General features: G+C 72.7%; 51 protein-coding genes and 2 pseudogenes (2 of these 53 only partly in view). 30 read left to right on the forward strand and 23 right to left on the reverse strand.

What is annotated here, in order from left to right:
- A protein-coding gene (locus C4U44_RS04180; protein WP_103884244.1) for an alanine racemase crosses the window boundary here: on the reverse strand, positions 1–603 show its start. The gene continues 681 nt to the left of window position 1, outside the view; the window shows 603 of its 1284 coding nt (coding positions 1–603); the start codon lies at positions 601–603; the stop codon falls past the left edge of the window.
- Between the two features lie 385 nt (positions 604–988).
- Between C4U44_RS04180 and C4U44_RS04185 the strand changes: the two genes are divergently transcribed.
- From C4U44_RS04185 to C4U44_RS04195, 3 genes and pseudogenes are all read left to right on the forward strand, one after another.
- Complete coding sequence (locus tag C4U44_RS04185; RefSeq protein WP_235031852.1) at positions 989–2017, forward strand: sugar kinase; 1029 nt, start codon at positions 989–991, stop codon at positions 2015–2017.
- Positions 2014–2754 (forward strand): annotated as a pseudogene (locus C4U44_RS04190) (IclR family transcriptional regulator); the annotation flags it as partial. The gene C4U44_RS04185 and the pseudogene C4U44_RS04190, both read left to right, overlap by 4 nt.
- A gap of 203 nt (positions 2755–2957) precedes the next feature.
- The gene (locus C4U44_RS04195; RefSeq protein WP_103884246.1) at positions 2958–3368 is read left to right on the forward strand and encodes a RidA family protein; all 411 of its coding nucleotides are present in this window, start codon (positions 2958–2960) and stop codon (positions 3366–3368) included.
- A 119-nt stretch (positions 3369–3487) separates the two neighbouring features.
- Here the strand turns inward: C4U44_RS04195 and C4U44_RS04200 are convergent, their stop codons facing one another.
- The gene (locus C4U44_RS04200) at positions 3488–5002 is read right to left on the reverse strand and encodes a chitinase (protein ID WP_407642776.1); all 1515 of its coding nucleotides are present in this window, start codon (positions 5000–5002) and stop codon (positions 3488–3490) included.
- A 277-nt stretch (positions 5003–5279) separates the two neighbouring features.
- Here C4U44_RS04200 and C4U44_RS04205 point away from each other — a divergent pair, with 277 nt between their 5' ends.
- The 11 genes and pseudogenes from C4U44_RS04205 to C4U44_RS04255 all read left to right on the forward strand — a co-directional run bounded on the left by C4U44_RS04205 (position 5280) and on the right by C4U44_RS04255 (position 14676).
- Entirely contained in the window at positions 5280–6215 is a 936-nt protein-coding gene (locus C4U44_RS04205) for a hypothetical protein (RefSeq protein WP_200823138.1), read from the forward strand.
- A 12-nt stretch (positions 6216–6227) separates the two neighbouring features.
- Positions 6228–6962, forward strand: a complete 735-nt coding sequence (gene cpaB, locus C4U44_RS04210; RefSeq protein ID WP_103884248.1) for a Flp pilus assembly protein CpaB — start codon at positions 6228–6230, stop codon at positions 6960–6962.
- Between the two features lie 106 nt (positions 6963–7068).
- A complete protein-coding gene (locus tag C4U44_RS04215; protein WP_103884249.1) occupies positions 7069–8658 on the forward strand; it encodes an AAA family ATPase in 1590 nt (529 codons plus the stop codon).
- Positions 8655–9146, forward strand: a complete 492-nt coding sequence (locus C4U44_RS04220; RefSeq protein ID WP_103884250.1) for a TadE/TadG family type IV pilus assembly protein — start codon at positions 8655–8657, stop codon at positions 9144–9146. Before C4U44_RS04215 ends, C4U44_RS04220 begins: the two co-directional genes overlap by 4 nt.
- Positions 9143–10477: a CpaF family protein gene (locus tag C4U44_RS04225; protein ID WP_103884251.1), complete on the forward strand. Its 1335-nt coding sequence runs from the start codon at positions 9143–9145 to the stop codon at positions 10475–10477. Before C4U44_RS04220 ends, C4U44_RS04225 begins: the two co-directional genes overlap by 4 nt.
- Entirely contained in the window at positions 10474–11439 is a 966-nt protein-coding gene (locus C4U44_RS04230) for a type II secretion system F family protein (protein ID WP_407642777.1), read from the forward strand. The genes C4U44_RS04225 and C4U44_RS04230 overlap by 4 nt, the downstream gene beginning before the upstream one ends.
- Positions 11440–11461: 22 nt before the next feature.
- The gene (locus C4U44_RS04235) at positions 11462–12352 is read left to right on the forward strand and encodes a DUF5936 domain-containing protein (RefSeq protein WP_456051545.1); all 891 of its coding nucleotides are present in this window, start codon (positions 11462–11464) and stop codon (positions 12350–12352) included.
- Between the two features lie 189 nt (positions 12353–12541).
- Positions 12542–12799 (forward strand): Flp family type IVb pilin, encoded by a 258-nt coding sequence (locus tag C4U44_RS04240; RefSeq protein WP_235031800.1) that lies wholly within the window; start codon positions 12542–12544, stop codon positions 12797–12799.
- Between the two features lie 32 nt (positions 12800–12831).
- A pseudogene (locus C4U44_RS04245) lies at positions 12832–13389 on the forward strand (pilus assembly protein TadG-related protein); the annotation flags it as partial.
- Between the two features lie 32 nt (positions 13390–13421).
- Positions 13422–14003, forward strand: a complete 582-nt coding sequence (locus C4U44_RS04250) for a hypothetical protein (protein WP_103884254.1) — start codon at positions 13422–13424, stop codon at positions 14001–14003.
- A 7-nt stretch (positions 14004–14010) separates the two neighbouring features.
- Positions 14011–14676, forward strand: a complete 666-nt coding sequence (locus C4U44_RS04255; RefSeq protein WP_407642778.1) for an OmpA family protein — start codon at positions 14011–14013, stop codon at positions 14674–14676.
- 145 nt (positions 14677–14821) lie between these two features.
- Here C4U44_RS04255 and C4U44_RS04260 read toward each other — a convergent pair whose 3' ends face one another.
- Positions 14822–15172: a DUF192 domain-containing protein gene (locus C4U44_RS04260; protein WP_103884256.1), complete on the reverse strand. Its 351-nt coding sequence runs from the start codon at positions 15170–15172 to the stop codon at positions 14822–14824.
- A gap of 56 nt (positions 15173–15228) precedes the next feature.
- Here C4U44_RS04260 and C4U44_RS04265 point away from each other — a divergent pair, with 56 nt between their 5' ends.
- Positions 15229–15948 (forward strand): prepilin peptidase, encoded by a 720-nt coding sequence (locus tag C4U44_RS04265; RefSeq protein ID WP_103884257.1) that lies wholly within the window; start codon positions 15229–15231, stop codon positions 15946–15948.
- Positions 15949–16038: 90 nt separating this feature from the next.
- On the opposite strand, the gene mgrA is transcribed toward C4U44_RS04265, so the two are convergent.
- Positions 16039–17082: an L-glyceraldehyde 3-phosphate reductase gene (gene mgrA, locus C4U44_RS04270; protein ID WP_322973550.1), complete on the reverse strand. Its 1044-nt coding sequence runs from the start codon at positions 17080–17082 to the stop codon at positions 16039–16041.
- Between the two features lie 134 nt (positions 17083–17216).
- Between mgrA and C4U44_RS04275 the strand changes: the two genes are divergently transcribed.
- The 4 genes from C4U44_RS04275 (at position 17217) to C4U44_RS04290 (ending at position 22244) form a co-directional block, all read left to right on the forward strand.
- A complete protein-coding gene (locus C4U44_RS04275; RefSeq protein WP_103884737.1) occupies positions 17217–17978 on the forward strand; it encodes an isoprenyl transferase in 762 nt (253 codons plus the stop codon).
- A gap of 170 nt (positions 17979–18148) precedes the next feature.
- Entirely contained in the window at positions 18149–19468 is a 1320-nt protein-coding gene (locus tag C4U44_RS04280; protein ID WP_103884259.1) for a PhoH family protein, read from the forward strand.
- A gap of 419 nt (positions 19469–19887) precedes the next feature.
- The gene (locus C4U44_RS04285) at positions 19888–20571 is read left to right on the forward strand and encodes an aggregation-promoting factor C-terminal-like domain-containing protein (protein ID WP_103884260.1); all 684 of its coding nucleotides are present in this window, start codon (positions 19888–19890) and stop codon (positions 20569–20571) included.
- A 122-nt stretch (positions 20572–20693) separates the two neighbouring features.
- A complete protein-coding gene (locus tag C4U44_RS04290; protein ID WP_235031801.1) occupies positions 20694–22244 on the forward strand; it encodes an AI-2E family transporter in 1551 nt (516 codons plus the stop codon).
- A gap of 60 nt (positions 22245–22304) precedes the next feature.
- Here the strand turns inward: C4U44_RS04290 and C4U44_RS04300 are convergent, their stop codons facing one another.
- The 11 genes from C4U44_RS04300 to C4U44_RS04350 form a co-directional block, all read right to left on the reverse strand.
- Positions 22305–24773 (reverse strand): FtsX-like permease family protein, encoded by a 2469-nt coding sequence (locus C4U44_RS04300; protein WP_103884261.1) that lies wholly within the window; start codon positions 24771–24773, stop codon positions 22305–22307.
- The gene (locus C4U44_RS04305; RefSeq protein WP_103884262.1) at positions 24770–25459 is read right to left on the reverse strand and encodes an ABC transporter ATP-binding protein; all 690 of its coding nucleotides are present in this window, start codon (positions 25457–25459) and stop codon (positions 24770–24772) included. Before C4U44_RS04305 ends, C4U44_RS04300 begins: the two co-directional genes overlap by 4 nt.
- Positions 25456–25980, reverse strand: coding sequence for a PadR family transcriptional regulator (locus tag C4U44_RS04310; protein ID WP_103884263.1), 525 nt, complete (start codon positions 25978–25980; stop codon positions 25456–25458). The genes C4U44_RS04305 and C4U44_RS04310 overlap by 4 nt, the downstream gene beginning before the upstream one ends.
- A 99-nt stretch (positions 25981–26079) precedes the next feature.
- Entirely contained in the window at positions 26080–26349 is a 270-nt protein-coding gene (locus C4U44_RS04315) for a hypothetical protein (protein WP_103884264.1), read from the reverse strand.
- A 15-nt stretch (positions 26350–26364) separates the two neighbouring features.
- Complete coding sequence (locus tag C4U44_RS04320; RefSeq protein WP_103884265.1) at positions 26365–27309, reverse strand: SPFH domain-containing protein; 945 nt, start codon at positions 27307–27309, stop codon at positions 26365–26367.
- A gap of 657 nt (positions 27310–27966) precedes the next feature.
- A complete protein-coding gene (locus C4U44_RS04325; protein WP_235031802.1) occupies positions 27967–30144 on the reverse strand; it encodes an ATP-binding SpoIIE family protein phosphatase in 2178 nt (725 codons plus the stop codon).
- Positions 30145–30211: 67 nt separating this feature from the next.
- Entirely contained in the window at positions 30212–30910 is a 699-nt protein-coding gene (locus C4U44_RS04330; RefSeq protein ID WP_103884267.1) for a class I SAM-dependent DNA methyltransferase, read from the reverse strand.
- Positions 30911–31180: 270 nt separating this feature from the next.
- On the reverse strand, positions 31181–31867 hold the full coding sequence (fomD, locus tag C4U44_RS04335) for a cytidylyl-2-hydroxypropylphosphonate hydrolase (protein ID WP_103884268.1): 687 nt from the start codon (positions 31865–31867) through the stop codon (positions 31181–31183).
- Positions 31868–31890: 23 nt separating this feature from the next.
- Positions 31891–33276 (reverse strand): class II fumarate hydratase, encoded by a 1386-nt coding sequence (locus C4U44_RS04340; RefSeq protein ID WP_103884269.1) that lies wholly within the window; start codon positions 33274–33276, stop codon positions 31891–31893.
- 151 nt (positions 33277–33427) lie between these two features.
- Complete coding sequence (locus tag C4U44_RS04345; RefSeq protein WP_103884270.1) at positions 33428–33796, reverse strand: hypothetical protein; 369 nt, start codon at positions 33794–33796, stop codon at positions 33428–33430.
- A 25-nt stretch (positions 33797–33821) separates the two neighbouring features.
- Positions 33822–35477, reverse strand: a complete 1656-nt coding sequence (locus C4U44_RS04350; protein ID WP_103884271.1) for a fumarate hydratase — start codon at positions 35475–35477, stop codon at positions 33822–33824.
- A gap of 219 nt (positions 35478–35696) precedes the next feature.
- Here C4U44_RS04350 and C4U44_RS04355 point away from each other — a divergent pair, with 219 nt between their 5' ends.
- Complete coding sequence (locus C4U44_RS04355) at positions 35697–36386, forward strand: DUF1707 SHOCT-like domain-containing protein (protein WP_103884272.1); 690 nt, start codon at positions 35697–35699, stop codon at positions 36384–36386.
- A gap of 260 nt (positions 36387–36646) precedes the next feature.
- Positions 36647–37000: a WhiB family transcriptional regulator gene (locus C4U44_RS04360; RefSeq protein WP_103884273.1), complete on the forward strand. Its 354-nt coding sequence runs from the start codon at positions 36647–36649 to the stop codon at positions 36998–37000.
- A gap of 143 nt (positions 37001–37143) precedes the next feature.
- Here the strand turns inward: C4U44_RS04360 and C4U44_RS04365 are convergent, their stop codons facing one another.
- Positions 37144–37974, reverse strand: a complete 831-nt coding sequence (locus tag C4U44_RS04365) for a helix-turn-helix transcriptional regulator (RefSeq protein ID WP_103884274.1) — start codon at positions 37972–37974, stop codon at positions 37144–37146.
- Between the two features lie 158 nt (positions 37975–38132).
- A complete protein-coding gene (gene glpX, locus C4U44_RS04370) occupies positions 38133–39164 on the reverse strand; it encodes a class II fructose-bisphosphatase (protein ID WP_103884275.1) in 1032 nt (343 codons plus the stop codon).
- A 160-nt stretch (positions 39165–39324) separates the two neighbouring features.
- On the opposite strand from glpX, the gene C4U44_RS04375 reads away from it, so the two are divergent.
- A complete protein-coding gene (locus C4U44_RS04375) occupies positions 39325–39861 on the forward strand; it encodes a DUF4245 domain-containing protein (RefSeq protein WP_235031803.1) in 537 nt (178 codons plus the stop codon).
- Positions 39862–39897: 36 nt separating this feature from the next.
- On the opposite strand, the gene C4U44_RS04380 is transcribed toward C4U44_RS04375, so the two are convergent.
- The 3 genes from C4U44_RS04380 to xseA form a co-directional block, all read right to left on the reverse strand.
- Positions 39898–40137 carry an exodeoxyribonuclease VII small subunit gene (locus tag C4U44_RS04380; protein WP_103884277.1) on the reverse strand — a complete coding sequence of 80 codons (240 nt, stop codon included), beginning with the start codon at positions 40135–40137 and terminating at the stop codon, positions 39898–39900.
- Positions 40138–40268: 131 nt separating this feature from the next.
- Positions 40269–40610 carry a cupin domain-containing protein gene (locus C4U44_RS04385; protein ID WP_103884278.1) on the reverse strand — a complete coding sequence of 114 codons (342 nt, stop codon included), beginning with the start codon at positions 40608–40610 and terminating at the stop codon, positions 40269–40271.
- 88 nt (positions 40611–40698) lie between these two features.
- Entirely contained in the window at positions 40699–41910 is a 1212-nt protein-coding gene (gene xseA, locus C4U44_RS04390) for an exodeoxyribonuclease VII large subunit (protein ID WP_103884279.1), read from the reverse strand.
- Positions 41911–42008: 98 nt separating this feature from the next.
- On the opposite strand from xseA, the gene C4U44_RS04395 reads away from it, so the two are divergent.
- Positions 42009–43004 carry a 4-hydroxy-3-methylbut-2-enyl diphosphate reductase gene (locus C4U44_RS04395; RefSeq protein ID WP_103884280.1) on the forward strand — a complete coding sequence of 332 codons (996 nt, stop codon included), beginning with the start codon at positions 42009–42011 and terminating at the stop codon, positions 43002–43004.
- 30 nt (positions 43005–43034) lie between these two features.
- Positions 43035–43772, forward strand: coding sequence for a polyphosphate--glucose phosphotransferase (gene ppgK / locus C4U44_RS04400; RefSeq protein ID WP_103884281.1), 738 nt, complete (start codon positions 43035–43037; stop codon positions 43770–43772).
- On the opposite strand, the gene C4U44_RS04405 is transcribed toward ppgK, so the two are convergent.
- Complete coding sequence (locus C4U44_RS04405) at positions 43693–44241, reverse strand: DUF6542 domain-containing protein (RefSeq protein ID WP_103884282.1); 549 nt, start codon at positions 44239–44241, stop codon at positions 43693–43695. The two genes, ppgK and C4U44_RS04405, sit on opposite strands and share 80 nt — an antisense overlap.
- Positions 44242–44488: 247 nt before the next feature.
- Here C4U44_RS04405 and ychF point away from each other — a divergent pair, with 247 nt between their 5' ends.
- From ychF to C4U44_RS04430, 4 genes are all read left to right on the forward strand, one after another.
- Positions 44489–45577 (forward strand): redox-regulated ATPase YchF, encoded by a 1089-nt coding sequence (ychF, locus tag C4U44_RS04410; protein WP_103884283.1) that lies wholly within the window; start codon positions 44489–44491, stop codon positions 45575–45577.
- Positions 45578–46094: 517 nt separating this feature from the next.
- Positions 46095–47057, forward strand: a complete 963-nt coding sequence (locus C4U44_RS04420; protein ID WP_407642791.1) for a L,D-transpeptidase — start codon at positions 46095–46097, stop codon at positions 47055–47057.
- Positions 47058–47292: 235 nt separating this feature from the next.
- Positions 47293–49536, forward strand: a complete 2244-nt coding sequence (locus tag C4U44_RS04425) for a DEAD/DEAH box helicase (RefSeq protein ID WP_200823139.1) — start codon at positions 47293–47295, stop codon at positions 49534–49536.
- A complete protein-coding gene (locus tag C4U44_RS04430) occupies positions 49533–49739 on the forward strand; it encodes a hypothetical protein (RefSeq protein ID WP_235031805.1) in 207 nt (68 codons plus the stop codon). Before C4U44_RS04425 ends, C4U44_RS04430 begins: the two co-directional genes overlap by 4 nt.
- A 165-nt stretch (positions 49740–49904) precedes the next feature.
- Here C4U44_RS04430 and C4U44_RS04435 read toward each other — a convergent pair whose 3' ends face one another.
- Positions 49905–50366, reverse strand: coding sequence for a YidH family protein (locus C4U44_RS04435; protein WP_103884286.1), 462 nt, complete (start codon positions 50364–50366; stop codon positions 49905–49907).
- Between the two features lie 533 nt (positions 50367–50899).
- Between C4U44_RS04435 and C4U44_RS04440 the strand changes: the two genes are divergently transcribed.
- Entirely contained in the window at positions 50900–52681 is a 1782-nt protein-coding gene (locus C4U44_RS04440) for an alkyl/aryl-sulfatase (RefSeq protein ID WP_235031859.1), read from the forward strand.
- 15 nt (positions 52682–52696) lie between these two features.
- Here the strand turns inward: C4U44_RS04440 and C4U44_RS04445 are convergent, their stop codons facing one another.
- Positions 52697–53671 (reverse strand): helix-turn-helix domain-containing protein, encoded by a 975-nt coding sequence (locus tag C4U44_RS04445; protein WP_103884288.1) that lies wholly within the window; start codon positions 53669–53671, stop codon positions 52697–52699.
- A gap of 159 nt (positions 53672–53830) precedes the next feature.
- Here C4U44_RS04445 and C4U44_RS04450 point away from each other — a divergent pair, with 159 nt between their 5' ends.
- On the forward strand, positions 53831–57671 hold the 5' portion of the coding sequence (locus tag C4U44_RS04450) for a S53 family peptidase (protein ID WP_146088192.1). It continues 311 nt past the right edge of the window; only the first 3841 of its 4152 coding nucleotides appear in the window; the start codon lies at positions 53831–53833; the stop codon falls past the right edge of the window.

Consider the following 57671-nt stretch of genomic DNA (forward strand, 5'->3'; position numbering starts at 1 on the left):
GACCGCGGCGGCGACCGCCTCGGCCTCGGGCCCGGTACGGACGCCGGTCCGCGCGCCCTGCCCCGCGCCGAGTTCGACCACGACGTCCAGCGCCCGCCGCACGCCCGCCGCGCGCAGCGTCGCGTCCATCAACTCGACGCCGCGCAGCGAGTCGACGTAGGCGACGACCGAGAAGTCCGGGTCGGCGTCCTGCTCCGCGCCGATCCAGCGCAGGGCGGCCGCGTCGACCAGTTCGTTGGCGAGGAAGATCCGCGGCACGCCGAACGCCCGTGCCACCCGCACCTGGTGGGGCATGGCCAGGGTGATCCCCCAGGCGCCGCGAGCGAGTTGGCGGGCGAAGAGCTGCGGGGCCATCGACGTCTTGCCGTGCGGTGCGAAGCGGAGCCCGTACTTGGCGGTGTATTCCTCCAGCGCCGTCAGGTTGTGCTCCAGTGCCTCCTCGGACAGGGCGAGCACCGGCGTGCCGAAACCGCCGTCGAACAGGCTGCGGCCCTGCGCGGCCAGTTCGCCCACGGTCAGCCCCTCGGCGTCGGCCGGAACCCCCTTGAAACGATGGTCGACCCGCTCGCCGTCCAGCGCCGCGATCCGCTCGTCGATGTCCATCCACCCTCCCGGAGCGACCGGGCGGGCGTGCCGCGGCCGCGTCGTACGACCGTTGCATCCTGTGCAACGGTCGTTGCGTATCCTGTTTCCTGCTGTCTAACATCCTGGTCGGCGCGGGGTCAACGGTGGCCGGACCGCATGGCCCGGCCCGATCCGCATCGACCCAGGGCCCGGACCGATGTCCGGGCCGAAGCCGGGCCGGACCCGGAGCGACCCCGGGACGGCTCGGACCGCCGGCCCGCACGTGCCGTACCGACGAGGAGCGGAGACCCGCGTGACCGCAACGCCGCCGAGCGCCGCACGCGCCCCACGTGCCGCACGCGATGAGGGTTCCGCACGCGCCGAGGGCTCCGCGCGGGTCGACGTCGTGTGCCTGGGGGAGTCCATGGTCACCTTCGTGCCCTCGCGGCCCGGCCCGCTCGCCCAGGTCCCCTCCTTCCACCGTGCCATCGGCGGTGCGGAGTCCAACGTGGCCTGCACCCTCGCCCGCGCCGGCCACTCCACCCGCTGGGTGAGCCGGGTGGGCGCGGACGGTTTCGGCGACCACCTCGTGGACGCCATCGCCGCCGCCGGCGTCGACGTCAGCGCGGTGCAGCGCGACCCGCACCGCCCCACCGGCGTCTACTTCCGGACCGCGGCGGAGCGCGCCACCACCCTGGCCGGGCCGGCCGGCCGCGCCGAGGTCGTCTACTACCGCAAGGGTTCGGCCGCCTCCGCGCTGTCGCCCACCCTGGTCCGCCGGCGCGACGTGTGGGCCGGCCGGGTCCTGCACCTGACCGGCATCACCGGCGCCCTGTCCGCGACCTGCCGCGCCCTGATGGCCCGCCTCACCCACCGCGAACCGGGCCGCCCGCTGGTCTCCTTCGACGTCAACCACCGGCCCGCACTGTGGCACGGCGCCGACCCCTGGCAGCTCGCCGAACTGGCCCGCGGCTGCGACCTGGTCTTCGTCGGCGAGGACGAGGCGCAGGCGGCCTGGGGCCTGCCGGACGCGGACGCGGTGCGGGCCGCGCTGCCGGAGCCGGCCGTGCTCGTGGTCAAGCAGGGCGCGGCGGGCGCGACGGTCTTCACGTCGGAGGAGGCCGTGCGGACCGCGGACTCGCCCCGGGCGGGCGGCCGTTCGATCCGGCTGCGGGTTCCCGCGCCCTCCGTCGACGTGGTCGCGCACGTCGGTGCCGGCGACGCCTTCGCCGCCGGGTTCCTGTCCGCGACGCTGCGCGGGCTGCCGCTGCGGGACCGGATGCGCCACGGCCACCTGCTGGCCGCCGCCGCCCTCACGGTGCCCGACGACCTGGCGGTGCCGCCGGATCGGGCCCGGGCTGACGCGCTGGCCCTGCTGGACGACACGGCATGGGGAAGACTGCGGCTGGGCCCGGGGTGGGCGCGCGACACGGGCGGAGGGGTACCGGGATGAGCCAGACCGTGGACCGGGCGCTGAGCATCCTGCCGCTGCTCGCCGAGGGGCCGGCGGGGCTCGAACAGGTCGCCTTGCGGCTGGACGTGCACAAGTCGACCGCGCTGCGGCTGCTGCGCACCCTGCACGAACACGGTCTGGTCTACCGCCAGCAGGACCAGCGCTACCGGCTCGGCGCCCGGCTGTTCGCCCTCGCCCAGCAGGCCGTCGAGGCGCTCGACATCCGCGAGATCGCCCATCCGCACCTGGCCGCGCTCAACGAGCGCACCGGCCACACCGTGCACCTCGCCGTCTACGAGCAGGGCGAGGTGGTCTACATCGACAAGGTGGAGAGCCGCTACCCGGTGCGGATGTACTCCCGGATCGGCCGCCCCGTGGCCCTCACCGTGGCGGCCGTCGCCAAGCTGCTCCTGGCCGACCTGCCGGAGGGCGAACGCCGGACGGTCGCCGAAGGGCTGGACTACCCCCGCTACACCGCGCGTTCGACGCCGGACGCGGCCGCGTTCCTCGCCGAACTCGCCCGGGTGCGCGAGCAGGGCTGGGCGAGCGACCTCGGCGGCCACGAGGAGTCCATCAACTGCGTCGGCGCGCCGATCCACGGCCCGGACGGCCGGGTGTGCGCCGCGATGTCGCTGTCCGCACCCAACGTGGTGGTCGGCGCCGCCGAACTGCTGCGGCTGCGCCCGGTGATCCTGCGCACGGCGCAGGCGATCGGCCGGGAGCTGTGCGGCAGGAGCGAGGACGACGGGTACGACGCGGACGAGCGGTACAGCGACGTTCCGTACGGTGGCCCGGCCGATCCCGCGGACACGGCGCATCCCGCGGGCCCGGCTCACCCCGCGGCTCCGGCCCCCACCGGGGACCTGACTCATCCTGCGGATCCGGCCCACCCCGCCGATCCTGCCCACCACCACGAACCGAGCGACGAGGACAGCACCGCATGAGCGACCAGCCCAAGACCGCGATCACCCCGCCCACGCACACCGTGCCGCCCGCGCGGTTCTCGCACGGCGTCCGCAAGGGCAACATCCTCCAGGTCGCCGGCCAGGTCGGCTTCCTGCCCGCCGTGGAGGGCGTGCCGCCGACCCCCGCCGGGCCGACCCTGCGCGAGCAGGCGCGCCAGACCCTCGCGAACGTCCACTCCGTCCTGACGGCCGGCGGCGCGACCTGGGAGGACGTGGTGATGATCCGCGTCTACCTGACCGACACCGCGCACTTCGCCGAGCTGAACGAGATCTACAACGCCTACTTCGCCGATCTCCAGGAGCCCCCCGCCGCCCGCACGACCGTCTACGTCGGGCTGCCCGCCGGCCTGCTGATCGAGATCGACGCGCTGGCCGTCCTGGGGTGATCCGCGGCCGCCCCGGTCCGCGGACCCGCCACGGTCCTCGTGACGCGCCGCAGGGGCGCGGGGAGAACTCTCCGCGCCCCTGCGGCGCGTGCTGTGCGTACTGCTCGTGCAGGTCCTGCTTACGGCATCGCGTGGACGTGCGCGCCGACCGTGTTCGACCAGGAGTTGCCGTTGGAGGCGTCCCAGTTCGTGGACCAGGTCATGGCGCCGCGGATGGTGGGCCACTTGGCGGAGGGGTGGAAGCTGCCGCAACCCGTGCCGCTGGCAAGGCAGTCGAGCGCGTTGTCGACCACCGACGGGGAGACGTAGCCGGAACCGGCCGCGCTGGTCGACGCAGGGGTGCCGATGCCGACCTGGGACGGGTCGAGCCCGCTCTGGATCGCGGTGCAGGCCAGGGTCGTGATGAAGTCCACGGTGCCCTGGCTGTACACGCCGCCGTCACAGCCGTTCATCGAACCGCTGTTGTAGTACTGCGTGTTCACCACGGTGAGGATGTCCTTGATGTTCAGCGCGGTGGCCAGGTAGTCACTGGACGGCGACAGCATGTCGATCGTCTGCGGCGCCATCGTGATGATCAGCCCCGAACCCGCCTTCGTGTGCAGGCTGCGCAGCGCCTGCGACATGTAGGTCGGGTCGATCCCGTTCTCCAGGTCGATGTCGACGCCGTTGAAGCCGTAGGTCTGCATCAGGGTGTAGACGCTGTTGGCGAAGTTCGTCGCCGAGGCCGAGTCACGCACCGAGATGGTGCCGTTCTGCCCGCCGACGGAGATGACCACCTTCTTGCCCGCCGCCTGCTTGGCCGCGATGTCCGCCTTGAACTGCGCCTCGCTGTAGTTGAGCGCCGGGTCGAGGGAGAAGGTGACCGCGCCGGGCGTGCTGGTGGCGGTGGCGAAGGCCACCGCGATGATGTCGTACTGGTTCTGCACCTGCGCGAGGGTCTGCACCTGCGCGCCGTTGCTGAAGTCCTGCCAGTAGCCGGTCACCGCGTGCTTGGGCAGGTCGCTGGCCGGCGGGGTGACGGGGGTGGTGGGCGGGGTCGTCGGGGGAGTGGTGGGAGGAGTGGTCGGCGGGGTGGTGCCGGTGCCGCCCGGGCCGGACAGCGTGACGTCGTCGGCGTAGTAGGCGGGCTGGCCGTACCAGCCGTGGGTGTACACGGTCACCGAGGTGGTGCTCGCGCCGGTGGTGAAGCCGACGCTGAGCTGCGTATACGTGGAGGCACCCGGCGTCCAGGTGGACGGGTCGGTGCCGCCGGTGCCGGTCGCCCCGAGGTAGACGTACGACCCCTGCACCCAAGCGCTGAGCGTGTACGCGGAGTTGGGCTGCACGCTGATGGTCTGCGCGCACTGGCCGGTGTCGCTGTTGGACGGGGTGGCCTTGAGCGCGGTCGACCCGGAGTGCACCGGGCTGGTGACGGTTGCGCCGCTGCCGGCCGTGCATGTCCAGCCGGAAAGTCCGCTCTCGAAACCGGAGTTGGCCACCAGGTTGGTGGTGGCGGCGTCGGCGGCGCCCTGCGAGACCAGCGCGACGGCGGAGCCGACGACCGCGGCGGCGCTCAGCCCGGCGATCACCCGGCGCTTGAGGATTCCTCTCGACTTCGCATGACTCGCTCGATTCGCGTGCGATGCACGTTCCACGACTGCCTCCTGGGGGCAAGGAGTTGGGGGGTGGTGGGGTGTGCGGGTGTGCGGGTTGCCCGGATCACCGTGAATGACATGGACACACGTAGTAGGGAGAAAGTTGGTCCAGACCAATGGGGTTGTCAAGACCTCTGCCGGACACCGGTCGTTCACCGGCACTGATCCGCAACTTTCCGCGCCCAACCCGCTACACATCGATAAGCTGACGACCGCGTACGGCCAGGCGGACCCGGCTCGCCCCGGACCGCCGCGCGCAGATGGGGAGGGGTGCCGCATGCCGAGCGTCATCACGGTCACCTCGGACGACCTCGCGCTCCCGCTGGAGGAGCTGGTGGTGCGCACCTCCACCGCCCTGGACACCCACGGCCACCTGATCGCCCTCGCCCCCGCCGAGCCGGACGACCCCGCCCGGCGCCGGATGCACACCGTGCGGTCCGCCCTGGAGGGCGACCGGATCGCGATCGTGCCGCTGACCCTGCCGCCGCTGGCCCGCACCCTGCTCGGCGAGCAGTTGCGGCAGCTGTCCGGCACCGACCTCGGGCCCGGCGTGCTGGCCGGCGCCGCCCGGCTGCTGTCGTACTACCTGCACTCCGGCGCGCTGCTCGCCTCGGTCAGCAAGCTGGACCGGGTGCCGGTCACCGTCGGCAGCCACGTCAAGTCCCTCGTCCCCGGGCGGCACTTCGCGGTGGTGGCGCACCCGGAGGCGTACCTGGGCGAGGCCGACCCGGCGCACGTGCCGCCCGGCCCCGGCTACCAGACGCAGCTCGCCGTGGCGGGCACGGGCCTCGACCCCGGCTGGATCACCGGTCCGCTCGCCGCCGGCTGGCACACCCAGCATCTGCGCGAGGTACCGCTGCCGCCCGACTCGGCGCGCTGGTGGGGCACTTCGCGGCTGGTCGAGTTCACCGCGTACATCGCCGACGTCGGCATGCTCTACCAACTCGTCACCTCGGTACGGCGCGACACCTGCACCTGGTGCGGGCTCGAAGTGATCGGCGACCAGTGCCTGTTCTGCGCCACCCGGCTCGGTGAGCGCAACGCCCCGGCCAAGCACGCCGCCCGCCTGCCCGGGCGCGCGGTCGAGACCCCCCGCCGCCCCCAACTCCTCTCATCGCTCGGTCTTCCTGCTCGCTCGCTCCATGGACGGCCCCCTGTCCCGCCGGACCCCGCGAGCTCGGGCGTCAGCCCTCGACAACCCCACAAGCGATAGGTCCGCCCCTCCATGAACTCACGTCAGCGCCGTGGCGTCGTCCTCCTGGTGGTCTCCGTGGTCTGCGCGGTGGCCGCCTTCGCCGGGGTGCTCGCCGTCGTCAGCAACGCCCGTTCGCAGGTGGGCCAGAAGGTCACGGCGTACGAACTGTCCTCGGACGTGCCCGCGTACACCGCGCTGGACTCCTCCAAGGTGCACCGGATAACGATGCCGAAGCGCTGGCTGCCGGACACCGCCGTGCGCGACCTCGGCCAGTTCCAGGGGAAGATCGCCGCGGTGCCGCTGAAGAAGGGCTCCCTGCTGGAGTCCGACATGGTCGCCGCCCGGCCCGAACTCAAGCCCGGGCAGATGGAGATCGCCATCATGATCGACGCGGAGACCGGCGTGGCGGGAAAGATCACCCCCGGCGCGCGGGTCAACATCTTCGCCACCTTCGCCGGCCGCAAGGACACCGACCCCGACGTCTCGAAGATCATCGTGGCGGGCGCGCAGGTCATCGACGTCGGCCAGATCAAGGCGTTCGACAAGAACGAGGACGCCCAGCGGCTCTCCGAGGAGGGCGTCCCGATCACCTTCGCGCTCGACGCGGAGGACGCCCAACGCGTCGCCTACGCCGAGTCGTTCGCCGAGCACGTCCGGCTCGCCCTGGTCGCCCCCGGCGACACCGCGGCCCCGCCGCAGAGCGACCGCACCTACACGCTGTCCGGCGACACGGCCGCGCCGTCCGCTTCCGGCGGCGCCCGATGAGGCCGGGGGCGGCGCGGGAGGCGCGGGCCCGGGTGGCGGCGCGGGTGCCGTCGGGGTCACCGGCGGCGGTCGCCGCATCCGGCGGTCCGGAGCGGGGAGGGCGGAGATGACCGTACGCATCCTGGCCGGCACCGCCGACCCCGACGCCGCCCGCGCGCTGCTCGGGCTGCTCGGGCAACTCCCGGGCGCCGAGCCGGCGCCCGCGCTGCCGAACTCCACCGCGCTGCTCGACACGCTCGCCCGCGCCGCCGAGGCCGGCGTCGACGAGCTGCCCGAAGTCGTCGTCGTGCACGACCTGATCGGGCCGATGCCCGCGCTCGACCTGGTACGCGACGTGGCGTTGCGCTTCCCCGCGGTGGGCGTGGTGCTGCTCACCGCCGACCCGAGCCCGGCGATGCTGGCCTCCGCGATGAACGCCGGAGCCCGGGGCGTGATCGGGATGCCCCTCTCCTACGACGAGTTGGGCGCCCGGGTGGAGGCCGCCGCGTCCTGGGCGGCCGGCGTGCGCCGCCACCTCGCACCCGGACGGGCCGCGCTGCCCGCGGTCGCCGGCGGCACCCTGGTCGCCGTGGCCGGTGCCAAGGGCGGCGTCGGCACCACCGTCACCGCCGTCCACCTCGCGCTGGCCGCCCAGGCCTCGGGCCGCTCCACCGCTCTGGTCGACCTGGACCTGCAGGGCGGCGACGTCGCGTCCTTCCTCGACGTCCAGTTCCGCCGCTCCGTCGCCGACCTCGCCGACATCGCCGATGTCTCCTCCCGCGTCCTGCACGACGCGATGTACGTCCACGAGTCCGGGCTCGCCCTGCTGCTCGCCCCCGCCGACGGCGAGCGCGGCGAGGACGTCACCGACCGCGCCGCGCGGCTGGTCCTGGCGGCCCTCCGGCAGCGGTACGAAGTGGTCGTGGTGGACTGCGGCACCCAGGTCACCAGCGCGAACGCGGTCGCGGTCGAGACCGCCGACACCGCCGTGCTGGTCACCACCCCCGACGTCGTCGCGGTGCGCGCCGCCAAGCGCATGGTGCGGATGTGGGACCGGCTGCAGATCCGCAAGCCGCAGGACACCACCACCGTGGTCAACCGGCACACCCGCGGCAGCGAGATCCAGCCCTCGCTGATCGGCCGGATCACCGGCACCCGGATCGCCGAGTCCGCCGTCCCGGCCGCGTTCCGCGAACTCCAGCCCGTCATCGACGCGGGGCGGCTGCACGACCTGGACGGGCGCTCCACCGTACGTGCCGGCATCTGGTCGCTGGCAGGGGAGTTGGGCCTGGTCACCGGCGCGACGCCGCCCGGCGGGCGGTCCGGCGGCCGGCGGCTGCGGCGGGCCGAGCGGGACCGCGGCCAGGTCACCCTGGAGACCCTGGGCATGACCCCGGTCATCCTGATCACCCTCATCCTCGTGTGGCAGGCCGTCCTGGCCGGCTACACCTTCACCCTCGCGGGCAACGCCGCCGACCAGGCCGCACGGGCCGCGGCCGTCGGCGCCGACTCCGACGCGGCCGCCCGCAGCGACCTCCCCGGCGCCTGGGCGTCCGACCTCCAGGGCCCCACCGTCGCCCGCTCCGGCGGCCAGGTCTCCGTCACCCTCGGCCTCAAGGTCCCGGTGCTCTTCCCCGGTGCCATCGACTTCCCCGTCACCGTCCACGGCCACGCCAGCACCGTCGACGAGACCGCGGGCGAGGGAGGCACCCCATGAGAACCCTCTGCGCGGCGCCGGGAACGCCCTCCCCGGCCGCTCCGGGTCCTGCCGTGGCCGCGGCGGGCCCCTCCCCGGCCGCCTCGACCTCCGCCGCGAGCGGACCGGCCCGCACCCGCGGGCGCCGCTCGGCCGGGCAGGCGTCGCTGGAGTACCTCGGCATGCTGCCGTTCCTGCTGCTCATCGCCCTCGCGGGCATCCAGCTCGGGATCGCCGCGTACTGCGGGTCGCAGGCGGGCACCGCGGCGCGAACGGCCGCCCGCACCGCGGCACTTCCCGGGGCCGAGGGGGGCCAGGGTCCGGGCCGGACCGCCGGTGAGAACGCGGTCAGCGGCTGGGTGGACCCGGACATCTCGTTCCCGGTGGACAGCGACGCGACCGTCACCGCGGAAGCCACCGTGCGCATCCCGTCGGTGCTGCCCGGCGTGCACCTGTTCGGGCCGGTGCACCGCGACGCGACCATGCCGAAGGAGGACTGGACGCCGTGAGCCTGCGCGCCCGCCTCGCCGTCGAAGAGGCCACCCCGCAGACCCAGGAGGGCCACCTCGTGGCCGTCTACCGGGCCAAGCTGCTCCAGGAGATCGACCTCGCCGAGATGTCGGCGCTCGCCGCGGCCGAGCGCCGGGCCCGGCTGGAACGCGTCCTCGGCCACATCATCAGCCGCGAGGGCCCGGTGCTCTCGACGGCCGAACGCGCCGCGCTGATCCGCCGGGTGGTCGACGAGGCGCTGGGCCTCGGCATCCTCGAACCGCTGCTGGAGGACCCCTCCGTCACCGAGATCATGGTCAACGGCCCGGACCGGATCTACGTCGAACGCGGCGGCCGGGTCGAGCAGGTACCGGCCCGGTTCTCCTCCGCCGACCAGCTGCTGCAGACCATCGAGCGCATCGTGTCCACCGTCAACCGCCGCGTGGACGAGTCCAATCCGATGGTCGACGCCCGGCTGCCCTCCGGCGAGCGGGTCAACGTCATCATCCCGCCGCTCTCCCTGACCGGCCCCACCCTGACCATCCGCCGCTTCCCGCGCGCCTACACCCTGCACGAGCTCATCGGCCTGGGCACCCTCGACGAGCACATGCTGCTCCTGCTGTCCTCGTTCGTCCGTGCCAAGTGCAACATCATCGTCAGCGGCGGCACCGGCTCCGGCAAGACCACCCTGCTCAACGCGCTGTCCGGGCTGATCCCCGACGGCGAGCGGATCATCACCGTCGAGGACGCCGCCGAACTCCAGCTCCAGCAGGATCACGTGATCCGGCTGGAGTCCCGCCCGCCGAACGTCGAGGGCGAGGGCCGCATCACCATCCGCGACCTGGTGCGCAACTCGCTGCGGATGCGCCCCGACCGCATCATCGTCGGCGAGGTCCGCGGCGGCGAGACCCTCGACATGCTCCAGGCGATGTCCACCGGCCACGACGGCTCGCTGGCGACCGTGCACGCCAACTCCGCCGAGGACGCCGTCCTGCGGCTCCAGACGCTCGCCTCGATGAGCGAGGTCAAGATCCCCTTCGAGGCGCTGCGCGACCAGATCAACTCGGCCGTCGACGTGCTGGTCCAGCTGCACCGGCACGTCGACGGCACCCGCCGGATCGCCGAGATCGCGGTGCTGTCCTCCCGCGGCCGCGACACCTTCCGGCTCACCTCGGCCACCCGCTTCCGCGCCGAACCCCTCGGCGTCGACCGGATCGTCCGCGGCTGGTACGAGCACCGGCCGCTGCCCCGCGAGATCGGCGACCGGCTCCATCTCGCCGGCGAGCACGTCCCGGCCGCGTACGGCGTCGGCGCCACCGAACTCGAACTCGACAGCCGGGAGGCGAAGTGAGGACCCTCGCGAGCACCCAGTTCGCCTCCGGGCCCTACCCGTTGCTCGTGCTCGGCGTGGCCACCGTCGCGCTCGCCCTCGGCGTCTGGGGCGTGCATGCCTGGTGGGGCGGCCGCGCCGACCGCGCCGCCCTGGTCGAGCGCCTCGCCGGCGACTTCGGCGACGGGCGGGCCCGGCAGCCCGCCTTCGCCGCGCTGGACCGCCGGGTCCGCCGCTACGCCTGGGGCCGCCGGCTGGCCGGACGGCTCGCCGCCACCGGCACCGGCCTCACCCCGGGCCAGTTCACCGCCGCGGTGGCCGGCGTCGTCGTCGCCGCGTGGGTCGTCGCCGCGACGCTGCTCGCCCCGTTCTTCGGCCCGATCGCCGCACTCATCGCCCTGTGGGCGGGCCTGTCCTTCCTCTCCTGGCGCCGGCGCATCCGCACCGAGCGGTTCATCGCCCAACTCCCGGAGCTCGCCCGGGTGCTGGCCAACGCCACCCAGGCCGGCCTGGCGCTGCGTACCGCGGTCTCCATGGCGGCGGAGGAGCTGGAGGCGCCCGCGGGCGAGGAGTTGAAGCAGGTCTCGGACGCGATGGCGCTCGGCCACTCCGTCGAGGACGCCCTCGGGGAGCTCCAGCAGCGCCTGCCCAGCCGCGAGTTGATCGTGCTGGTGTCCACCCTCGTGCTGTCCAGCCGGGCCGGTGGCTCCGTCGTGGAGTCGCTGCGCAACCTCACCGTCACCCTGGAGGAGCGCAAGGAGACCCGCCGCGAGATCCGTACCCAGATGTCCCAGGTCACCGTCACCGCCTACGCGGTCCCGGTGATCGGCATCGGATCGCTGCTGCTGCTCAACCGGATCCTGCCCGGCTCGCTCAGCGCCATGACCGGCTCCGGGATCGGCCGGGTCTGCGTCCTGGTCGCCCTCGCCCTGTACGTCGTCGGCTTCGCGCTCATCCGCCGGATGTCCCGGATCGACGTGTGAGGAGCCTGCCGCGATGACCCTGATCGGACTCGGACTCGCCGTCGTCCTCGCCGCCGCCGCGACCGGCGTCGTGTACGCCATCGGCCTGCTGCGCGCCGACGCCAAGCTGCCCGACGACCTCGCGCTCGCGCTGGAGGTCGGCCGCACCCGCACCACCCGCACCGGCAATGCCATCGACCGCGTCGGCATGCGCTGGGCGCCCACGGTGCTGCGCATGATGGGCCCGGCCCGGATCGCCCGGATGCGCGCCCGCATCGACCACGCCGGCCACCCCTACGGCCTCACCGTCGAGCGGTACGCCGCCCGCCGCGCGGTGTACGGCTTCCTCGGCGGGCTCGCGGCGCTGGCCCTGTTCAGCCGCGGGAACTGGTTCCTGGCGCTCCTGCTGCTCTGCTATGCCTGGTGGTGGGCCGACCTCGGCCTCTGGCTCGCCGTCCGCCGCCGCCGCGACGACATCGAGCGCACGCTGCCGGACTTCCTCGACGTCCTTGCGGTGGTGGTCAGCGCGGGCCTCGGATTCCGGCAGGCCCTGGAACGGGTCAACTCCGTCTACCAGGGGCCCTGGTCCGACGAGATCCGCGTCGCGCTGCGGCAGATGGACGTCGGGGTCAGCCGCCGCGACGCCTTCGACCAGCTGCGCAAGCGCAACCGCAGCGACCAGGTGGGGCAGTTCGTCACCGCGCTCCAGCAGGGTGAGGAGCTCGGCGCCCCCATCGCCCGTACGCTGCTGCAGATCGCCACGGACATGCGGCGCACCGAGGCCCAGAACGCCCGCCGCCGCGCCGCCCGCATGGTGCCCCGCGCGACCGGCGTCATCACGCTCCTGCTCGTCCCGGCCACCATGATCCTGCTCATCGCGGGCACGGTCATCGGCTCGCAGATCCACTTCGGCGATCTCTTCGGGAGCGGGTGAGGCGGTTGTTTTGCGTGAACGGGGTACGACAGAGCGTGAGTTCGCGTCATGCTGGCCCAAAGGGCACCGATTCGCCCGGCACGACCAGCGGAACCAGCGAGAGGCGGTGCGCCGTGCCCCCCGAACCCGACCGGCCGTACACGGCCGCCGCGACCAGCAGCCAGGTGATCAGGAATGGGGCGAGCAAGCATGAACAGGTGGGTTCTCCAGCACTGCACGGACGCCGAGGTCTGGCTCCGCACCCGCACGGACCGGCTGACGGCCCGCCTCTCCGCCCGGGCGGCGGACCGCTCCGACCGCGGCCAGACGTCCTTCGAGTACCTGGGGATCGCGGTGGTGATCGCCGTGATCATCGGGGTGCTCGCGGGCACGACGGACATCGGTACGAAGATCAAGGACGCCATCACCAACACCATCAACAAGATCACCAGCGGCAGCGGCAAGTAGGACGGTTCGGTGACGACAGAGGCCAGACGGTAGGTATCTACATCGTCGCCATGGGAGCTCTGTTCTTCCTGGCCTTCGCGTACTTCGCGGTCGGACAGGCGACCAACCTCCGGAGCAAGGCCCAGACGGCCGCCGACGCCTCGGCGCTCGCGGCGGCCCGGCAGAACCGCGACGAGGTCAAGACCGCGTTCCTCAATGCTCTGGACAGCGGCGACGACAGCCTGCTGGGACGCCTGCTCAGCGACGCGGGGACCGACGACATCGCGGCCTGCCAGGCCGCGCGCACCTACGCCGGTGACAACCACGCCACGGTGCAGCAGTGCGACCGGGCCGGCAGCGGGGTGGGCTACACCGTCTCCGTCATCACCGACGACACGGTGGGCAGTTCGGTGATCGACGGCACCGACTCGAAGCAGGCCACGGCCGCGGCCACGGCGGTCGTCGAGCCGCGCTGCTCCCTCGGCTCCGACGCCACCGACGGCCACACGATCCGATTCTCCTGTGACGGCGGCCCGTTGACCATCGATCCGACCGCCACGGGCTTCACGCTGGATCTGTCGGACTTCTACTCGGTCCACCTGACCAAATGACCACCCAACGAGCAGCGAGGGAACGGGGAGCGATGAGGTACGGGCGCAGGGCGACGACCGCGGTGGCATGCGCGGCCGTCGCTGCCATGTCGCTGGCGGGTTGCGGCGGTGGCGGCGGCGACAAGAAGGGCGACGACAAGCCCTCCTCGGCGACCAGTAGTTCGGCGAAGGCGTCGGGAGGCGAGGGCGCGCAGTCGCCCTCGCCCAGCGCGACGCAGGTCCTCGCGCAGATCAGGGGCGAGAAGGACATCGAGGTGACCATCAACTCCGCGGTGCGCGACTCGGGCGGATTCGTCACCGTGGAGGGTGAGGTCACCAACAACGGGACGGAGCAATTCGACGCCAACGACTGGGTGGGCAACGAGACCGCGCTCGCGGCCTCCGGTGCCTCCGTCGCCGGTGCCGTCCTCGTCGACGAGGCGGGCAAGAAGCGTTACTACGTTCTGCGGGACACCGAGGGCAAGTGCCTGTGCACCATGAAGCTGCTGTCGATCCAGCCCAAGGAGACCCGCCCCTTCTTCGCCCAGTTCCCCTCCCCTCCGGAGACCACCACCTCCGTCGAGTTCGAGCTCCCGACCATGCCCCCTGCCAAGATCTCCATCTCCGAGGGGTGATCCCGCTGTGACCCGCACCCCGCAGCCCCGCCGGGCCGTCGCCGCAGGCGCCGGCGCGACCGCCACCGCCGCCGTGCTCGTGCTGGTGTGCGCCCTCCCCGCCGGGGCCGACCCGAATCCGCCGCCGAGCGCGGGCGAGCCCACGCCCAGCGCCCCGGTGCAGATCGACCCGAAGTCGCCGGACCTGAAACTGCCGGAGGGCGCGACGCTGGCGCCGCCCAAGGTGCTGGACATCGTGTCGGTGACGGACCAGGGCTCGGTCTCGGCGAGCCAGCCCGAGGAGCGCCAGGAGACGTCGAACACGACGGTGACGTACGCCCTCCAGGCCGAGGTGGTGTTCACGAAGGACAGTGCGAAGCTCTCGCCGAGCGCGACGTCGCGGATCCAGGCGATCGCGGGCGACATCAACGCGAAGCACGTCACCTCACCCATCCGTGTCTTCGGGTTCACCGACAACCTCGGCAGCAGCGCGCACGGCGAGGTGCTGTCCAAGCAGCGCGCCACCGCGGTGTACAACGTGCTGGCCGCGCAGCTGGCGTCACTGGGCGACCCGGACCACACCTTCCAGGTCCGCGGCTACGGCGAGGACTACCCGATCGCCGACAACTCCTCCGAAAGCGGCCGGCGCGAGAACCGCCGGGTGGAGATCACCTTCACCCCGCCCGCGTCGTAGCGTTGCGGAACACCGGCCGGGGCGCGGTACGGTGGAATCCCCCCCTCGGGCCGGTTCGCGATCCCCCCCTGCGAACCGGCCCGTTCTCGTTCACCGCGCTTTGGCTGCTCCGCGGACCCCGCTCGCCCGCCGGGGCCGGCCCCGCTCAGTCCGGCAACCCCAGGGTGACGCCCTTCGCCACGCCCCATTGCGCGAAGGCGCCCGCCTCGGCCTCCAGGACGTGGCGGGCCCGTAGCCGGGGGCGGCCGACGCGGCCGGGCGGCATGGTGCGGACCGCGAGGACGCGCAGCCGCCGGTCGAGGTAGGCCACGTCGATGGCGAAGCGCATCCGGACCGTGTGGATGCTGGACGCGGGGGTGAGCAGCAGGGCGCCGTCGAGGCCGTCCCGGCCCAGCAGGCCGCGGGTACGGGCGCGGTAGGAGGCGGCGACCCGCAGCGGTACCTCGGCGGCCGGCGTCCGCAGCAGGCCCTCGCCGTCCCGCAGGCGTCGGCGCATGTCCGTCCTTCCGGTCCCCTCCCGAGCGGCGCGACCGCACGTGTACGGTCGGCCCGGTGCATGTCTATCTCATCGTGGGCGCCGCCGTCTGGGGAATAGCCGTCGGCCTTCTCCTGCCGCGCGCCGCCTACCGGTTGGCGGTCACCGCGGGGGAGCCCTGGGCGGCGGCCTGCCCCGCGGGGCACCCGGTCCGCGGCTGGCTCGGCCCGGCCCGCTGCGGGCGGTGCGCCGAGGGACAGCGGCGGTACGGAGCCGGTCACGGTGCCGCGCTCGGCTGCGCGCTGGTGTGCGCGGCGCTGGGCTGGCGGGTGGGCGGGCACCCCGAACTCGCGGTGTGGCTGCTGCTGGTGCCCGTCTGCGGCGTGCTCGCCCGGGTCGACCTCTCCGTCTTCCGGCTGCCCGACGTGCTCACCCTCCCCGCGCTCGGGCTGACCGCGGTCCTCCTCGGCGGCGCCGCCCTGCTGCCCTCCCATGAGGGCTCCTGGCCGCGCGCGCTGATCGCCGCCGCGGTCCTCGGGCTGCTCTACGCCGTCCTGTTCCTCATCAACCCGGCCGGCATGGGCTTCGGCGACGTCAAACTCGCCCCCACCCTCGGGCTCGTCCTCGGCTGGTACGGCTGGGGCGCGGTCATCACCGGCACCTTCGCCGGGTTCCTGCTCGGCGCCCTGGTCGGGCTCGTCCTCATCGCCACCCGCCGCGCGACCCGCAAGACCGCCATGCCCTTCGGGCCGTTCATGCTCCTGGGCACCCTGGCGGCGGTCCTCCTGATGCCCTGACCGCCCCGGGCGCCCCCGCGCCGATGCGACTCCTCCCGCGGCAGGCGGGGGAGGAGCCGCACCGGACCAGGGGCGCCCGGGGCGAAGCGGTCACGCCTCGCTGCTGACGGACCAGATGTTGACGCCCTCGGGCTCCACCGCGTGCTTGTCGATCTCCGCGAGTTCCTCCGTGGAGAGCGGCGGCGCCCCCACCGCGGCGACGTTCGCCTCCAGTTGGGCGACGGACGACGCGCCGATCAGGGCGGAGGTGACGCGGGGGTCGCGCAGCACCCAGGACAGCGCGAGCTGCGCCAGGGACTGGCCGCGGCCGGCCGCGACGTCGTTGAGCGCGCGCAGCCGCTTGATCGTCTCCTCGTTGACCAGGTTCGGGTCGAGGGACTTGCCCTGCGCGGCGCGGGAGTCGGACGGGATGCCGCCGAGGTAGCGGTCGGTGAGCAGCCCCTGGGCCAGCGGCACGAAGCCGATGCAGCCCATGCCCTCCTCGTCGAGGACGTCGAGCAGGCCGTCGTTCTCCACCCAGCGGTTGATCATGGAGTAGGACGGCTGGTGGATCAGGGCGGGCACGCCCAGCTCGCGCAGGATGCGCGCGGCCTCGCGGGTGCGCTCGGGCCCGTAGGAGGAGATGCCGACGTACAGCGCCTTGCCCTGCTGGACCGCGGAGGCGAGGGCGCCCATCGTCTCCTCGAGCGGGGTCTCCGGGTCGAAGCGGTGGGAGTAGAAGATGTCGACGTAGTCCAGGCCCATCCGGGACAGCGACTGGTCGAGCGAGGCGCGCAGGTACTTGCGCGAGCCCCACTCGCCATAGGGGCCCGGCCACATGTCGTAGCCGGCCTTCGTGGAGATCACCAGCTCGTCGCGGTAGGCACGGAAGTCCTGCGCGAAGAGGGTGCCGAAGTTGGCCTCCGCGGCGCCGTAGGGCGGGCCGTAGTTGTTGGCCAGGTCGAAGTGGGTGACGCCGAGGTCGAACGCGCGCCGCAGGATGGCCCGCTGCGAGTCGAGCGTGCGGTCGTCGCCGAAGTTGTGCCACAGACCGAGCGAGATCGCGGGGAGCTTGAGGCCGCTGCGCCCGGTGCGGCGGTACTCCATCGAGTCGTAGCGCTCGTCGGAGGCGCGGTAGAGGTGTCGAATGTTCACCGCCCCTGCTTATCACGAGCGGTTGAAGTGTCTACTATCAGCTGCCGTCCGGGCGCCGCCCCGGTTCGTCCGTACGGTCGTTCGCGCAGTACTGTGGCCGCTCGGGCGACGAGCACATGAGGGGCTGGTACGCGATGAATCTGCGCGACCTGGTGTATGGGCTGTACTCCCACCGGGTGGAACGCCGGATCGACGTGTCGCAGACCCCCAAGCACATCGGCGTGATCCTGGACGGCAACCGGCGCTGGGCGAAGGCGTCCGGCGGCAGCCCCGAGCAGGGCCACCGGGCCGGCGCGGACAAGATCGCCGAGATGCTCGGCTGGTGCGAGGAGACCGGCGTCGAGGTGGTCACCCTGTGGCTGCTGTCCACCGACAACCTGGACCGGCCGGCCGACCAGCTGGTGCCCCTGCTGGGCATCATCGAGGACGCGGTCACCGAGCTGGCCGCCGCCGGGCGGTGGAAGGTGCACCACGTCGGCACCATGGACCTGCTGCCCGCGCGCACCCAGGGCGTGCTGAAGGAGGCCGAGCAGGCCACCGACGGCCAGGAGGGCATCCTGGTCAACGTGGCGGTCGGCTACGGCGGCCGGCAGGAGATCGCCGACGCGGTCCGCTCGCTGCTGCACGAGCACGCCGGGCGCGGCACGTCCATCGAGGACCTGGCCGAGATCCTGGACGTCGAGCACATCTCCGAGCACCTCTACACGCGCGGCCAGCCGGACCCGGACCTGGTCATCCGCACCTCGGGCGAGCAGCGGCTGTCGGGGTTCATGCTGTGGCAGAGCGCACACTCGGAGTACTACTTCTGCGAGGTCTTCTGGCCCGCGTTCCGCAAGGTGGACTTCCTGCGGGCGCTGCGCGACTACGCTGCCCGGCACCGCCGGTACGGCGCCTGAGCACGCGGACTCCGAGGTGAGCGCTCCGTGGCGGGGCGATGACCGTCGGGTGACTGTCCCATGCATCCGCATGCGGGTGGCGGATCCAGGGCATATCACTGGCAGACCGGCATCCGGACCTTGGCTGCCGGACCGCAAGACTCACCTCTCCCGAGGGGGTTCGTCCACACGTGGTGACCAGCAAGAATCGCCGTGATCACGACCGGCGCACGTATGTACTCGACACCAGCGTGCTGCTGGCCGACCCCAACGCCTTCACCCGTTTCGACGAGCACGAGGTCGTGCTGCCGGTCGTCGTGGTGTCGGAGTTGGAGGCCAAGCGCCACCACCCGGAGCTCGGCTACTTCGCCCGCCAGGCGTTGCGCACGCTCGACGAGTTCCGGATCCGGTACGGCAGGCTCGACGCGCCGATCCCGATCGGCGACATCGGCGGCACGCTCAGGGTCGAGCTCAACCACTCGGACCCCGGGGTGCTGCCCGCGGGGTTCCGGTTGGGCGACAACGACTCGCGCATCCTCGCCGTCGCCCGCAACCTGCAGGCGGAGGGGTACGACGTCACGGTCGTCTCCAAGGACCTGCCCCTGCGGGTGAAGGCGTCCTCGGTCGGCCTGCTGGCCGAGGAGTACCGCGCGGAACTCGCCATCACCTCCGGCTGGACCGGGATGGAGGAGTTGCAGATCGGCGCCGAGGACGTGGACGCCCTCTTCGCACAGGAGGTCATCGATCTGCCCGAGGCGGCGGATCTGCCGGTGCACACCGGGCTGGTGCTCCAGTCCGAGCGCGGCAAGGCGCTGGGCCGGGTCACCGAGGACGGCCGGGTCCGGCTGGTGCGCGGCGACCGGGAGGCGTTCGGCATCCACGGCCGCAGCGCCGAGCAGCGGATCGCGCTGGACCTGCTGCTGGACCCGGAGGTCGGCATCGTGTCGATGGGCGGGCGGGCCGGCACCGGCAAGTCCGCGCTCGCCCTCTGCGCGGGCCTGGAGGCGGTCCTGGAGCGCCGCCAGCACCGCAAGGTGATGGTCTTCCGCCCGCTGTACGCGGTCGGCGGGCAGGAGTTGGGCTATCTGCCGGGCAGCGAGGCGGAGAAGATGAGCCCGTGGGCCCAGGCGGTCTTCGACACCCTCGCGGCGGTGACGTCGAAGGAGGTCATCGAGGAGGTGGTGGCGCGCGGCATGCTGGAGGTGCTGCCGCTCACCCACATCCGGGGCCGCTCGCTGCACGACGCGTTCGTGATCGTCGACGAGGCCCAGTCGCTGGAGCGGAACGTCCTGCTGACCGTGCTGTCCCGGATCGGGGCCGGTTCGCGGGTCGTGCTCACCCACGACGTGGCCCAGCGCGACAACCTCCGCGTGGGGCGGTACGACGGAGTGGTGGCGGTGGTGGAGAAGCTGAAGGGCCATCCGCTCTTCGCCCATGTGACGCTCAGCCGTTCGGAGCGGTCGCCGATCGCCGCACTCGTCACCGAGATGCTCGAGGAGACCGGCGCCTGACCGTTGCCCGTATCTGTCCGATAATCAGGCGAGTTGAGACTGCTGCGTCCGGGAAACCGGGCGCAGCAGCTTAGCGTTCGGGGGCCGCGCGCACAGGTAATTACCTCCGTCCGCAGCATGTGAAGTTTGCCACTCAACCGGAAATTGCCGCGCGGCGTCGGAGTACGGCAGGGTGTGAGGCTGTCAGGCCCCGCTCGTGGCACTCCCGTACCCCTCGGGGCGCGGGATCGCACCACCCACAAGTCAACATCGACGCCACGAGCCGCCCGAGCACCACGCGGACCCCGCAGGGGAATTCGCACCGGGCCAGTACCCCCGTGACCGCCCGGCCCGTACGGCGGACCGGCCCAGGGGGACCGAGCCAGGGGCACGATTCCGTCCGTGCGGTCACCAAGCGGGCGATTCCGGAAGGAAACCGTGTGAGCCGGATCTCGGTCCGGGGACTCGCGGTGGCGTCAGCCACTGCGGTCACCACAGTGGGCGCCGTGGTAGGCGTCGCGTCGGGTGCAGACCAGGGCAGCGGCACCGCCGAGCAGCCCGTCGAAGCCGCAGGCACGACCACCCTCCTCGCAGACATCCCCGCCGGCCAGCAGGTGCAGCAGGCGTCGTTGACGGAGCAGGTCCAGGCTCAGTCCGACGCCGCCGATGCCTCGGCCCGGCAGTCCGCGGAGCAGGCAGCCCGCGTCCAGGCCGCGAAGGACGCCGCCAAGAAGAAGAAGGCGGACGACGCAGCGGCGGCCAAGGCGGCCCAGATCAAGGCGGAGTCCGGCACGGGCGACGCGAGCGCGACCTTCTCGATCCAGGCGTCCTACACCACCGCGCAGGTGCAGGCGATGGCGAAGGAGATCGTCGGCAGCGGCCAGTACATGTGCTTCTCCAACATCGTCACGCGCGAGAGCGGCTGGAACTACACGGCCACCAACGCCTCCAGCGGTGCCTACGGGCTCGTCCAGGCGCTGCCCGGTTCCAAGATGGCCTCGGCGGGCGCCGATTGGCAGACCAATCCGGCCACGCAGATAAAGTGGGGCCTGAACTACATGAACAGCCGGTACGGCAGTCCCTGTGACGCCTGGCAGTTCTGGCAGGTCAACCACTACTACTAGAGCCCGGCTGCGGACTCGCCTCGCCGATCCGGCCGCCTCCGGCGGCCGGATCAACCCTGATCCCGGGTAACGTCGTCTTCCACAGCAGTGCCACGGACGGCCAAGGGGTCAGGGGGAGAGCGATGCCGGAGAAACGCCACTGGAGCGCCACGCTCGCGTCCGCTCTGGCGAACCTCGCAGGCCGGCTGGACGAGCGACACGCCACTGTCTCCGCGCGCGACGCGGAGTTCCGGGGGGCCGTGAATGACACGGCCCCCTCTGGCATGCCCGCCGCACCCGCACCCGCGCCGGCCGCGCCCGGCCCCGCCGTGCAGCAGCAACCTCCGGCCGGCACCGAGACCGTCGCCGACCCGGCGTCGGTGCCGGTGCAGGCGGCGGTCTCCGACGCGACCGCGCCGCCGGTGCCGGCGCGTACCGCGCCCGTGCTGAACCCGGTCGCGGTCGTGCCGTGGAGCATGCGGGTCGCCGCCGAGATCGGCTGGCGGCTGCTGATCCTGGCCGGCACCGTGTGGGTGCTGATGCGGGTGATAGGCGCGGTCCGGCTGGTGGTGCTGGCGTTCGTCGCCGCGCTGCTGATCACCGCGCTGCTCCAGCCGTTCGTGGCCCGCTTGAAGCGGATGGGGGTGCCGCGCGGGCTGGCCACCGCGATGGTCTTCATCGGCGGCTTCATCGTGATGGGCCTGGTCGGCTGGTTCGTGGTCTGGCAGGTGATGGACAACATCGACAACCTGTCCTCAAGCCTCCAGGACGGTATCGACCAGGGGAAGAAGTGGCTGCTCAACAGCCCCTTCCACGTCACCGACGACCAGATCAACCAGGTCGCCAACAACCTCAGCAACGCCCTCGGGCACAACACCAAGCAGATCACCGACGCGGGCCTGCAAGGCGTCACGGTCATCGTCGAGTTCCTGACCGGTGTGCTGCTGGCGATGTTCAGCACCCTGTTCCTGCTCTACGACGGCCCGAACATCTGGAACTGGGTGCTGCGGCTGTTCCCCGAGGACGCGCGGGTCGGACTGGCCGAGGCCGGGCCGCGGGCCTGGCGCACCCTGACGCTCTACGTGCGCGGCACCGTGATCGTCGCGATGATCGACGCGATCTGCATCGGCGTCGGCATCTTCTTCCTCGGCGTGCCGATGGCGGTGCCGCTGGCCGTCGTCATCTTCCTGTCGTCGTTCGTGCCGCTGGTCGGCGCGGTCGCCTCGGGCGCGGTGGCCGTCGTCGTCGCCCTGGTCACCGAGGGGCCGTTCACCGCGCTGCTGGTGCTGGGCGTGGTGCTCGCGGTGCAGCAGATCGAGGGGCACATCCTCCAGCCGTTCATCCTCGGCCGCGCGGTCCGCGTCCACCCGCTCGCGGTGGTGCTCTCGGTGGCGGCCGGATCCCTGGTCGCCGGGATCGGCGGGGCGATCAGCGCGGTGCCGCTGGTCGCGGTGAGCAACACGGTGGTCGGCGTGCTCCGGGCCCGTGCGAAGGCGCACACGGGCACCGCTGAGGTGGTGGCGGGCGGGACGCCACAGGCGGCGGTCCCGGCGGCGGCTGTGCAACCCCCGGCCGCTGTCGTCCCCGGACCCGTCCTGGACGATCCGGGCCCCGAGGCGGACCCGGACACCGAGGGCGACCCGGACACCGACCTCAGCGAGCCGCACGCCTTCGCGGACGAGTCCGCGAAGTAGCCGTCCCGTCCGCGAAGGCGTGCGGGGGAGCCGACCCGTTCCCCCACACGCCGTGGAGCGCTACTCCGTGCGGAGCCCGTCGGCCCGCATCAGCCGCCACAGCGGCGGCAGGCTGAGCAGCGTCACCAGGAGGACGACGCCGGCCCCGATCCCCGACATCGCGCCCATGCCCGCCCAGTCGACGTGGAACGGCCCGCCCACCATGGCCAGCAGCGCCGCGCCCAGCCCGATGCCGCCCGCGCAGGCCAGCACCAGCCCCAGCACCACCGGCACGGCGGTCTGCCACAGCACCGACCAGGCCAGCGCCGAGCGCCGCGTGCCGAAGGCGACCAGCACCGCGAGCAGCTTCCGGCGCTCGCGCAACTGCTCCAGCATCGTCACCAGCAGGCTGGCACCGATCAGCCCCATGGTGAGCGTCGCCCCGGCGTACAGGCCCCGGCGCAGCTGGATGTAGTTGGACTTCTCCTTGGTGTCGTGCAGGGTGTACATCCGCACGGCGGGGCCGAATGCGGCGACGGCGTTGCGCACCCGCTCGATCGCGTCGGGCTGCTTCGGGTCGACGCTGACCGTGATCTGGGCCTGGGGCGTGCTCAGCGCGGCCTTCCCCAGGGCCTCGGGTGTGGCCAGGACGCCCCACTCCTGGGCGCCCGACGGCTGGGGCAGCGGGTGGGCCGTGACCGCGCCGGCCGGGATCCGCCACAGCCGGGCCTTCCCGTGGTACGCCCCGGAATCGGGCGAGTTGAGGTCGACCAGCCCGCCCGGCCGGACGAACTTCACGTAGTCGCCGTGGACGTACGGGTCGTCGTCCGGCGGCACCAGGAAGACGCTGCCGGGCGCGCACGAGGTGATCCGGGCCAGCTGCCGCAGCGTCGGGCAGCCGGCGACGTCGACCGGCAGATACGGGTAGTCGGTGGTCTCGTCCCTCTTCAGGGTGCTCGCGTCCGGCCGGGTGGCGTCGGCCCGCGCGAAGCCGTAGACCTGGGAGACACCCTTGGCGGCGGCGATGGACCGGACGTACGACGCCACCTGGGCGCTGTCGCCGACCTCGCCGTTGACCACGGCCTGGGCGCGGCTGGTGTCGGCGCCGGTGGACGAGACGAAGTCGCCGTCGACGCCGTGGAAGAGCATCTGGAGCGCGATCGCGCCGGCCACCGCGACGGTCACCCCGCTCACCATCCGCGCGGAGGAGCTGCTGTTCAGCTGGAGCCTGCGGGTGGCCAGCTGCCACACCACCGGCCCGCCGCGCAGCCGTCCGACGGCGGCCTCCACCACCCACGGCAGCACCGCGGTCACGCCGAACAGCAGGAGCACCGCGCCGGCCGCGACCTGGTACTCGTTGAGCGACACGTCCCCCTTGACCTTGCCGAACAGCGGTGCCAGCAGCGCCAGTCCGGCCGCGGGCAGCAGCAGCCGCCACCACAGCCGGCGCCGCCGCCCCACGCCCTGCCGGACGACGCCCAACGGCTCGATGGTGGTGCCGCGCAGGCCGGCCAGGGTCACCGCGATCGACGCGATCGGCACGGCCAGCACGATCAGCACGGTCAGCGCCGGGTTCGGCGCCATGTCGCCCGGATACGCGGAGATGTCGCGGATGGTGACGTGCGAGGCGAGCTGCCTGCCCACCAGGAAGAGCAGCGCGCCGACGAGCAGGCCGAACACCGCGCCCAGCAGGGCCTCTCCGGCGGCGATCCGGTGGGTGGTGCGGATGTCGGCGCCGACCAGCCGCAGTGCGGCCAGCCGCCGGTCCCGGCGCTCCCCGCCGAGCCGCACCGCGGTCCCGATGAACACCGCCACCGGCAGCAGCAGCACCACCAGCACGACGATCAGCAAAAGGTCGAACGTCGGGCCCATCACCGCGGAGTTGCTGTGGGCGCCGAACCCGGCGATCCGGTCGGCGTTGCCGTGGTGGTACGTGGAGTCGCGGGCGACCAGCTGGTCGCTGCCGGCGTAGTAGTACAGCTCGGCCGGCCCCATCAGCCCGGCGTGCCCGATGGTGCCGGTGATCGGGTACGGGATGCGCTCGCGCAGCAGCGGCGAGGACGCCAGCAGCCGTTCCAGCGCCGGGGACACGACCATCCGGCCGGTGCCGGGCCACGCGGTCACGCCCGGCGGGAGCTGCGCCTTCGGTCCCTCGGGGTGGACCAGCAGGCCGGTGATCCCGTCGCCGTGGTACGTGGTGCCGGTCTCCTCGCTCAGCAGGGTGGAGGCGCCGGGGTGCGCGATGTACGCGGCGCTGGAGGGCTCGCGGGCCACCCGCTTCTGGTCGCGGGTGTGCATCATCGCCGGCACCGCGGCCGTCAGCAGCAGCAGCGCCACCCCGAGTCCCACGCCGACCGCGGTCAGCGCGGTGCGGGTCCAGCCCTCCCGGCCGCCGCCGGCCGCGAACCGCGCGCCGAGCGCGAGGTCGCGGATCCAGGCGCGCAGGCCGACGGTCCGCGCGTCCGGTGCGGGCGGCCGGCCGGAGCCGCCGCCGACCGAGTCGAAGCCGGCGAACGGCTCGTACCGCGCGCCGCCGTGCGGGCTGCTCATGAGACCCGTTCCGTGTCGCGCGACTTCCCGTCCCGCACGACGATCTCCCGGTCGGAATAGGCGGCCACCCGTGCCTCGTGGGTGACCAGGACGACGGCCGCGCCGGTGTCGTTGGCGGCGTCGGTCAGCAGCCGCATCACCCGCTCGCCGTTGAACGAGTCCAGCGCGCCGGTCGGCTCGTCGGCGAAGACCACCCGGGGGTCGCCGACCAGGGCCCGGGCCACCGCGACCCGCTGGCCCTGGCCGCCGGAGATCTCGCCCGGGCGCTTGCCGGAGATGTCGGCCACCTCCAGGCGCTCCAGCCACTCCGCGGCCTGCCGCTCCGCCGGGCGGCGCTTGGTGCCGCTCAGCCGCAGGGGCATCGCGACGTTCTCCAGACAGGTCAACTCGGGGACGAGCTGGCCGAACTGGAACACGAAGCCGAAGTCGGAGCGGCGCAGCGCGCTGCGCTCGCCGTCGGACATCGCGGACAACTCCCGCCCGCGGTACTGGATCTCGCCGGAGTCGGGCCGCACGATCCCGGCCAGGCAGTGCAGCAGGGTCGACTTGCCGGACCCGGACGGGCCCATCACGGCGACGACCTCGCCGGCGCGGATGGTCAGGTCCGCTCCGTCGAGGGCGGCCGTGGGGCCGTAGGCCTTGCGCACGGCGGTGGCCAGCAGCAGCGGCTCGGTGGCGGCGGTCACCGCGTCACCTCCGCGGCCAGCTGGTCCAGCCGGGCGGCGGTCAGTTCCAGCCAGCGCAGGTCCGCCTCCAGGTGGAACAGCGCGTGGTCGCAGATGAGCTGGTCGGCGAGGTCGCCGTCCCGCTTGCGCCGGGTCAGCTCGCGCATCAGCCGCAGGTGCTCGGCCCGTTGACTGTCGAGCAGGTCCGCGGCGGACCTGCCGGTCAGCAGGGCCAGCACGACCTTCGTGTAGAGGGTCGTCTGGAGGTAGGGCTCGGGCTTCTCCGGCTGGGCGAGCCAGGTCGCCACATCGGTGATCCCGGCGTCGGTGATGGCGTAGCGCTTGCGCTCGGGGCCGCCGCCCGGCTCTATGCCGTCCACCTCGACCAGGCCGCTCTTCAGCAGCCGGGCCATCGTGGAGTAGACCTGGCCGTATGCGAGCGGCCGGTCGTGTCCGAAACGTTCGTCGAAGGTGCGCTTCAGGTCGTAACCATGGCGCGGCCCGGACTCGAGAAGTCCGAGCAGGGTATGGCCGATTGACATGCGGAGCACAGTACACCATGGGTATACATCACGTGTATACCCATGGTGTACTCGCCGACGCCGCCGACGTTCTCGCAGGTCAGACCCTGATGAGAGGCGTCAATCGGACGCGGGATCCGGCCCGGGATCGGGCTCCGGGTCCGGCCCGTCCGGTGGCGGGGCGTCCTTCGGGGGGCGGCCCCGGCGCGGGATCGGACGGACGGCCGACGGCATCCGGCCGGCCTCGGTCAGCGCGCGCCGGAGCAGGTACTCGATCTGCGCGTTGGTACTGCGCAGCTCGCCCGACGCCCACGCGGCGAGTGCGTCGTGAACGGCGGGATCGAGCCTGAGCAGCACCTGCTTGCGGGGTGGGCGGTCGGTCTCGGTCACGGACGGTACGCCGCCTCACTGGTAGAGCGTGCCGGTGTTCAGCACCGGTTGGGCGGCCCGCTCGCCGCAGAGCACGACCAGCAGGTTGCTCACCATCGACGCCTTCCGCTCCTCGTCCAGGACGACGATGTCCTGCTCGGCGATCCGCGACAGCGCCGACTCCACCATGCCCACCGCGCCGTCCACGATGGTCTGCCGCGCCGCCACGATCGCACCCGCCTGCTGCCGCTGGAGCATCGCGGAGGCGATCTCGGCGGCGTAGGCGAGGTGCGTGAACCGCGACTCGATGATCCGCACCCCCGCCGACGCCACCCGCGCGGCGATCTCGGCGGACAGCCGCTCGGTGATCTCCTCGCTGTTCTCGCGCAGCGACAGCCCGTCCGTGTCGTGGCTGTCGTACGGGTAGCGGGTCGCGATGTGCCGCACCGCCGTGTCGGTCTGGATCGACACGAACCGCACGAAGTCGTCGACCTCGAAGACCGCCTGCGCGGTGTCCTTGACCTGCCACACCACGACCGCGGCCAGCTCGATCGGGTTGCCGTAGGCGTCGTTGACCTTCAGGACGGCCGTCTCCTGGTTGCGCAGCCGCGTGGAGATGCGCCTCCGGCTGGTGAACGGGTTCACCCAGCGCAGGCCGTCCTGCCGGATCGTCCCCTGGTACCGCCCGAACAGCTGGCACACCCGCGCCTGCCCCGGCGCGACCTGGGTCAGCCCGAAGAGCAGCACGAAGGCCACCACCGCGATCACGATGCCGGCCGTCACCAGCCCCGCGGCCGTGCCCCCGCTCTGCCCGGCCCCGACCGCCACCAGCACCACGCCGCCCGCGATCACCAGCAGCGCCAGCAGCAGGAACGGCAGTCCCGGCATCCCCGCCGCCCGTCGCTCGACCACCCGCGGCGCGGGCATCTCCGGGATCTCGCTGTGCTCGGCCGGCACGGTTCCCTGTGGTTGCTCGCTCATGACCCACCCCGTTCTGTGATGTCGAACTTCTAGCAAAGTGTTATCACATTAAGGTGAGCTGTCAACACCCGAACCCGGCGGACCCGCGCCCGGACGCGATGCAGCCCCGGAGCACGGCCGCACACACGTGTTCCGGGGCTGCGTTCTCACGGAGTCCGGGCTCAACCCCTGGACCGCTTCCCACCCTCGCATCGCGCAGGTAGGACGGCACCCGGGAGAGGGGGAGGGGGAGTTGCGGGAAGGGGGTGCGGGGGGAGGGGGGTGCGGGTCACGTGGGAGCCGTGCGTCCGCGAGGGCACCCGCTCACGCGCCCTTTTTTGCCGCCTTCTCGCCTCCGGCCGCTTAGACCCGGTGTCGACAGTCGACCGTGCTCGATCGCTCGTTCCTCACGATCTCCGCGCGCTCTCCTTTTCGACACCGGCGCGGCCTTTGGCTCGCCGGCTACACCGGGGTGCCGTCGTTCGCGTACGCACCCTTTCCGGCTTGCCCTTATCCCTTTGCCCGTTGATCGGGCGGTGCCGATACGTGCGAGGCAGATCCGGAATGTAGGCACTGAGCCAAAGGGCGCGCCGCTGTCGAAAGGTGGGGGCACCTCCCAGGCGGAGCTCTGGGGGAGGCCGGCGGCGAGAAGGCGGCAAAAAAGGGGACGAACGTCCACTACTGGATAGGCAGTTCGAACCAGACGACCTTGCCCGCGCCCAGGCGGGTGGCGCCCCAGCGCTGGGCCATGCGGTTGACGAGGTAGAGCCCGCGGCCACCCTCCTCCTCGGGTGCGGCGTGGCGCATCCGGGGCAGCAGGGGAGCATCGTCACCGACCTCGCAGCGGAGGACGTCGGTGCGCAGCAGCCGCAGGGTGACCGGGCGTTCGGCGTAGCGGACCGCGTTGGTGACGATCTCGCTGACCAGCAGCTCGGCCGCGTCGACCTGGTCGTCCAGACCCCAGCGGCGCAGGGCCTGCCGCACGAGGCGGCGGGCACGGCCGGCGGTCTGGGCCTGCGGCTCCAGGAACCAGTACGCGACGTCGCTCGGCGCGATCCCGGCGAAGCGGGCGGCGAGCAGGGCGATGTCGTCGTCGCGGTCGCCAGGGCCGAGGATCTCCAGTACCTCGTCGCACAGCGGCTCCAGCGGCGGCGGCGAGACCACGGTCGCGGCGTCGTGCAGCCGCTCGCGCAGCATCTCGATGCCGCCCCAGACGTCGCGGCTGCGGGACTCCACCAGGCCGTCGGTGTAGAGCAGCAGCGTCGCCCCGGCGGGCGCGGGCAACTCCACGGCCTCGAAGGGCACCCCGCCGACGCCGATGGGCGCGCCCGGGGGAACCCGGAGCACCTCGGCGAGGCCGTCGGCGTGCAGCAGCACGGGCGGCGGGTGGCCGGCGTTGGCCACCACCAGGCGGTGCGCGATGGGGTCGTACACCGCGTAGACGCAGGTCGCCATGCGGTCCTGGCCGAGCCGCTGGGCCTGCTCGTCGAGGTGGTACAGGACCTCCTGCGGGGCGAGGTCGAGACCGGCCAGCGTCTGCACCGTGGTGCGCAACTGGCCCATGATCGCGGCCGATGTCATGGAGTGGCCCATCACGTCGCCGACCACCAGCGCGACCCGGCTGCCGGGCAGCGGGATCGCGTCGTACCAGTCGCCGCCGACCCGGGCGGACTCGGCGGCCGGCAGGTAGCGGCTGGCGAGTTGCACGCCGGTCGGCTGCGGCAGCGAGTCCGGCAGCATCTCGCGCTGGAGGGCGTCGGCGATGTACGCCTCGCGGCCGTAGAGCACGGCCTTGTCGACGCCCAGCGCCGTGTGGGTGGCGAGTTGGGCCGCGACGAGCAGGTCGTCGGCCTCGAACGGCGGCCGGTCCGCGCGGCGCAGCAGTACCGCCGCGCCGATCACCCGGCGCCGGCCGCGCAGCGGGGCGAGCAGCGCGCGGCGGCCGGTCGGCAGCGGGCCCGGGGGGTTGCCGAGGAGTTCGGCCAGGGCGTCCGCGGCCCGCGGCGAGTCAGCGAAGACCGGGCGCACCCCGCGCAGCACCTCGGCGAGCGGGCCGTCGAGCAGCACCCCGATGGTCTCCGGGGCGCCGCCGTAGGGCGTCTCCAGGGCCGGCAGGTCGCCCACCGGGACATCGGGGGTGTCGCCGGGGCCCTCCAGCCCGCCGTCGGCCCGGCGCAGCCGCAACCGCAGCGGGCCCGAAGGGCGCTCGTCACCGACCGGCAGCGGCTCGCGCAGGTAGACCAGGATCGCGTCGGCGAAGGCGGGCACCGCGGAGCGGCACAGCCCGAGCAGGATCTCGTCGAGGTCCAGGCCGCGGGCGATCCGCCGGGTGGCGGCGCCGACGTAGCGCAGCCGGTCCGCCTCGGGGCCGGTCTGCACCGGCATCGGGATGCGCATGCCCACCGAGTCCTCGTCCGCGGTGTGCCCGGCCGCACTCAGCGCCGTGCCCCGCGCCGGCGTGCTCACAAACGAGCCCAACGCCTCGCTCCCCTCCGTCACTGCCGGCACCCATCCCGTGTCGTTCGCCGGGGCGGGTGCCAGGGCCGGTCCCTCGGCCTGGGACCCGCTGTGCGCCTCGCCCGGCGCCACTTCCGCGCGGTGCTGTCCGGCCACCGGTGCACCATCGCTCCGCGGTGCACTGTACGCCCCGGCGCGCGAGGGCGCGGGAGTCTCCTCGTGGTGTGCGCGGGCGCTCGGCGGTGGAGCGCCGTGATCGTGGTCGTGCGACGTGGACCCGGCGGCCCCGGCCTGCTCGGCCGGCGGCGCCGATCGGCGCAGGCCGAAGCCGCCGCGCGGGTCCTGCGGGGGCGGCGGCGCGGCGTGCGGCCGGGGTGGGCGGGGCGGGTCCGTGGTCACGCGAGTCGGTCCATCCGTCGGTGCTCCGCCGCGGCCAGCGCGTGGCGGGGCTCGGGCCTGGTCTGGGTCAGGCGCGTCGGCAGTAGAGGAAGAGCTGCTCCTCCGGCGGCACATCGGTGCTCGCCGGCGCGTAGGTGTACGCCATCTCCTTGATCACCTCGAAGCCCGCGTCCGTCACGACGCGGTGCAACTCGTCCTTCAGGTACCCCGAAACCCGCACGGTGTGCCCGAGGAAGGGGATCGGCACGTCGTCCACGTCCGCCTCGACCATGCCGAGCGCCAACCGCCCGTCGGGGGCCAGCAGTTCCCGGACGGCGGCCAGCGTGCCGGGGATCTCGGCTCTGGGCAGCATGAGCAGCGTGAAGAAGGCCGCCACCGCCGCGAAACTCCCGGCGGCAAGCGGCCCCCCGTGCGTCAGGTCTGCCACGTCGGCTTGTACGTACTCCGCTTCCGGTACGTTCACCCGCGCGCGGGCCAACATGCCGGCGGACAGGTCCACCCCGGTCACCCGCAGGCCCGCGTCGACGAACTGGCGGGCCGTGGGCAGCCCGGTCCCGCAGCCGAGGTCGAGCACCCGGGCGCCGGCCGGCAGCCCGCCGGTGAGCCATTCACCCGCCGCGACCTGGCCTTCCTTGTGCGGGAACGCTTCGTCGTACCGGTCGCCGATGGCGTCGAACGCCTCGGCCTGGCCGGTGCGGTCCCGCTGGGGTCCCGCCGCGGGGGCGGTGGGGGGCGCGCCAACGGGCTGGTAGCCGCCGGTATTCACTGCTCAGGGCCTCCCTGACTGCTGTGTGGCTGCTGGGACTGCTGGGACGTACCAGGGTGGTGCGGTGGCGGGGCGGATGGGTCGGGTGGGGCGGTGCTTGGCATATGCACAGGAGCGGCACTCGTTTGTACCCCCGTGACGTGGCGTCAAACTCTAGGCCGTGCTGGGCAATTGTGCAGGCCCCCGGGACGATCCTACGGTCGGCGGCCCGGGGCGCGACAAGGGGCTCTCGACCCGCGCCCGGATCCGCGCCTCGCTCCCCCCAGGGCCTCACACGGCCGGGCGGTCCCAGTCGGACGGCAGTTCCGGCACCTGCCACGACGGGTCGGGGCGCCAGTCCTGCCAGCGGTCGCGGAACGGCGGCTCCCACGCCCTGATGGCGCGCACCGCGTCCTGGCCGGCCCGCCGCACCCGCGCGGCCAGTTCGGCCGGCATCAGCCCGTCGTCCTGCGCCTGGGCGAACTCGTCCTCGTCCCGCCAGTACCACTTGCGGTCCGGGTGCACCGAGATGTCGAGGAAGTGGTCCTCGGAGTCCACTCCGGCGGACCAGCGACTCAGCGGCTCCTCGAGGTTCACGTACCAGCTGCGGAACCGCCAGTCCGGCTCCCAGAACAGCCACACCGACCACGGCAGGCCCGGCCGGGCCAGCTTCAGCACCCCCGCGCCGAACCACTCCTCCACCACCCGGGTGCGCGGCTTGGTGTACCGGGTGGCCAGCGGCTCCTTGTACAGCGGCGTGCCGTCGGCGAGCACCGGCTTGATGCAGCGGGTGCCGGGTGCCAGCCACACCGCCAGCAGGTCCGGTTCGTCGCGCACCACGGTCACCGGACGGCAGATGTGCACCTGCTCCGTGCCGTTCCCGCGGTAGCGCCACAGCACCTGCTCGCCAGGGGCCCAGTGGGCCTGGCGCGGTGCGTTCGATCCGTCCTGGTGGGTGATGTCGACGTCGGCTGTCATGAACAGAGTTTACGGAAAGCCGGTTATGGGTGGGTCATGTGAAGGACGTCCAGCGCCTCGTCGAGCTGCGCCTCGGACAGCTCGCCGCGCTCCACGTACCCCTCCTCGATGACCACCTGACGGATCGTCTTGCGCTCCGCCAGCGACTTCTTGGCCACCTTCGCGGCCTCCTCGTACCCGATGTAGCGGTTCAGCGGGGTGACCACGGACGGTGAGGACTCGGCGTACTCCCGGGCGCGTTCCACGTGTGCCGTGATGCCGTCGACGGTGCGGTCCGCGAGCAGCCGCGACACGTTCGCCAGCAGCCGCACGGACTCCAGGATGTTGCGGGCGATCACCGGCAGCATCACGTTCAGCTCGAAGTTCCCGGCCGCGCCGGCCACCGTGATCGCCGTGTCGTTGCCGATCACCTGGGCGGACACCATCAGCACCGCCTCGGGGACCACCGGGTTCACCTTGCCCGGCATGATCGACGAGCCCGGCTGGAGGTCGGGCAGGCTGATCTCGGACAGCCCGGTGCGCGGGCCGGACGCCATCCACCGCAGGTCGTTGGCGATCTTCGTCAGCCCGACGGCGATGGTCCGCAGCTGGCCGGAGGTCTCCACGATGCCGTCGCGGGCGCCCTGCGCCTCGAAGTGGTCCCGCGCCTCGGTCAGTGGCAGCCCGGTGGTCCGGGCCACCTCCGCGATCACCGCGGCCGGGAACCCGGCCGGCGTGTTGATCCCGGTGCCCACCGCGGTGCCGCCCAGCGGCAGCTCCGCCAGCCGGGGCAGCGCCGCCTCCAGCCGCTCGATGCCGTAGCGCACCTGCGCCGCGTACCCGCCGAACTCCTGGCCCAGCGTTACCGGTGTCGCGTCCATCAGGTGGGTGCGGCCGGCCTTCACCACGTCGGCGAACTCGGTCGCCTTGCCCTCCAGCGCCTCGGCGAGCCGGGTCAGTGCCGGGACCAGGTCGCCGGTCACGGCCGCCGTCGCCGCGATGTGGATGGAGGAGGGGAACACGTCGTTGGAGGACTGGGAGGCGTTGACGTGGTCGTTGGGATGCACCTTGCGGCCCAGCCGCTCGGTGGCCAGGGCGGCGATCACCTCGTTGGCGTTCATGTTGGACGACGTGCCCGAGCCCGTCTGGAACACGTCGATCGGGAACTCCGCGTCCCACACCCCCGAGGCGACCTCGTCCGCCGCCGCGCCGATCGCCGCGCCCATGTCGGCGTCGATCACGCCCAGCTCGGTGTTCACCTTCGCCGCGGCGGCCTTGATCCGCGCCAGCGCCCCGATGTGCGCCCGGCTGATCCGCTGCCCGGAGATCGGGAAGTTCTCCACGGCCCGCTGCGTCTGCGCCCCCCACTTCGCCGCCGCGGGAACCCTTACCTCGCCCATCGAGTCGTGCTCGATCCGGAAGTCGTCCATATCCACTACAGTGCCTGCCCGGGGAGCTTTGTTCCCTCCGGGCGCGCCCGCGGTGCCCCGCGGCCGTACGAAGGAATCGCGGCAGGCCACCGGCGTGCATGTGCAGCCCCGCCGGGCCGACCGGGCGCAGCCCCGCCGGGCCGGCCGGGGGTCAGTCCACCCAGTCCAGTTGGGCCTCGGGCACCCCGACCCCGCGTGCGTACTCCTCGACCTCGGCGCGGGCGGCGGCGTCCCCACGCGGGTAGCGGAACACCCGCCCCGCGAAGACGACGAACGCCTCCGCCCCGGTGCTGTAGTTGACGTACCACCCGCCGGTCGGCGCCAGGCACCCGGCCAGCGCGGCCGCCAGCGGCTCGGCCGCGTCCTCCGGGGCCCGGAAGTCCAGCAGGGTCCACCGCCCCGGTTGGCCGCCCGCGGGCGCGGGCACCTCGATCCGGCGCATCCCGGTGACCTCCAGCGGGACGCCCTCGAAGACGCCTCCGACCCGGAGGCTCTCCGCGATCAGGACACCGGTGAGCACGGTTCCCCCCGCCCGCGCGGCGCGCTCAGGCGCCCGGACGGACGGGGATGGACGTGAAGGTGGGGGAGGGGGCCGGGTCCTGGAAGAAGTCGTTGCCCTTGTCGTCGACGACGACGAACGCCGGGAAGTCCTCGACCTCGATCTTCCAGACGGCCTCCATGCCGAGTTCGGCGTACTCCACGACGTCGACCTTCTTGATGCAGTCCTGCGCGAGCCGGGCCGCGGGGCCGCCGATGGAGCCGAGGTAGAAGCCGCCGTGCGCGGCGCACGCGTCGGTGACCTGCCGGGAGCGGTTGCCCTTGGCGAGCATCACCAGCGAGCCGCCGGCCGCCTGGAACTGCTCGACGTACGCGTCCATCCGGCCCGCCGTGGTCGGGCCGAAGGACCCGGAGGCGTAGCCCTCGGGGGTCTTGGCCGGGCCGGCGTAGTACACGGCGTGGTCGCGCAGGTACTGCGGCATCTCCTCGCCCGCGTCCAGCCGCTCCTTGATCTTGGCGTGCGCGATGTCACGGGCCACGACCAGCGGCCCGGACAGCGACAGGCGGGTCTTGACCGGGTACCGGGTCAGCTCCGCGCGGATCTCGGCCATCGGGCGGTTCAGGTCGATCCGGACGACGTCGTCGTCCAGGTGCTCGTCGGTGGTCTCCGGAAGGAAGCGCGCCGGGTCGGTCTCCAGCTGCTCCAGGAAGACGCCCTCCGCGGTGATCTTGGCGAGCGCCTGCCGGTCGGCCGAGCAGGACACCGCGATCGCCACCGGGCAGGACGCGCCGTGCCGGGGCAGCCGCACCACGCGCACGTCGTGGCAGAAGTACTTCCCGCCGAACTGCGCGCCGATCCCGATCTTCTGGGTCAGCTCGAAGACCTGCTGCTCCAGCTCCTTGTCCCGGAAGCCGTGTCCGGCCGGGGACCCTTCGGCCGGCAGCTCGTCCAGGTAGTGCGCGGAGGCGTACTTCGCGGTCTTCAGCGCGAACTCGGCGCTGGTGCCGCCGACCACGATCGCCAGGTGGTACGGCGGGCAGGCGGCCGTGCCGAGCGAGCGGATCTTCTCCTCCAGGAACCGCATCATCGCGGCCTCGTTCAGTACCGCCTTCGTCTCCTGGTAGAGGAAGGACTTGTTGGCGCTGCCGCCGCCCTTCGCCATGAACAGGAACTTGTACGCGCCGCCGTCGGTCGCGTAGAGCTCGATCTGGGCGGGCAGGTTGGAGCCGGTGTTCTTCTCCTCCCACATGGTCAGCGGGGCCATCTGGGAGTAGCGCAGGTTCAGCTTCGTGTACGCGTCATAGATGCCGCGGGACAGCGCCTCCTCGTCGCCGCCCTCGGTGAGCACTTGCTGGCCGCGCTTGCCCATCACGATCGCGGTGCCGGTGTCCTGGCACATCGGGAGCACGCCGGCCGCCGCGATGTTCGCGTTCTTCAGCAGGTCCAGGGCGACGAAGCGGTCGTTCGGGCTGGCCTGCGGGTCGTCCAGGATGCGGCGGAGCTGGGCGAGGTGGGTCGGGCGCAGGTAGTGCGAGATGTCGTGCATGGCCTCGGCCGCCAGCAGCCGCAGCGCCTCGGGCTGCACCTTGAGGAAGGTGCGGCCGTCCGCCTCGAAGGTGCTGACGCCCTCGGCGGTGACCAGCCGGTAGGACGTGGGGTCCTCCCCGAGCGGGAGCAGATCCGTATACGTGAACTCGGGCATATGCGGCAATCCTCACTCGGCTGCGTCGACGCTGAAGCGTCTTCAGGGTAGATCCCCGTTCGGGCGGCCCCCGCCGCGGGTCGGGAGCGGGCCGGGGGCGCCGTCGCCCCCCGGGTGCGGGGGTGCGTGCGGGGGCTGGGCGACGGGCGCCGACCCCTAGGGGACCCGGAGCGGATTTCAGGGTAGTCGCGATCTATCGCGTCTGTGTACGGTGGTCCGGTGGACGAATCGTCGCTCCAGAAGCGCCCGCAGCCCGCGGAGGAACCGGCCCGGCCCGCGGTGGTCCCGCACCCCGTCGAAGGCGCCCTGCGGGCCTCGGACGCCGACCGCGACCGCATCGCCGACATCCTGCGCGAGGCCCTCGCCGAGGGGCGCCTCGACGCCGACGAGCACTCCGAGCGGCTGGACCGGGTCTACTCCGCGAAGACGGTCGGCGAACTGGAGCCGCTGGTGCGGGACCTGCCCGCGGGCAGCGCCGCCACCTCGCCCGCGGCGGGGCCGCGTTCGTACCCCGGCGAGTCCACCGGGGAGAACCCCACACTGATCGGCATCCTCAGCGGGACCGAGCGCAAGGGGCGTTGGCGGGTCGGCGGCCGGATCACCGCGATCGCGGTGATGGGCGGCGTCGAGATCGACCTGACCCAGGCGACCTTCACCGCACCGGAACTGGTCATCAACTGCACCGCGGTCATGGGCGGTGTGTCGATCAAGGTCCCGGAGAACGTCACGCTGCGCGGCAGCGGCGTGATCGGGATCATGGGCGGCGCGGACGTGCGTTCCTACGAAGCCCCCGATCCGCAGGCGCCGGTGGTCCGGGTGATCGGGTTCGCCTTCTGGGGCGGGGTCGAGGCGAAGGCCAAGCGCGGCAAGAAGGTCGTGGACTGGGCCAAGAAGCGGCTCCAGGGCTGAGTTCGAGCCGGGGCGCCCCCAACTCCCGCTGGTAACGGTCCTGTTGAGTGTCCGGGGTGGCGCACGCCGGAGCGAGTGTCGTACGCGGGAACGAACACGGTGCGCATGAAGTCGCGCACAGCGGGTAGGGGAACGGCACGCCGCCGCGCGGCAGGTCCGGTCCCCCTGCGCCCGGGCTCCGGGCAGCGACGGGCAAGCGTGGTCATCACCCCCAGAGCTGGGCCTGGGGGCAACCGAAGCGCCGTCGTCAGGAGTTTCCCGTGCTTCAACCGATCGAGCCCGTCACGGACCCCGCGCTCCCGCCAGGACACCCGCGGGATCTCGGCGGCCCCTGGCACTCGGAGGCCGCCTGCCGGAGCGACGAGGCGGGACTCTTCTTCGCGCCGTCGAAGGAGCCCACCGCCGCCCGGCTGCTGCGCGAGGAAGCCGCCAAGCGGGTCTGCGCCCGCTGCCCGGTGATGCTCGAATGCCGGGAACACGCCGTGTCGCAGCCCGAGCCGTACGGCGTGTGGGGCGGCATGACCGCGGCCGAGCGGCGCGTGGTGCTCGCCCGCAGGCGCCGTCGTGAGGCCGAACTCCAGCACTCCGCCCCGCCGATCGCCGCCGCGGGCTAGGGCCCAGGGCTTGCCCGCGAAGTCGTGTCGTTCGCCCGCCGGGCAGGCACGACTTCGCGGACACGCCGTGGCCCCTTCGCGAGCGCGACTCCGTACCGCTCCGGTCCGGCCTTCGCCGCCCTTCCCGCCCTTCGCGGCGCGGCTCAACCCACGAGCGTGCGGGTGCCGGGCATTGCGAGGAGGGCGAGCCGCTCGGCGTCCTGGGTGTCGGGCTCGGCCGTGTAGACCATGATCCGCAGGTCGCTGCCCGCCACGCTGAGCACGTCGCAGTCCAGCGTGAGCGCGCCCACCTGCGGGTGGTCGATGGTCTTGCGCGTCGCCTCGTGCCGGCCCACCGCCCCGGAGTCCCACAGTTCGGCGAACCGTTCGCTGCCCTCGCGCAGTTCCGCGACCAGGTGCCGCAGCCCCTGGTCGGCCGGATAGCGGTTCGCCGCCGCGCGCAGCGCGGTGACCTGCGAGACGTCGAGCGCCGCCTTCGACTGCGGGGTGTGCCGGACCCGGCTGCCCGCACCGAGGAAGTTGCGCCACACCGCGTTGCGCTCCTTGCCGTGCTGCTCGCCCAGCAGCGCCGTGTACAGCGGGTTGGCCAGCAGCAGCGTCCACGTCGCGTCGGAGACCGCGACGGGCGTCCCGGCCAGCCGGTCCAGCATGCGGTGGACGCTCGGCGTGATGTAGCCGGGCACCGTGCCCTGCCCCGGGGGCACCAGGCCGGCGGCGTGGAAGAGGTGCTCGCGCTCGACGTCGGACAGCCGCAGCGCCCGGCCCAGCGCCTCCACGATCTGCTCCGAGGGGTTGGCCGCCCGGCCCTGTTCCAGGCGGGTGACGTAGTCGACCGAGATCCCCGCCAGCAGGGCCAGTTCCTCGCGGCGCAGCCCGGCGGTCCGCCGGTGGCCGCCGCCGGGCAGCCCGGCCGCCTCCGGGGAGACGCGCTCCCGCCAGCGCCGCACCGCCCTCCCGAACTCCGTGCTCGTCATGCCACCACTGTGCACCCCCGGGCGCGGACGTTCCTGGTACGGGGAGTGCCACGCAGAACGGGAGCGGCCGCGCGGTACTGGGGAGCGGCTCGCCGTACAGGGGGGAAGCGCCGTGCGAGCGGTCGCCCGGGGGCCGGCGGGGCCCCCGGGCGGCGCCGTCAGTTCGCCCGGTCGAAGTCGATGGCGCTGTACGCCCGCAGCTTCGACAGCCGGTGCACCGAGTCGATCTGCCGGATCGTGCCCGACTTCGAGCGCATCACCAGGGAGGAGGTGGTGGCCGTCTCCGCCCGGTAGCGCACCCCGCGCAGCAGCTCGCCGTCGGTGATCCCGGTCGCGACGAAGAACACGTTCTCCCCGCTGACCAGGTCGTTGGTGTGCAGTACCCGGTCCAGGTCGTGACCCGCGTCCAGCGCCTTGCGCCGCTCGGCGTCGTCCTTCGGCCACAGCCTGCCCTGGATGGTGCCGCCCAGGCACGCCATCGCGCAGGCGGTGATGATGCCCTCCGGGGTGCCGCCGATGCCCAGCAGCATGTCGACGCCGGTGCCCTCGCGGGCCGCCATGATCGCGCCCGCGACGTCGCCGTCCGCGATGAACTTGATCCGCGCGCCGGTCTCCCGGATCTGCCGGGCCAGCTCGTCGTGGCGCGGCCGGTCCAGCACCACGACCGTCACGTCCTCGGGCGAGATGCCCTTCGCCTTCGCCACCCGGCGGATGTTCACCTCGGGCGGCGCGGTGATGTCGACGAACTCCGCCGCTTCCGGGCCCACCACGAGCTTGTCCATGTAGAAGACGGCCGACGGGTCGTACATGGTGCCGCGGTCGGCCGCCGCGAGCACGGACACCGCGTTCGGCATGCCCTTGGCGGTCAGCGTGGTGCCGTCCACCGGGTCCACGGCGACGTCGCACTCCGCACCGGTGCCGTCGCCGATCCGCTCGCCGTTGTAGAGCATCGGCGCCTCGTCCTTCTCGCCCTCGCCGATGACCACCACGCCGTTCATCGACACGGTGTGCACGAGGGTGCGCATGGCCTTGACGGCCGCGCCGTCCGCGCCGTTCTTGTCGCCGCGGCCGACCCAGCGGGCCGAGGCCAGCGCGGCGGCCTCGGTGACCCGGACCAGTTCCAGGGCGAGGTTGCGGTCGGGTGCCTCCGGGCTCACTTCGAGCTGCGGGGGCAAGTGCTGTTCGGTCATCACGCGCACCTTTCTGTACGAGGACGGCCGGAAAATGAGGGTGCTGCGACAGTAGCGGGTGAGGTGCGAATCTGAGCAGGGGGCATGTCACATGAGCGACGTCCCCTTTCCGGGTACCCGGCGGGCGGGGCGCAAACGCCCATGGGGGACCATAGGACCCGTGGCAGCGGACAAGCGTGGCGGCAACAAGACGGTGCGGGACCTGGTCCTGTCGATGCTCGTGCTCGGCGTCGTCGTGTACCTGATCTATCTGTTCATCCCGCACGACTCCAAAGCCGACCCGGTCAAGACCGAGACGGTCGGCTACAGCGTGGAACTCCAGCAGGCCAGGCGGGACGCGCCCTACCCGGTGGCCGGCCCCGAGGGCCTCGGCGCGAAGTGGCGGGCCACCTCCGTCACGTACTCCGGCAGCGACCGCAAGAACGTCACCTGGCACATCGGTTTCGTCGACCCCGACCAGCAGTACGCCGCGGTGGAGCAGACCAACGGCAACGCGGCCGCGTTCATCGCCCAGGTGACGCTCAACGGGCACCGCGACGGCGACCGGACGCTTCCCGTCCACGGGGTGGGCTGGACGTACTACACCGGCGGGCGGTACCACGCGGTGGCGCGCGAGCAGAACGGCGTCACCACCGTGGTGCTCGGCACCGGGCCGGACAGCCGGCTCCAGCAGCTGGCCGGCGCCCTCAAGTCCTGAGGCGCCCCCGCGGCCCCGCCCTCCTGAGCGGCGCCCCTACTCGGGCCCGCCCTGCTCCGCCTCCTCGGCGTCCTCCGCCGCCAGCGCCGCGTCGAGCCGGGCCCGGGCACCCTCCAGCCAGTGCCGGCACACCTTGGCCAGCTCCTCGCCGCGCTCCCACAGGGCGAGCGATTCCTCCAAGGTCGCGCCGCCCGCCTCCAGACGGCGCACCACGTCGACGAGTTCGTCGCGGGCCTGTTCGTAGCCGAGTACGGTGCCGGGCTCCTGGTCTGCCATGACCGCAAGCCTAGGCCGTCGCTCGGACAGACCCGGGCGGCGCGGAAGGGGACGGCCCGGCCGGACCGCCCCCGCACAACCGGTTCACGCCCACCCGGTCCGCCCGGCTCCCGCTCGTGCGCTCACCCGGCTCACCCGGGGGTGCGGATCTCCAGCATCACGCAGCCCGGCACGGTGCGGTAGGGCCCGTGCGGCATGCCCGGTGGGCGGGACGCGTAGTACCCGGCGGTGAAGGTGCGGCCGAGGGTGAGGTCCTCCAACTCGCCCTCCAGCAGGTACACCTCCTCGTAGTAGGGGTGCCGGATCACGCCCGCCGCGGAGGTGTCGAGCCCGGGCGCCCAGCGGGCCAGCCGGGTCAGCTCCGTTGCCGGGTCAGGCCCGGCGGACAGCCGCCGCTCGCTCACCCCGGGCGCGCCCGGGTCCGCGTGCCACGGCAGCGCCGCGGTGTCGTGGAACTCGTGCTCGTCCTTCACCCGGTCCCCCTTCTTCCTCCGCCTCGGCCCGCACTCCCGCGGACCCCGTGTCCGGCTCCCACAGGCTGCCCGGAGCCGCTCAGGCCGCTCAGTCTTCGCCGACCCGGACCGTGAAGTCCCCCTCGGCGACCCGGGCGCGCAGCGTCTCCCCGGCCGTGACCTCCGCCGGGTCGCGGACCGCGGCGCCGTCCTCCCGCTGCAGCACCGCGTAGCCGCGGCGCAGGGTGGCCGCGGGGGAGAGGGCCACCACGCGGGCGAGGGTGTGGGTGAGGTCCGCGTCGGCCCGGTCGAGGAGGTGCCCGACGGTGCGCCGGGCCCGGTCCACCCGGTCGGCCACCTCCGCCTCGCGCTGCTCGACCATGCGGTAGGGCGCCGCGAGCGAGGGCCGGCTCAGCGCCGCGTCCAGCCCGCGCTCCTCCCGGTCGAGGATGCCGCGCAGCACCCGCAGCGCCCGGTCCTGCACCAGCCGGACCCGGGCCAGCTCCTCCCGTACGTCCGGCACGATCCGCTTGGCGGCGTCCGTCGGCGTGGACGCCCGCAGGTCGGCGACCAGATCGAGCAGCGGGGTGTCCGGCTCGTGCCCGATCGCGGAGACCACCGGGGTGCCGCACTCCGCGACCGCGCGCACCAGCCGCTCGTCGGAGAAGGGCAGCAGGTCCTCGACGCTGCCGCCGCCCCGGGCCACCACGATGACGTCGACCTCGGGGTGCTCGTCGAGCTGCCGCACCGCCTCGATCACCTTGGGCACCGCGGTGGCGCCCTGCACCGGGACGTTCCGCACCTCGAAGCGCACCGCCGGCCAGCGCAGCCGGGCGTTCTCCCGCACGTCCCGCTCGGCGGCCGACGCGCGCCCGGTGACCAGCCCGATCAGCCCGGGCAGGAACGGCAGCGGGCGCTTGCGGTCCGCCGCGAAGAGCCCCTCCGCGGCCAGCGCCTTCTTCAACTGCTCCAGCCGCGCCAGCAGTTCGCCCATCCCGACCGGCCGGATCTCGGCGGCCCGCAACGACAGGGTGCCCCGCGGCCCGTACCACTCCGGCTTCGCGTGCACCACGACCCGCGCGCCCTCGCCGACCACGTCGGCCACCTGCTCGTAGACCCCGCGATAGCAGGTCACGGACAGCGAGGTGTCGTGCGAGGGGTCGCGCAGCGTCAGGAACACCACGCCGGCGCCCGGGCGGCGGGAGAGCTGGGTGATCTGGCCCTCCACCCACACCGCGCCGAGCCGGTCGATCCACCCGCCGATCAGCCGCGACACCTCGCCGACCGGGATCGGCGCCTCCGCCGAGGTGTTGAGAGCCATGCGCCGACCCTAGCGCGGCGAGCCGACACCACAGGGGGCGCGCCGTTGTCCACAGCCCGCGCGGCCGGGCCCCCACGGCCGCGGGCGGCGACCGTACGATGGACCGCATGACTGCCAACACCTCCCGCCGTGTCCTCCTCGCCGCCCCCCGCGGGTACTGCGCGGGCGTGGACCGAGCCGTCATCACCGTCGAGAAGGCGCTGGAGCTGTACGGCGCGCCGATCTACGTGCGCAAGCAGATCGTGCACAACAAGTACGTGGTGCAGACCCTGGAGAAGAAGGGCGCCATCTTCGTCGACGAGACGGAGGAGGTGCCGGAGAACGCCATCGTCATCTTCTCCGCGCACGGCGTGGCGCCGGTCGTGCACGAGGAGGCCGCCGAGCGCAGCCTCGCCTCGATCGACGCGACATGCCCTCTGGTCACCAAGGTGCACAAGGAGGCCGTCCGTTACGCCGGCGAGGACTACGACATCCTCCTCATCGGTCACGAGGGCCACGAAGAGGTCGTCGGCACCATGGGCGAGGCGCCCGACCGCATGCACCTGGTCGACGGCCCGGCCGACGCCGCGAACGTGAAGGTGCGCGACGAGTCCAAGGTGGTGTGGCTCTCGCAGACCACACTGTCCGTCGACGAGACGATGGAGACCGTCGACGCCCTCAAGGACCGCTTCCCGCGGCTGGTCTCCCCGCCGAGCGACGACATCTGCTACGCGACGCAGAACCGCCAGGTCGCGGTGAAGCAGATCGCCGCCGAGGCCGACCTGGTGATCGTGGTCGGCTCCCGCAACTCCTCCAACTCCATCCGGCTGGTCGAGGTCGCCCTCCAGTCCGGCGCGGGTGCGTCGTACCTGGTGGACTTCGCCGACGAGTGCGAGGACGGCTGGCTGGAGGGCGTGCGCACTGTCGGCGTGACCTCGGGCGCGTCCGTGCCGGAGGTGCTGGTCGACGGCGTGCTGGAGTGGCTGGCCGCGCGCGGCTTCGACGACGTGTCGGTGGTGACGTCCGCGAAGGAGTCCATCCAGTTCTCGCTGCCGAAGGAACTGCGCCGGGATCTGCGTGCGGAGGCCGCCGAGCGGGCATCGGCCAAGAGGTGAGCGGATCCACCCACCTTTAACCTGGGGGGCATGAACATGTTCGGTGTGGACATCGGTGGTACGGGTATCAAGGGCGCTCCGGTCGATCTGGACCAGGGCGACCTCGCTGACGAGCGGTACAAGATCCCGACCCCGCATCCTGCGACGCCGCAGGACGTCATCGAGGGCGTGGCCGAGGTGGTGGCCCACTTCGACTACGAGGGGCCGCTCGGCGTGACCTTCCCCGGCGTCGTGGTGGACGGCGTGACCCGCACCGCCGCCAACGTCGACAGCGGCTGGGTCGGCCTGGACGCGCGCAAGATGCTCAGCGAGCGCCTCGGCCGCCCGGTGGTGATCCTCAACGACGCCGACGCCGCGGGGGTCGCCGAGATGACCTTCGGGGTGGGCCGCGGCCGCGGCGGCACCATCATCCTGCTCACCCTCGGCACAGGGATCGGCAGCGCGGTGTTCGTGGACGGCCACCTGGTGCCCAACACCGAACTCGGCCACCTGGAACTGCACGGCCACGACGCGGAGAAGCGCGCCTCGGTCAAGGCCCGGGAGGACGAGGACCTGAGCTGGGAGCACTGGGCGCACCGGTTGAAGAAGTACCTCGCGCACGTGGAGATGCTCTTCTCGCCCGACCTGTTCGTGATCGGCGGCGGGGTGAGCCGGAAGCCCGACAAGTTCCTGCCGCTGATCCACGGCATCAGCGCGGAGATCGTCCCCGCGGAGCTGCAGAACAACGCGGGGATCGTCGGCGCCGCGATGGCTGCCGCAAAGCTCTGACCGCGACGATCGCGGCGGCCAGTACCGTCCCGGTGTAGAGCCAGCCGGTCATCAGCGCGAGGCCGGTGAACACGCCGACCACGTGCCCCACCAGACTGCCGTCGCCGCTGTCGGCCGTGAGGGTGATGCCGACCGCGAACGCGATGGGCGCGGCCACTGGCGCCGCCACCAGGTCGTACGGCCGTACGTACACGGCGGCGGCGACGCACACGGCGATGAACACCAGCCCGAAGAACACCCCGGGGCCGTCGAAGAGCAGGGAGTCGACGGCCCCGCCCAACACCGTCACCACGGTGGTCAGGGCGCCCGTGCCCAGGCCGGTCAGCCGGGGCCGGGGCCGGGGCAGGGCGCGCAGCCACCGGCCGGCCGCTGCCAGGCGGCCGAGCTGCGGGGGCGGCGCCGGCTCGGCGGCGCGGGCGGCGGGGACGGGGCGGGCGGCGGTGCCTGTGCGCGCAGTGTGTTGCTCCACCTACTCAACGTAGGCATGTCGCGCGCGTCACGCAGGTCGGAGACACGCGGATTACCTCGCCTGGGTCCTCTGTTCGAAGGGGCCCGTTCGAGTGAGGCGGGAGGGCCGCGCGACTCGGGGCGGCGGAGGCGGGGCGGCGGCGCGGACGAGGGCCGGGCGGCGCTGTGGACGGGGGCGGGGCGGCGACGCGAGGGCCCGTAGACTGGTCGGCGCCAGCTCCCACCCCCTGCTTACGGGAAGTCGTCACGTGTCGCTCTCCATCGGAATCGTCGGACTGCCGAATGTCGGCAAGTCGACGCTCTTCAACGCCCTGACCAAGAACGACGTGCTGGCGGCCAACTACCCGTTCGCCACCATCGAGCCCAACATCGGCGTGGTCGGCGTGCCCGACCCCCGGCTGGCCAAGCTCGCCGAGATCTTCAGCTCGGCCCGGGTGCTGCCCGCGACGGTGGACTTCGTCGACATCGCGGGCATCGTGCGCGGCGCCTCCGAGGGCGAGGGCCTGGGCAACAAGTTCCTCGCGAACATCCGCGAGTCCGACGCGATCTGCCAGGTCATCCGCGCCTTCAAGGACGAGAACGTGGTCCACGTGGACGGCAAGGTGTCGCCCAAGGACGACATCGAGACGATCAACACCGAGCTGATCCTCGCCGACCTCCAGTCCGTCGAGAAGGCGATCCCGCGCCTGACCAAGGAGGCGCGGCTGCAGAAGGAGAAGGCCGCGGTGCTCGCCGCCGCCGAGGCCGCGCAGCAGTTCCTCGCCGCCGGGGACACCCTCTTCTCGCACGGCATCACCAAGGGCACCGAGCAGGCCGCCCTCCTGCACGAGTTGCACCTGCTGACCACGAAGCCGTTCCTCTACGTCTTCAACGTCGACGAGGACGAGCTGACCGACGAGGCGTTCAAGGACGAGCAGCGCGCCCTGATCGCGCCCGCCGAGGCGATCTTCCTCAACGCGAAGCTGGAGTCCGACCTCGCGGAGCTCGACGACGACGAGGCGCTCGAACTCCTCCAGTCCGTCGGCCAGGAGGAGCCCGGCCTGGCGACGCTGGCCCGGGTCGGCTTCAACACCCTGGGCCTGCAGACCTACCTCACCGCCGGCCCCAAGGAATCCCGCGCCTGGACCATCAAGCGCGGCGCCACCGCCCCCGAGGCGGCGGGCGTGATCCACACGGACTTCCAGAAGGGCTTCATCAAGGCGGAGGTCATCTCCTACGACGACCTGGTCGCCACCGGCTCCGTCGCCGAGGCCCGCGCGAAGGGCAAGGCCCGGATGGAGGGCAAGGACTACGTCATGCAGGACGGCGACGTGGTGGAGTTCCGCTTCAACGTGTAGTTGATCTCGCGGTAGGCCGTCTGACCAGCGGCGGAGGCGTCGGGCGGGCTTGGAGGTCCGCGCCGAGTCCGCAAGCGCACTGACACGTCGTCAGCGCGAGGGAGTGGCTACGCCGCCTCGGTGACTTACGCGTCACCCTCGTCGGGGCGGTCCGTGTATGCCTTGTCGACGGCGGCTCGGGTCCGTTCCTCGGAGTCGGACCAAGGTGGGCGTAGATGTTCGGCGTCATGGCCGCGTTGGTGTGGCCGAGGCGCTCGGAGACGCACTCGGTCATCGACGCCGGTCCCACGCCGAACAACGTATGCGCGAAGGCCGAGCGGCTCGCCGGGCAGGAAGCAGGAGGCCCATACCCGCACGACGCCTCGCGGGGGCGAGCCTTCCCCGGCCGGTGCGGAACTGAAGTGCCCCGGATGGTGTCCAGGTCGGTGTGGGGTGCAACAGTACGAGCACAGGGGCGGGGGGCACCGTGAGACGAGCGAACAAGATCATCAGTGTGGCTGTGCTGGCGGCAGCGCTGGTGGCGGGTGCAAGTGGCTGTGGTGGCAACTCAGCCTCCTCCGGGTCCCGATCGGCGGCCTCCTCCGGCACGACGAAGGCGAGCACCGGCTCCGCGTCGACGCCTTCGCTGCCGACGAGTTCAACGACTCCGCAGCGGCCGCAGATGCTGCTCGACACCATCGAACCGCAGAGCGGTACGACCGTGGGGGTGGCGATGCCGATCTCCGTCACCTTCAGCAAGGCGGTGGCCGTCTCGGCCCGCGCGGACATCGAGAAGCACTTGAAACTCACCACCTCGACCCCGGTGACCGGCGCTTGGCACTGGTTCAGTTCCCGGCGGGTGGACTTCCGCCCCAAGGCTTACTGGCTCACCGGGACGAAGGTCACCCTCGACGCGGAACTCGCCGGAGTGGGCGACGGGAACGGACGCTATGGGGTCCACTCCTACCAGCACTCTTTCACCGTCGGCTCGGACGACGAGGTGCACGTCTACGCCGACCAGCACCTGATGAAGGTGTCCCACGACGGCGCGGTGACCAAGACGTTCCCGATCGACGCCGGCAGCGCGAAGTACCCCTCGTGGACCGGGACGATGGCAGTCATGGGCAAGGCCCGAAAGGTGCTCATGGACTCATGCAGCGTCCACATCGCCTGCAGCAAGAGCGACCCGGACTACTACCACGACTACTACCCGTTCGCCGTGGAACTGACGACCTCCGGAACGTACGTGCATTACTCCGACGGCGACCCGCAGCCGGGCCACAGCGCCGGCTCGCACGGCTGCGTCCACCTGTCGATGGCCAACGCGCAATGGTTCTATGCCTTCGCCCGCCAGGGAGACCCCGTCACCATCACCGGCTCTGCCAGCCCCGCCGCCCCAGCGGACAACGGCTACGCGGACTACGACGTGACCGACTGGAGCGCCTGGATCTCCCCCAACGCCAGCGGCCTCGGCCAGCTCACCACCCCGACCACCACCTGACAGTTCCGTCCACTCGCCCTCAGCCACCAGGGCCTTCCGCCCACGTGCCGAAGCGCCGAACGGATACGGGGGGTGAGCCCCCCGAACTCGACCGAACAGGCTCTTCAACGTCTGGTTGAGCCGGCGGAAATGGCCTGACCTGCGAGAAGCGGGTCGGGCCCTTCTGTTCTCCGCTCTGTTCTCCGCGCTGGGGGGACCTCGAAGGCCGGTCGGGGCCGGTGTCGGTGGTGGGACGATGCGGGGAGGCGACGGAGGGGCGGGACGCGTGGGGCGTGGCGAGCGGGACACGGTCGCGAGGGGAGCGCTCCTGCACGAGTCGGCGCAGGCGGCGATCGGCGACCACGGCAGGGCGGTCGAGGCGGTACGAGCGGCACTGAAGCCCCTCCATGACGCGGTGGTACAGCGGGAACTCGACGCCATCCCGGTGGCCCGGCTCCAGGACGTGACCGAAGGGCGGCTGCGGCTGGGGAGCGTCGAGAAGAGCGGGCTGCGTACCGTGGGCAGCGTTCTCGACGCCGGGCCCTACCGGTTGCGGCAGGTTCCCGGTGTCGGGCAGCGCACCGCCGACCAGATGCTCGCCGCCGCCCGCCGGCTGTCCGAGGCGGCGTACGAGACCGTGGCCGTTCGCATCGAGGTGGACCGGCCCGACCCGGACACCACCGCGCTCGTCGTGGCCCTGCACGTCCTGGTGGAGGCCGGCCCGGACGCTCGGCGCGCGGTCGACAGGGCTGCCGAACTGTCCGAGCGGCTCGGCCCGTTGCTGGCCGCCGCCCGGCCCGCCGCCGGCCGGTTCGGGTTGCTTCTGGCGGGCCCGGAGAAGAAGGCCCGCACGCTGACGGCGGTCACCGGGATCCGTTCGCTGGTCGACGAGGTGGAGCGGACGGGTCAGCGGGAGCTGATCTCGCAGGCGTCGGTGGACCTGTTGCGGGGGCCCTCGTCCGACATCGCGGCCTGGGTGGACTTCGAAGTCCGTTCCGCCGAGTACTACAGCCTGCTCGCCGAGATCTCCGGCCGGCAGCCCGACGCGGCCGCTGCCGAGGGGTTCCTGCCGGACGAGGTCGCGGAGAGGGTACGGGCCCAGCCTCTCGACGACAGGTACCGCCGGGTCTCCCTGCGCGGCTACCAGGCGTTCGGCGCGCGGTTCGCGCTGGCGCAGCGCCGGGTGCTCCTCGGCGACGAGATGGGACTCGGGAAGACCGTTCAGGCGATCGCGGTCCTGGCGCACCTGGCTGCCGAGGGGCAGAGCCACTTCATGATCGTCTGTCCGGCGAGCGTTCTTGTGAACTGGACACGGGAGATCGAAGCCCGCAGCGCGTTGCGCGTCATGGTGCTCCACGGTCCTGATCGGCACGACGCGTTCGCCGACTGGAAGGGTCGCGGTGGGGTCGGCGTGACCACGTTCGAAGCGCTGCGCGGCTTGCCCGCGCCGGGCGCCGGGGAGGTCGGGCTGCTCGTGGTGGACGAAGCGCACTCCGTGAAGAACCCGAAGGCCAAGCGGTCCCAGGCGGTTGCCCTGTGGGCGGAGCGTTGCGAGCGGACCCTCCTCATGACCGGAACCCCGATGGAGAACCGGGTCGCGGAGTTCCGCCACCTGGTCCGGATGCTCGACGAAGGCATCGCGAACTCCCTTGGCGACGGGGACGCGTTGGCCGGTTCGGTCGCCTTCCGCAGGTCCGTGGCGCCGATCTACCTGCGGCGCAACCAGGAGGACGTGCTGACGGAACTCCCGAGCCTCCAGCAGACCGACGAGTGGGAGGAACCGAGCGCATCGGACGAGGACGCGTACCGTGCAGCCGTCCTCGCCGGTAACTTCATGGCGATGCGCCGGGCCGCGTACATGCGCCCCGAGAAGTCGGCGAAGCTGGAGCGGATCCGGGAGATCGTCCGGGAGGCCGCCGAGAACGGGCAGAAGACGGTGGTATTCTCCCAGTTCAAGGACGTGCTGCGCGTGGTGGAGGAAGCACTGGGGGCCGGCGACGGCACCCCGCTGTTCGGCCCGCTCACCGGGAGCGTCCCGCCCACGCGGCGGCAGCAGGTCGTCGACGACTTCGCCGCTGTCCCGGGTCCGGCGGTGCTCCTGGCGCAGATCCAGGCGGCGGGCGTCGGCCTGAACCTGCAGGCCGCCTCGGTGGTCGTCATCTGCGAACCCCAGATCAAGCCCACCATGGAACACCAGGCGGTGGCCCGGGCCCATCGCATGGGCCAGGTCAGGCCGGTTCGCGTGCACCGCCTCCTCGCCACGGGAGGCGTGGACGAACGCCTGGTGAGGATGCTGGCGGCGAAGACCCGCCTCTTCGATGCCTACGCGCGCCGCAGCGCCATGGCCGAATCCACTCCGGACGCGGTCGACGTGTCGGACACGGAGCTGGCCCGCCGGATCGTCGAGGAGGAACAGGCCCGTCTCGCGAGGACGGACGAGGAGCTCACGGCACCCACGCGCAGCGCGCCCGGCCAGGCAGCGGGCGTGGCCGACGGGTGAGCTCGGGCGGCGGCGAGCCGCATGGGTGGCTGGAGACCCGGCCCTTCGGTGGCCACGCGTACGACGCCCTGGTGCGTGGCACGCTCGCCGTCCCCGGCACCACCCCGGACACTCCGCTGGTCGTGGTTTCCCGCTGCGGCCTGGCCGAGGGGCTGCCGCTGACCGCGCACTGGGGGCCGGAGGATCTGGTCCGGGCGTGGTAGCTCCGCTAGTCACGGCATCCGAGGTCCCCGTTTCCTAAACGCCTTCTCGTGCTGCGGCCGGCGATCCGGTCTCACATGTGGGGGAGGAGCGAGACGCGGAGGTGGTGGGCGGGGTCGTGAGTGAGGAACATCGCCGAGTGCCCGTACCCGCCGCTCCGAGGGCCCTCAGGACGTGAAGGCGATCACCGCGACGACGAAACCGGCGAGCACCAGCAGCGCCGCCGTGAGGACGGTGGGGTTCACGAGGCCCCCCAGCGGCTGCCGTTGGCGCATCCGGGCCTGGCGGACGCGCCACTGGACGTACCCGGCGACGGTCACGCCGGCGGACAGGGCGATGAGGTAGCCGCCGAGCGCCAGCCGCAGCGCGTGCGGGGTGATCCCGGTCAGCCGGATCACGGCGAAGGCGCCCGCCAGCAGCGCCAGCGCCGTCCGGGTCCAGGCCAGCAGGGTGCGCTCGTTGGCCATCGTGGCCCGGTAGTCGGGTTCCTCGCCCTTGCGCCACCAGGGGAGCGCGTCGGAGGGTTCGCCGACGTCGGCGTCGCCCGGTTTCGCGTCGCCCTGCTTGGCGCCGCCCGGTCCGGCATCGTCCGGCTCGGGGCCGTCCGGCGGGAGCCGATCGTCGGCCATCAGGAACCATCCCCGCGGACCGGGGCGGCCGGTGCGCCGATGCGCGCCCTCACGGGGTCGCGCCGCTTCGCGAGGCGCTGCGCAGGGGGCGTCCCGCAGCAGCTCGGTGGGCCATGGCGCCTCCCGTCCCAGGAACGCTTCCACGCTCGGCGAGCGGGTCGGCCGCCGCGACCCGAAGGACCCACACGAGTGAGCGGGCAGGCCGCGCGGGTACCCCCGGACGGAGTACGTGTGCTCGTGGGGCGAGGCCCTCAGGGTGAGGGTGGGACCGGGCGGGCCGACCCGCAGCCGCCGCCGTACGCCCCGCCTGCAAGGGAGTCCCGTTGCCCGAGTCCACGCCGAACCCCGACCCGAAGTCCAGGCCCCGGCCCAAGCCCACCGCACCCAAGCCCGCCGCATCCAAGCCGGCGTCCAAGCCCGCGCCCACCACCCCCAAACCCGCGCAGCCCCCCATCGCCGCCGCCAACAACGCCCTCACCGCCCGCCTGCCCTTCGACGACACCCAGGACCTCGACGACGCCCGGCGCGGCTTCATGGGCACGGCAGCCGACCCCCTGATCAAAGAAGGCACGGGTCGCACCGTGTGGGACCTGGACGCGTACGGGTTCCTGGCGGGCGACTGCCCGGACACGGCCAACCCGAGCCTGTGGCGGCAGAGCCGCCTCTGCTCCGACCACGGCCTGTTCGAGGTGACCGACGGCATCTACCAGGTGCGCGGCTTCGACCTGTCCAACATGACCCTCGTGGAGGGCGACACCGGGGTGCTGGTGATCGACCCGCTGATCTCCGCGGAGACCGCCGCTGCCGGCCTCGCCCTCTACCGCGAGCACCGCGGCGACCGCCCCGTCACCGGCGTGCTCTACACGCACAGCCACATCGACCACTTCGGCGGCGTCCGCGGGGTGCTCCCGGACGGGGCGGCGGACGGCGGCGTCCCGGTCCTCGCCCCGGACGGCTTCCTGGAGCACGCGGTCCGCGAGAACGTCTACGCCGGCACCGCGATGGCCCGCCGGGCCGCGTACATGTACGGCGCCGCGCTGCCCAAGGGCGAGCGGGGCCAGATCGGTGCGGGGCTCGGCCAGACCACCTCCACGGGGTCGGTCGGCCTGGTCCCGCCGACCCGCGACATCACCCGCACCGGGCAGACCGAGACCGTCGACGGCATCCGGATGGTCTTCCAGCTCACCCCGGGCACCGAGGCGCCGGCCGAGCTGAACATCCACTTCCCCGACCGCTCCGCCCTGTGCATGGCCGAGAACGCCACCCACAACCAGCACAACCTGCTGACCCTGCGCGGCGCCGAGGTCCGCGACCCCCGCGTCTGGGCGCAGTACCTGGCCGAGGCGATCGACCGGTTCGCCGGCTCCTCCGACGTCGCCTTCGCCTCCCACCACTGGCCGGTGTGGGGGCGGGAGCAGCTGATCCGCTTCCTGTCCGAGCAGCGCGACCTGTACGCCTACCTGCACGACCAGACGCTGCGCCTGCTCAACCAGGGCCTGACCGCGCTGGAGATCGCGGAGTCCCTGCGGATGCCGCCCGCCCTGGAGCGCGCCTGGCACACGCACGGCTACTACGGCTCGGTCAGCCACAACACGAAGGCGGTCTACCAGCGTTACCTCGGCTGGTTCGACGGCAACCCCGCGCACCTGTGGGAGCACCCGCCCGTCGAGGCGGCGCGTCGCTACGTGGAGTTCATGGGCGGCGCCGACGAGGTGGTGCGCCGGGCGCGCGAGTCCTTCGCCGAGGGCGACTACCGCTGGGTGGCCCAGGTCGTCCACCACGTGCTGTTCGCCGACCCCGACCACGCGGAGGCCCGCCGGCTCCAGGCCGACGCCCTGGAACAGCTCGGGTACGGCAGCGAGAACGGCACCTGGCGGAACTTCTACCTGATGGGGGCCCTGGAACTGCGCGAGGGCCCGGTCGGTACGCCCACGGCCACCACCTCACCCGATCTGCTCGCCGCCCTGACACTGGACCAGCTCTTCGACTCGCTGGCGATCCGCGTGGACGGCCCGCGCAGTTGGGACGCGGACATCACCGTGCGCTGGACCGTCGACGGCCGGGACCCGGTCACCCTCCGGCTGCACAACGGCGTCCTCACCCACGTCACCGGTACCGGGCCGGCCGCCGCCGAGCCGGACGTCGAGGTCGACCTGGCCGAGGCGGACCTGCGCGCCCTGCTGACCGGCGGCACGGATCCCGCGGACCTGGCCGCGCGGGACGGTGTGCGGATCAGCGGCGACGCGAGCCGCCTGCCCGCACTCCTCGGCCATCTCGCCGCCCCCGACCCGGACTTCGCCATCGTCACCCCCTGAGGACGGGCTGCCGGATCACAGCCAGCCGCGGCGCATCGCCTGGGTGCCGGCCTGGAAGCGGCTGGTGGCGCCGAGGCGTTGCAGGAGGATGGCGATGCGGCGGCGGAAGGTGCGCTGGCTGAGGTCGAGTTGGCGGGCGATCGCCTCGTCCTTCAGCCCCGCGTTGAGCAGTTGCAGGAGCGCCCGGTCCTCGGGGGTGATCTCCGGGTCGACGGGCTCGGGTGCCTCGACGGAGGCGAAGACCGGGGTGGACAGGGCCCAGTGGGCCTCGAAGAGCTCGACGAGCGCGTCGCTGAGCCCGGAGCGGCGGACGTAGGCCGCGGTGGTGCGCTGGCCCTTGTCGGACCCGGTGAGCGGCAGGATGGCCTCGCGCGCGTCCACCACGATCAGCTTCGTCGGGACCCGGGGCAGGACCCGGGCCTGCTCGCCGAGCCGGACCATCTCCCGTAGCGTCGCGGCCCGTTCGGGTATCGCCAGCACCTCGCCGGCGTAGGCGGCCCGCACGCTCACGCCGCGGGCGAGCGCGTGCCGTTCGGACGGGGACGTGGTGCCGTTCGAGGAGACGTACGGAGGGGCGTCGAAGGCGAGGATCTCGCGTTCCGCGCTGGCGACGAGCGACTCGACGCGCCGGGTGATCTCGTTGGGCCCCTCGATGACCTCCACGAGCAGGCGCGGGTCGGACCGCAGGTTGCGCTCGTGGTAGTCGGCGGCGTACGCCTCCACCGAGGCCGCGACGCGCTCCAGTTCGCGCTGCCGCGACCGGATCAGCCCGGTCAGTCCGGTGCGCGGGTCGACCGGTGCGTAGCGCGCCGGCCGCCCCGGGTGGCACTGGGCGAGCCCGGCCGCCACCAGGCTGTCGAGGGACTGCCGGGCGCGCGCCGTCGGCAGGTCCAGCACCCCGGCGAGATGCCCCACGGTGAGCTGCTCCTCGTGCAGCAGCATCCCGTAGGCCCGCTCGGCGGCCTCGTCCAGTCCGACCGGCTCCAGCATGGCAGTCCCTTCTCCCGAAATGACCGGGATGACCGGTGACGCGGTGGCCTGTTGCGGCCAACGGCCGGAGCAGGCCACCGCGATCGCCCCCACCGCCGGTGTGTGGCTGGAAAGGTACAGCCACCCCCCTACGTGGTGACAAAGGAGTGACGGCTCTCGATGAGACCCGCAGGCCAAGCCCTACGCGGCGGCGTGATGGCCGCCGTCCTGGCAGCAGCGGCGGCGCTGCTGTCGGCGCCGGCGGCGCATGCCGCCCCGGCCGCACACGACCCCGTGCGTCTGAACGCCAAGCAGCTGGCGAAGCTGAGTGCGAAGTACACCCGGCGCGCCGACGGCACGCCTGGACTGGTCGCCGCGGCCGCCTCCGGCGGCACGTCAGCAACCGGCACGCCGTCCACCGACTCGGCGGCCTCGTCCGGTGATTCGTCCGGTACGTCGACCGCGACGACCACCATCGACCAGTCCACGACGTGGGAGAGCGCGCGCGGCTCCGTCTCCACGCTCGCCCTGCAGGGCACCAAGGACTGGGTCGCCCTGTCCTCCGGCGGCACCGTCACCCGCTACGACGCCAAGGGCGACCCGGTGTGGGACCGCACCAGTTCCTCGCTGTACGGCGACTGGAACCTGACGGCGGAGAACAGCTACCAGGACCAGCCGTACAGCCCCGTGCTGTCCGAGGGCTACAACCCCTACGAGCCCTCGTCCTCCGGCCGGCACCCCTTCGCGCAGGCCGACTTCAACGGCGACGGTGTGGCGGACATCGCGGTCGCCTACTCGGTCGGCCAGTACCCGTCCCGGCCGTTCACCTCGCCCGGCTCCGACCTGCCGTCGGGCACCTTCGTCAACGTGCTCGACGGCCGCACCGGCCGCATGCTGTGGCACCAGCTGCTGCCGGGCTACGTGGGCTCGCTGCTGGCGCACGACGGCAAGCTGGTGGTCGCCGACACCACCGGCCCGGACTGGGGCGACGACCCGGTCGCCACGCAGGGCGACAGCCGCAGCTCGCTGCTGGCGTACTCCTTCACCGCGAAGAAGGGCGGCGCCGTCGCCGCCAGGACCGCGTGGACCTACAGCACCGGCGCGCCGTGGGCGGACTTCACTGACGTCGAACCGCTCAACGACGGCCGGATCACGGTCGGTTGGACGGACACGCCGTTCGGCCTGGGCAACCCGCGCCCTGCGGCCGGCCACGTCCTGGTGCTCAGCGGTACCAGCGGCAAGGCCGTGGTGGACACCAAGACGCCGGGCTACCCGCGCATCCTCCACCAGGACCCGGGCTCGGACCGGGTGCTGGTCGCCGAGCAGAACGACCCGTACGACGCGGTGCGTTGGGACCTGACGGCGATCGACGCCCGGACCGGCGCCCGTACGGTGCTGGCCTCGCGGCAGAACACCATCCCCGAGGACTTCGTCGTCGACGGCCAGGCCCACGGCAAGCAGGCCCGGTACGCCGTCGCGGAGCTCGGCATCAACGCCGACCTCAGTGACGGGCAGAGCACCATATCCGGCTGGGACGGCAACGGCGACACCGTCTGGACCCGGCAGACCAGCAGCACGGTCGGCAACCCGAACGCGCCCACGCTGGCCCTGTCCTACGACCCGACCGGTCACGGCCGGATCGTCGCCACCGTCGCGGACAACGTCGCCGACAGCGCGGCGCGGCCCGAGGGCGTCTACAACAGCCAGCTGCTCTCCCTGGACGCGCGGGACGGCTCGCTGGAGTGGCGCCGCGACGGCGACGTGACCGGCGACCAGGTCACCGCCTACCAGGGCGGCCTGCTCGCCGTCGGCCAGGACATGAACGCCTGGACGGTGGACGAGAACAGCGGCAAGGCCACCGACCTGCCGCTGTTCAGCGAGAACTACGGGGCCGCGTCCGTCGACGTCAACGGTGACGGGGTCAAGGACCTGGTCGTCGGCGGCCAGAGCCACGGCCTGTTCGCTCTCGACGGCCGCTCCCTCAAGAGCGCCACACCGACCATCCTGTGGCACTCGGCCGTGAGCGCGGCCGTGCACCAGATCCAGGTGGCGAAGGTCGCCGACAGCTACGGCAGGACAGCCACGCGGGTGGTCGCCGCCACCTCGCACGGCTTCGCCGTGGTCGACCCGGCCACCGGCAAGGTCGGCGCGGACGTCAGCACCGGTTCCTTCCAGTACGGTCTGGTCGTCACCGGCGGCCGGATCGTCGCCACCGGTGCGAGCAGCGTCGCCGCCTACACCGCCGACGGTTCCCGGACGTGGGACTACCGCCCGGCCGGCGTCGGCGCCAAGCAGGTGCTGTACTCCACCCCGTCCACCGACGGGCAGGGCCGGTTGTTCCTGGAGTACGGCGGCGCCCGCTCCGCGTTCGGCACCGGGGTCAGCGACCCGGCCCCGGCCGCTGTCGCGCTGGACGCCGGCACCGGCAAGCAGCTCTGGAGCGAGCAGCCGAGCAACGCCACCGCGGCCTCGGCCGACTGGATCGAGCAGCAGGCCGGCGTCCTCGCCGGCGCCGGCATCCCCGGGGCCGGTGGCAAGGCCGTCGCCTTCGCCTTCGGCGGCGACCAGCCCTCGACCATCAAGCACCGTGTGCAGATCGTGAACGGCGCCACCGGCAAGGTGCTGTCCGAGCACGACTCGGTCGGATCCGCGACCTTCCAGGGGTTCGCCGCATCGCCGACGTACGGCCTGGTCGAGCTGCACGCCTTCCAGATGACGGTCTACCCGGTGGACGGCAGCGCGCCGTACAACGTGAGCACGCTGCCGAACAACCAGCAGGGCGTCTTCGCCACCACCACCGGCGGCAAGGAGACCTTCGTCGGCGGCGTCGGCGGGCTGGAGCAGTACGACCAGCCCTTCCCGACCTCCGACGACTACCTGGAGAGCACGAGCGAGACGTTCTCGCTCTACGCCGGCACCGCCGTCGCCACGGACCTGACCGGCGGCAAGGCCACCGACATCATCGGCCTGCCGATGGACAACGCCGCCTACGACCTGAGCCAGAACGTCGGCGGGTTCGGCTCCGAGATGATCGCGGTGGACGACTACCCGCACGGCGTGACGGTCCAGCACGTCACCGACACCCCGCAGCCGGCCACCGCGGCCACCCGCTCCGTGCAGCCGCGGACGGTGAAGGCGCCGTCCGGCCTCGCCGCGAAGCAGCAGGGCCTGCAGAGCGACAGCGCGCCCGCCGCCACTCCGTTCACCGGCGCGACCCTGCCGACCGCGGGCGCGATCACCCCGCCGGTCGAGGTCAGATCGACCGTGGCGGCCGCGCCGAACGACGCCACCGAGACCACCAAGGGCTACAGCCCGCAGCAGATCCAGGCCCGCCTCGGGCTGACCGGTGACGGCCGCGGCCAGACGATCGCCATCGTCGACGCCTACGACTACCCGACCGCCGAGGCCGACCTGAACCACTTCGCCGACCACTTCGGCCTGCCGCAGACCTGCGACAGCGTCGCGGACGGCACGGACTGCTTCGACTTCCAGCAGGTCTACGCCGACGGCACGAAGCCCGAGGCGAACGCCAGTTGGGAAGAGGAGGAGGCGCTCGACATCGAGTGGGCGCACGCGGTCGCCCCGCACGCCAGGATCGTGCTGGTGGAGGCGGCCGACGCCTCCGCCGCGGGCCTGTACCAGGGCGTGGACAAGGCAGCCTCGCTGCACCCGGCCGTCGTCAGCAACAGCTGGGGCATGTCGGAGTTCTCCGAGGAGTCCTTCTACGACGGCCACTGCAAGCTCGCCGACTCCGTCTGCACCCAGTCCACCGGTGACGCCGGCTACCCGGCCGGCTACTCCAGCACCAACCCCAACGCGCTGGCCATCGGCGGGACCAGCCTGAAGCTGGACGCGAACGGCGCCACCCTCGGCGAGACCGCGTGGTCCTCGACCGGCGGCGGCCTGAGCTACTTCGAGAAGCGCCCGGCCTACCAGGACGGCGTGCAGAGCTCGAAGTACCGCGCCACCCCGGACGTCAGCTTCGTCGCCGACCCGAACACGGGCGTCGCCGTCTACACCT

The sequence above is a fragment of the Actinacidiphila yanglinensis genome (genome assembly GCF_900107965.1).
GTDB classification, from domain to species: Bacteria; Actinomycetota; Actinomycetes; order Streptomycetales; family Streptomycetaceae; genus Actinacidiphila; species Actinacidiphila yanglinensis.

Bases quoted from the DNA above. Each gene is read 5' to 3' on its own strand.
- C4U44_RS04435 (WP_103884286.1), bottom strand. From the start codon at position 50,366: ATGGCCGACGATCGGCTCCCGCCGGACGGCCCCGAGCCGGACGATGCC.
- C4U44_RS04195 (WP_103884246.1), top strand. From the start codon at position 2,958: ATGAGCGACCAGCCCAAGACCGCGATCACCCCGCCCACGCACACCGTG.
- C4U44_RS04340 (WP_103884269.1), bottom strand. From the start codon at position 33,276: ATGGACGACTTCCGGATCGAGCACGACTCGATGGGCGAGGTAAGGGTT.
- C4U44_RS04320 (WP_103884265.1), bottom strand. From the start codon at position 27,309: ATGAGCGAGCAACCACAGGGAACCGTGCCGGCCGAGCACAGCGAGATC.
- C4U44_RS04310 (WP_103884263.1), bottom strand. From the start codon at position 25,980: ATGTCAATCGGCCATACCCTGCTCGGACTTCTCGAGTCCGGGCCGCGC.
- C4U44_RS04260 (WP_103884256.1), bottom strand. From the start codon at position 15,172: ATGCGCCGACGCCTGCGGGACGGCGAGGGCCTGCTGCGGACGCCGGCC.
- fomD (WP_103884268.1), bottom strand. From the start codon at position 31,867: ATGACAGCCGACGTCGACATCACCCACCAGGACGGATCGAACGCACCG.
- C4U44_RS04185 (WP_235031852.1), top strand. From the start codon at position 989: ATGGTCACCTTCGTGCCCTCGCGGCCCGGCCCGCTCGCCCAGGTCCCC.
- C4U44_RS04395 (WP_103884280.1), top strand. From the start codon at position 42,009: ATGGACCGCATGACTGCCAACACCTCCCGCCGTGTCCTCCTCGCCGCC.
- xseA (WP_103884279.1), bottom strand. From the start codon at position 41,910: ATGGCTCTCAACACCTCGGCGGAGGCGCCGATCCCGGTCGGCGAGGTG.
- C4U44_RS04350 (WP_103884271.1), bottom strand. From the start codon at position 35,477: ATGCCCGAGTTCACGTATACGGATCTGCTCCCGCTCGGGGAGGACCCC.
- C4U44_RS04215 (WP_103884249.1), top strand. From the start codon at position 7,069: ATGACCGTACGCATCCTGGCCGGCACCGCCGACCCCGACGCCGCCCGC.
- C4U44_RS04445 (WP_103884288.1), bottom strand. From the start codon at position 53,671: ATGCTGGAGCCGGTCGGACTGGACGAGGCCGCCGAGCGGGCCTACGGG.
- C4U44_RS04440 (WP_235031859.1), top strand. From the start codon at position 50,900: ATGGGCACGGCAGCCGACCCCCTGATCAAAGAAGGCACGGGTCGCACC.
- cpaB (WP_103884248.1), top strand. From the start codon at position 6,228: ATGAACTCACGTCAGCGCCGTGGCGTCGTCCTCCTGGTGGTCTCCGTG.
- C4U44_RS04290 (WP_235031801.1), top strand. From the start codon at position 20,694: ATGCCGGAGAAACGCCACTGGAGCGCCACGCTCGCGTCCGCTCTGGCG.
- glpX (WP_103884275.1), bottom strand. From the start codon at position 39,164: ATGACCGAACAGCACTTGCCCCCGCAGCTCGAAGTGAGCCCGGAGGCA.
- ppgK (WP_103884281.1), top strand. From the start codon at position 43,035: ATGAACATGTTCGGTGTGGACATCGGTGGTACGGGTATCAAGGGCGCT.
- C4U44_RS04425 (WP_200823139.1), top strand. From the start codon at position 47,293: ATGCGGGGAGGCGACGGAGGGGCGGGACGCGTGGGGCGTGGCGAGCGG.
- C4U44_RS04250 (WP_103884254.1), top strand. From the start codon at position 13,422: ATGAGGTACGGGCGCAGGGCGACGACCGCGGTGGCATGCGCGGCCGTC.
- C4U44_RS04300 (WP_103884261.1), bottom strand. From the start codon at position 24,773: ATGAGCAGCCCGCACGGCGGCGCGCGGTACGAGCCGTTCGCCGGCTTC.
- C4U44_RS04275 (WP_103884737.1), top strand. From the start codon at position 17,217: ATGAATCTGCGCGACCTGGTGTATGGGCTGTACTCCCACCGGGTGGAA.
- C4U44_RS04365 (WP_103884274.1), bottom strand. From the start codon at position 37,974: ATGACGAGCACGGAGTTCGGGAGGGCGGTGCGGCGCTGGCGGGAGCGC.
- C4U44_RS04380 (WP_103884277.1), bottom strand. From the start codon at position 40,137: ATGGCAGACCAGGAGCCCGGCACCGTACTCGGCTACGAACAGGCCCGC.
- C4U44_RS04240 (WP_235031800.1), top strand. From the start codon at position 12,542: ATGAACAGGTGGGTTCTCCAGCACTGCACGGACGCCGAGGTCTGGCTC.
- C4U44_RS04220 (WP_103884250.1), top strand. From the start codon at position 8,655: ATGAGAACCCTCTGCGCGGCGCCGGGAACGCCCTCCCCGGCCGCTCCG.
- C4U44_RS04205 (WP_200823138.1), top strand. From the start codon at position 5,280: ATGCCGAGCGTCATCACGGTCACCTCGGACGACCTCGCGCTCCCGCTG.